Annotated in this window: 52 protein-coding genes, 1 riboswitch and 1 other annotated feature (1 of these 54 running past the window's edge); of the genes, 41 read left to right on the top strand and 11 right to left on the bottom strand. The window is 31.5% G+C overall.

Features of this window, described 5'->3' with window-relative positions:
- The 5 genes from B2G86_RS07865 to ribH form a co-directional block, all read left to right on the top strand.
- On the top strand, window positions 1-1,351 hold the 3' portion of the coding sequence (locus B2G86_RS07865) for an FAD/NAD(P)-binding protein (protein WP_078357578.1). 164 nt of this gene lie to the left of the window's left edge; 1,351 of the gene's 1,515 nt are visible here — the last part of the coding sequence; the start codon falls outside the window, past its left edge; its stop codon occupies window positions 1,349-1,351.
- Window positions 1,352-1,437: 86 nt separating this feature from the next.
- Window positions 1,438-1,570, top strand: a riboswitch (FMN riboswitch).
- Between the two features lie 146 nt (window positions 1,571-1,716).
- Window positions 1,717-2,763 carry a bifunctional diaminohydroxyphosphoribosylaminopyrimidine deaminase/5-amino-6-(5-phosphoribosylamino)uracil reductase RibD gene (gene ribD, locus B2G86_RS07860; protein WP_078357577.1) on the top strand — a complete coding sequence of 349 codons (1,047 nt, stop codon included), beginning with the start codon at window positions 1,717-1,719 and terminating at the stop codon, window positions 2,761-2,763.
- A gap of 4 nt (window positions 2,764-2,767) precedes the next feature.
- A complete protein-coding gene (locus B2G86_RS07855) occupies window positions 2,768-3,400 on the top strand; it encodes a riboflavin synthase (protein WP_078357576.1) in 633 nt (210 codons plus the stop codon).
- A gap of 8 nt (window positions 3,401-3,408) precedes the next feature.
- Window positions 3,409-4,584 (top strand): 3,4-dihydroxy-2-butanone-4-phosphate synthase, encoded by a 1,176-nt coding sequence (gene ribB / locus B2G86_RS07850; RefSeq protein WP_078357575.1) that lies wholly within the window; start codon window positions 3,409-3,411, stop codon window positions 4,582-4,584.
- A 20-nt stretch (window positions 4,585-4,604) separates the two neighbouring features.
- Window positions 4,605-5,075 (top strand): 6,7-dimethyl-8-ribityllumazine synthase, encoded by a 471-nt coding sequence (gene ribH, locus B2G86_RS07845; RefSeq protein WP_078357574.1) that lies wholly within the window; start codon window positions 4,605-4,607, stop codon window positions 5,073-5,075.
- A gap of 46 nt (window positions 5,076-5,121) precedes the next feature.
- Here the strand turns inward: ribH and B2G86_RS07840 are convergent, their stop codons facing one another.
- Window positions 5,122-6,126, bottom strand: a complete 1,005-nt coding sequence (locus tag B2G86_RS07840) for a proline dehydrogenase family protein (protein WP_078357573.1) — start codon at window positions 6,124-6,126, stop codon at window positions 5,122-5,124.
- A gap of 653 nt (window positions 6,127-6,779) precedes the next feature.
- Between B2G86_RS07840 and B2G86_RS07835 the strand changes: the two genes are divergently transcribed.
- Window positions 6,780-7,115, top strand: a complete 336-nt coding sequence (locus B2G86_RS07835) for a hypothetical protein (RefSeq protein WP_078357572.1) — start codon at window positions 6,780-6,782, stop codon at window positions 7,113-7,115.
- A 269-nt stretch (window positions 7,116-7,384) separates the two neighbouring features.
- Here the strand turns inward: B2G86_RS07835 and B2G86_RS07830 are convergent, their stop codons facing one another.
- Complete coding sequence (locus B2G86_RS07830; RefSeq protein ID WP_078357571.1) at window positions 7,385-7,891, bottom strand: gamma carbonic anhydrase; 507 nt, start codon at window positions 7,889-7,891, stop codon at window positions 7,385-7,387.
- Window positions 7,892-7,975: 84 nt separating this feature from the next.
- Between B2G86_RS07830 and B2G86_RS07825 the strand changes: the two genes are divergently transcribed.
- On the top strand, window positions 7,976-8,791 hold the full coding sequence (locus B2G86_RS07825) for an alpha/beta fold hydrolase (protein ID WP_078357570.1): 816 nt from the start codon (window positions 7,976-7,978) through the stop codon (window positions 8,789-8,791).
- An 85-nt stretch (window positions 8,792-8,876) separates the two neighbouring features.
- Entirely contained in the window at window positions 8,877-9,284 is a 408-nt protein-coding gene (locus B2G86_RS07820; RefSeq protein WP_078357569.1) for a transcriptional regulator, SarA/Rot family, read from the top strand.
- 45 nt (window positions 9,285-9,329) lie between these two features.
- Here B2G86_RS07820 and mnmM read toward each other — a convergent pair whose 3' ends face one another.
- Both mnmM and mnmL read right to left on the bottom strand, forming a co-directional pair.
- Window positions 9,330-9,887: a tRNA 5-(aminomethyl)-2-thiouridylate-methyltransferase MnmM gene (gene mnmM, locus B2G86_RS07815; RefSeq protein ID WP_078357568.1), complete on the bottom strand. Its 558-nt coding sequence runs from the start codon at window positions 9,885-9,887 to the stop codon at window positions 9,330-9,332.
- A complete protein-coding gene (mnmL, locus tag B2G86_RS07810; protein WP_078357567.1) occupies window positions 9,884-10,843 on the bottom strand; it encodes a tRNA modification radical SAM protein MnmL/YtqA in 960 nt (319 codons plus the stop codon). The genes mnmM and mnmL overlap by 4 nt, the downstream gene beginning before the upstream one ends.
- 120 nt (window positions 10,844-10,963) lie before the next feature.
- Between mnmL and B2G86_RS07805 the strand changes: the two genes are divergently transcribed.
- The 3 genes from B2G86_RS07805 (at window position 10,964) to B2G86_RS07795 (ending at window position 15,149) form a co-directional block, all read left to right on the top strand.
- Entirely contained in the window at window positions 10,964-12,142 is a 1,179-nt protein-coding gene (locus B2G86_RS07805) for an MDR family MFS transporter (protein WP_078357566.1), read from the top strand.
- 288 nt (window positions 12,143-12,430) lie between these two features.
- Window positions 12,431-14,815, top strand: a complete 2,385-nt coding sequence (gene leuS / locus B2G86_RS07800; RefSeq protein WP_078357565.1) for a leucine--tRNA ligase — start codon at window positions 12,431-12,433, stop codon at window positions 14,813-14,815.
- 22 nt (window positions 14,816-14,837) lie between these two features.
- Window positions 14,838-15,149, top strand: coding sequence for a rhodanese-like domain-containing protein (locus B2G86_RS07795; protein ID WP_078357564.1), 312 nt, complete (start codon window positions 14,838-14,840; stop codon window positions 15,147-15,149).
- 57 nt (window positions 15,150-15,206) lie between these two features.
- On the opposite strand, the gene B2G86_RS07790 is transcribed toward B2G86_RS07795, so the two are convergent.
- Window positions 15,207-16,463 carry a BaiN/RdsA family NAD(P)/FAD-dependent oxidoreductase gene (locus B2G86_RS07790; RefSeq protein WP_078357563.1) on the bottom strand — a complete coding sequence of 419 codons (1,257 nt, stop codon included), beginning with the start codon at window positions 16,461-16,463 and terminating at the stop codon, window positions 15,207-15,209.
- 122 nt (window positions 16,464-16,585) lie between these two features.
- On the opposite strand from B2G86_RS07790, the gene B2G86_RS07785 reads away from it, so the two are divergent.
- The 10 genes from B2G86_RS07785 to B2G86_RS07740 all read left to right on the top strand — a co-directional run bounded on the left by B2G86_RS07785 (window position 16,586) and on the right by B2G86_RS07740 (window position 27,633).
- On the top strand, window positions 16,586-18,220 hold the full coding sequence (locus tag B2G86_RS07785; protein WP_078357562.1) for a putative polysaccharide biosynthesis protein: 1,635 nt from the start codon (window positions 16,586-16,588) through the stop codon (window positions 18,218-18,220).
- Between the two features lie 3 nt (window positions 18,221-18,223).
- Complete coding sequence (locus B2G86_RS07780) at window positions 18,224-18,925, top strand: pseudouridine synthase (protein WP_078357649.1); 702 nt, start codon at window positions 18,224-18,226, stop codon at window positions 18,923-18,925.
- Between the two features lie 69 nt (window positions 18,926-18,994).
- A complete protein-coding gene (locus B2G86_RS07775; protein ID WP_078357561.1) occupies window positions 18,995-19,426 on the top strand; it encodes a YtxH domain-containing protein in 432 nt (143 codons plus the stop codon).
- Between the two features lie 720 nt (window positions 19,427-20,146).
- Entirely contained in the window at window positions 20,147-21,562 is a 1,416-nt protein-coding gene (pepV, locus tag B2G86_RS07770) for a dipeptidase PepV (RefSeq protein ID WP_078357560.1), read from the top strand.
- The gene (dat, locus tag B2G86_RS07765) at window positions 21,562-22,410 is read left to right on the top strand and encodes a D-amino-acid transaminase (protein WP_078357559.1); all 849 of its coding nucleotides are present in this window, start codon (window positions 21,562-21,564) and stop codon (window positions 22,408-22,410) included. Before pepV ends, dat begins: the two co-directional genes overlap by 1 nt.
- Before the next feature lie 257 nt (window positions 22,411-22,667).
- Window positions 22,668-23,459 carry a phosphotransferase family protein gene (locus B2G86_RS07760; protein ID WP_078357558.1) on the top strand — a complete coding sequence of 264 codons (792 nt, stop codon included), beginning with the start codon at window positions 22,668-22,670 and terminating at the stop codon, window positions 23,457-23,459.
- 13 nt (window positions 23,460-23,472) lie between these two features.
- Entirely contained in the window at window positions 23,473-24,108 is a 636-nt protein-coding gene (gene trmB, locus B2G86_RS07755) for a tRNA (guanosine(46)-N7)-methyltransferase TrmB (protein WP_078357557.1), read from the top strand.
- Between the two features lie 97 nt (window positions 24,109-24,205).
- Window positions 24,206-25,093 carry a nuclease-related domain-containing protein gene (locus tag B2G86_RS07750; protein WP_078357556.1) on the top strand — a complete coding sequence of 296 codons (888 nt, stop codon included), beginning with the start codon at window positions 24,206-24,208 and terminating at the stop codon, window positions 25,091-25,093.
- 511 nt (window positions 25,094-25,604) lie between these two features.
- Window positions 25,605-26,447: a YtnP family quorum-quenching lactonase gene (locus B2G86_RS07745; protein ID WP_088368998.1), complete on the top strand. Its 843-nt coding sequence runs from the start codon at window positions 25,605-25,607 to the stop codon at window positions 26,445-26,447.
- The gene (locus B2G86_RS07740) at window positions 26,437-27,633 is read left to right on the top strand and encodes a MalY/PatB family protein (protein WP_078357555.1); all 1,197 of its coding nucleotides are present in this window, start codon (window positions 26,437-26,439) and stop codon (window positions 27,631-27,633) included. The genes B2G86_RS07745 and B2G86_RS07740 overlap by 11 nt, the downstream gene beginning before the upstream one ends.
- A 193-nt stretch (window positions 27,634-27,826) precedes the next feature.
- Here the strand turns inward: B2G86_RS07740 and B2G86_RS07735 are convergent, their stop codons facing one another.
- Window positions 27,827-28,141, bottom strand: a complete 315-nt coding sequence (locus B2G86_RS07735) for a hypothetical protein (protein WP_078357554.1) — start codon at window positions 28,139-28,141, stop codon at window positions 27,827-27,829.
- 80 nt (window positions 28,142-28,221) lie between these two features.
- Here B2G86_RS07735 and B2G86_RS07730 point away from each other — a divergent pair, with 80 nt between their 5' ends.
- The 14 genes from B2G86_RS07730 to ccpA all read left to right on the top strand — a co-directional run bounded on the left by B2G86_RS07730 (window position 28,222) and on the right by ccpA (window position 43,036).
- Window positions 28,222-29,298 (top strand): M42 family metallopeptidase, encoded by a 1,077-nt coding sequence (locus B2G86_RS07730; RefSeq protein WP_078357553.1) that lies wholly within the window; start codon window positions 28,222-28,224, stop codon window positions 29,296-29,298.
- A gap of 87 nt (window positions 29,299-29,385) precedes the next feature.
- On the top strand, window positions 29,386-30,168 hold the full coding sequence (locus tag B2G86_RS07725; protein WP_078357552.1) for an amino acid ABC transporter substrate-binding protein: 783 nt from the start codon (window positions 29,386-29,388) through the stop codon (window positions 30,166-30,168).
- Window positions 30,149-30,868 carry an amino acid ABC transporter permease gene (locus B2G86_RS07720; RefSeq protein WP_078357551.1) on the top strand — a complete coding sequence of 240 codons (720 nt, stop codon included), beginning with the start codon at window positions 30,149-30,151 and terminating at the stop codon, window positions 30,866-30,868. The genes B2G86_RS07725 and B2G86_RS07720 overlap by 20 nt, the downstream gene beginning before the upstream one ends.
- Window positions 30,865-31,593 (top strand): amino acid ABC transporter ATP-binding protein, encoded by a 729-nt coding sequence (locus tag B2G86_RS07715; protein WP_078357550.1) that lies wholly within the window; start codon window positions 30,865-30,867, stop codon window positions 31,591-31,593. The genes B2G86_RS07720 and B2G86_RS07715 overlap by 4 nt, the downstream gene beginning before the upstream one ends.
- Before the next feature lie 82 nt (window positions 31,594-31,675).
- Window positions 31,676-32,692 carry a PTS sugar transporter subunit IIC gene (locus B2G86_RS07710; protein WP_078357549.1) on the top strand — a complete coding sequence of 339 codons (1,017 nt, stop codon included), beginning with the start codon at window positions 31,676-31,678 and terminating at the stop codon, window positions 32,690-32,692.
- Window positions 32,689-33,003 (top strand): thioredoxin family protein, encoded by a 315-nt coding sequence (locus tag B2G86_RS07705; protein WP_078357548.1) that lies wholly within the window; start codon window positions 32,689-32,691, stop codon window positions 33,001-33,003. The genes B2G86_RS07710 and B2G86_RS07705 overlap by 4 nt, the downstream gene beginning before the upstream one ends.
- A gap of 155 nt (window positions 33,004-33,158) precedes the next feature.
- Entirely contained in the window at window positions 33,159-34,037 is an 879-nt protein-coding gene (locus tag B2G86_RS07700) for a DUF1444 domain-containing protein (protein WP_078357547.1), read from the top strand.
- Between the two features lie 12 nt (window positions 34,038-34,049).
- Window positions 34,050-34,655, top strand: a complete 606-nt coding sequence (gene ytpR, locus B2G86_RS07695) for a YtpR family tRNA-binding protein (RefSeq protein WP_078357546.1) — start codon at window positions 34,050-34,052, stop codon at window positions 34,653-34,655.
- Window positions 34,639-37,818, top strand: a complete 3,180-nt coding sequence (locus tag B2G86_RS07690; RefSeq protein ID WP_338011995.1) for a DNA translocase FtsK — start codon at window positions 34,639-34,641, stop codon at window positions 37,816-37,818. The genes ytpR and B2G86_RS07690 overlap by 17 nt, the downstream gene beginning before the upstream one ends.
- A gap of 22 nt (window positions 37,819-37,840) precedes the next feature.
- The gene (murC, locus tag B2G86_RS07685) at window positions 37,841-39,148 is read left to right on the top strand and encodes a UDP-N-acetylmuramate--L-alanine ligase (RefSeq protein WP_078357545.1); all 1,308 of its coding nucleotides are present in this window, start codon (window positions 37,841-37,843) and stop codon (window positions 39,146-39,148) included.
- 92 nt (window positions 39,149-39,240) lie between these two features.
- On the top strand, window positions 39,241-39,795 hold the full coding sequence (locus tag B2G86_RS07680) for a DUF948 domain-containing protein (RefSeq protein WP_078357544.1): 555 nt from the start codon (window positions 39,241-39,243) through the stop codon (window positions 39,793-39,795).
- Between the two features lie 64 nt (window positions 39,796-39,859).
- On the top strand, window positions 39,860-40,435 hold the full coding sequence (locus B2G86_RS07675) for a YtxH domain-containing protein (protein ID WP_078357543.1): 576 nt from the start codon (window positions 39,860-39,862) through the stop codon (window positions 40,433-40,435).
- Window positions 40,436-40,689: 254 nt separating this feature from the next.
- The gene (locus B2G86_RS07670) at window positions 40,690-41,769 is read left to right on the top strand and encodes a bifunctional 3-deoxy-7-phosphoheptulonate synthase/chorismate mutase (RefSeq protein ID WP_078357542.1); all 1,080 of its coding nucleotides are present in this window, start codon (window positions 40,690-40,692) and stop codon (window positions 41,767-41,769) included.
- 277 nt (window positions 41,770-42,046) lie between these two features.
- Window positions 42,047-43,036: a catabolite control protein A gene (gene ccpA / locus B2G86_RS07665; protein ID WP_078357541.1), complete on the top strand. Its 990-nt coding sequence runs from the start codon at window positions 42,047-42,049 to the stop codon at window positions 43,034-43,036.
- A gap of 424 nt (window positions 43,037-43,460) precedes the next feature.
- On the opposite strand, the gene B2G86_RS07660 is transcribed toward ccpA, so the two are convergent.
- Genes B2G86_RS07660 through B2G86_RS07650 form a run of 3 tightly spaced genes read right to left on the bottom strand, consistent with a single transcriptional unit; the run spans window position 43,461 to window position 45,893 of the window.
- Window positions 43,461-44,609, bottom strand: coding sequence for an acetoin utilization protein AcuC (locus B2G86_RS07660; protein ID WP_078357540.1), 1,149 nt, complete (start codon window positions 44,607-44,609; stop codon window positions 43,461-43,463).
- On the bottom strand, window positions 44,602-45,246 hold the full coding sequence (locus B2G86_RS07655; protein WP_078357539.1) for a CBS and ACT domain-containing protein: 645 nt from the start codon (window positions 45,244-45,246) through the stop codon (window positions 44,602-44,604). Before B2G86_RS07655 ends, B2G86_RS07660 begins: the two co-directional genes overlap by 8 nt.
- Before the next feature lie 11 nt (window positions 45,247-45,257).
- The gene (locus B2G86_RS07650) at window positions 45,258-45,893 is read right to left on the bottom strand and encodes a GNAT family N-acetyltransferase (protein WP_078357538.1); all 636 of its coding nucleotides are present in this window, start codon (window positions 45,891-45,893) and stop codon (window positions 45,258-45,260) included.
- Window positions 45,894-46,042: 149 nt separating this feature from the next.
- On the opposite strand from B2G86_RS07650, the gene acsA reads away from it, so the two are divergent.
- Together acsA and B2G86_RS07640 are read left to right on the top strand one after the other, a co-directional pair.
- Window positions 46,043-47,755 carry an acetate--CoA ligase gene (gene acsA / locus B2G86_RS07645; RefSeq protein ID WP_078357537.1) on the top strand — a complete coding sequence of 571 codons (1,713 nt, stop codon included), beginning with the start codon at window positions 46,043-46,045 and terminating at the stop codon, window positions 47,753-47,755.
- A gap of 152 nt (window positions 47,756-47,907) precedes the next feature.
- The gene (locus B2G86_RS07640; RefSeq protein WP_078357536.1) at window positions 47,908-49,575 is read left to right on the top strand and encodes a formate--tetrahydrofolate ligase; all 1,668 of its coding nucleotides are present in this window, start codon (window positions 47,908-47,910) and stop codon (window positions 49,573-49,575) included.
- 52 nt (window positions 49,576-49,627) lie between these two features.
- On the opposite strand, the gene B2G86_RS07635 is transcribed toward B2G86_RS07640, so the two are convergent.
- The gene (locus B2G86_RS07635; RefSeq protein WP_078357535.1) at window positions 49,628-52,078 is read right to left on the bottom strand and encodes a transglycosylase domain-containing protein; all 2,451 of its coding nucleotides are present in this window, start codon (window positions 52,076-52,078) and stop codon (window positions 49,628-49,630) included.
- 100 nt (window positions 52,079-52,178) lie between these two features.
- Window positions 52,179-52,365: a binding site (T-box leader), on the top strand.
- Window positions 52,366-52,417: 52 nt separating this feature from the next.
- Here B2G86_RS07635 and tyrS point away from each other — a divergent pair.
- The 3 genes from tyrS (at window position 52,418) to B2G86_RS07620 (ending at window position 55,231) form a co-directional block, all read left to right on the top strand.
- A complete protein-coding gene (gene tyrS, locus B2G86_RS07630) occupies window positions 52,418-53,680 on the top strand; it encodes a tyrosine--tRNA ligase (RefSeq protein WP_078357534.1) in 1,263 nt (420 codons plus the stop codon).
- Window positions 53,681-53,810: 130 nt separating this feature from the next.
- Window positions 53,811-54,389, top strand: a complete 579-nt coding sequence (locus B2G86_RS07625) for a LemA family protein (protein ID WP_078357533.1) — start codon at window positions 53,811-53,813, stop codon at window positions 54,387-54,389.
- Window positions 54,389-55,231: a TPM domain-containing protein gene (locus tag B2G86_RS07620; protein WP_078357532.1), complete on the top strand. Its 843-nt coding sequence runs from the start codon at window positions 54,389-54,391 to the stop codon at window positions 55,229-55,231. Before B2G86_RS07625 ends, B2G86_RS07620 begins: the two co-directional genes overlap by 1 nt.
- A gap of 54 nt (window positions 55,232-55,285) precedes the next feature.
- Here the strand turns inward: B2G86_RS07620 and B2G86_RS07615 are convergent, their stop codons facing one another.
- Window positions 55,286-56,533 (bottom strand): S1C family serine protease, encoded by a 1,248-nt coding sequence (locus B2G86_RS07615; protein ID WP_078357531.1) that lies wholly within the window; start codon window positions 56,531-56,533, stop codon window positions 55,286-55,288.
- A gap of 164 nt (window positions 56,534-56,697) precedes the next feature.
- On the opposite strand from B2G86_RS07615, the gene B2G86_RS07610 reads away from it, so the two are divergent.
- Window positions 56,698-57,327 carry a lysophospholipid acyltransferase family protein gene (locus B2G86_RS07610; RefSeq protein WP_078357530.1) on the top strand — a complete coding sequence of 210 codons (630 nt, stop codon included), beginning with the start codon at window positions 56,698-56,700 and terminating at the stop codon, window positions 57,325-57,327.
- Window positions 57,328-57,671: the final 344 nt, after the last annotated feature.

The following is a 57,671-nucleotide window of genomic DNA, read 5'->3' as shown; positions in this document are numbered from 1 at the left end:
TTTACCAGCTAATCAAATGTCACTAGATCCACAAAACGAGAAAGATTTTAAAAAATGGTATAAGAAAAATGACGAATTTGATTATGGTAAAGCAAAATATTTACCAAGATTAGTATTTGGTCATTATATGAAATCCATTTTAAATAAATTGCTACAAAAACATGATAATATTTTTGTTCATAAGCATAAAGTTGATAGTTGTTATGTTGAAGAGATTAAAGATGAACGTGGACAATATAAAATAGATGTTTGCTATATAGAAGATGATGAAGCAGTCTGTCAAAAATATGATTATGTATTTTTAACAATTGGTATGCTACCTTATAAAGATCCTTATCAATTATCGGGATTATCAGGTTATATTGAATCACCTTATCCTACTACTCGAGCTTTACGTAATGTGAAACAAAATGATGATATAGCAATTATAGGTACTGGGCTAAGTTCTGTAGATGTTATTAGATATGTCATGGAAAATCATGAGCGTTTGCCTTTAGTTGTAACATCAAGAAATGCGCAAATTCCTAGTGTGAGAGGGATAAGACATGAAATTGATTTGAAATATATAAATGATAAAGCAATTGAAAAATTCAAAAAATCACATAAAGGTGTAGTGCCTTTAAAAGATGTAGAAAAATTATTTAAAAAAGAATGTGAATATCAAAATATTAACCTACAGAAAATGTTATATCGATTCAAAAAAGATAATGTATATAACATGAAATATGACTTAAGACATGAGGATGAAGTTGGACATTTTCAATCTTTTATTGAAGAAGTTAAACATCATATGATTCCACTTTGGAACGCTATGACTATCGATGATAAGAAAGCATTTTTAGATAAATATGGTCATCACTTTAAACGCAATGCTAATCCTATGCCACAATCGTCTGCAAAGCAGTTAATTGACTGGATTGAGAACGGTGATATTATCGTTAAAGAAGGATTAGAAAATGTACGAAAATATTACGGTAAATTTAGAATAAAATATAAAAATGTAGAAAATGAAGACAGTTATCATTATGTAATTAATGCTACAGGACCTAAAAAACACTTATCTGAGTTGACTGAAGATGAACATTTTATAAAAGGGCTAGAAAACAAACAAATCATAGCAGCTCATCCATTCGGAGGTATTCTTGTACTTCCATATACAAATGAAGTTATTAGTCCTAAGTTTGGAACAATGCCTAATTTAAAAGTGATTGGTCAATTAACAACTGGTGTGAATTTTGATGTAAATGGTGTTTCATTATTAGTTGATCAATCCGTTCGAGCTGTAAAAGACTTGTATATTGAACTAGAAGAAAGAAAAAAAGCTAAAAAGGTTCAATCCAAAAAGAAGTAAATCTATAAGAATATTAATTTGTAATTCTTAGTATTATAGTATAAAATGGCTACATCAGTGATTACTGATGCATATAATTTAATAATATATTCTTTCGGGGCAGGGTGAAATTCCCAACCGGCGGTATAAAGCCCGCGACCCATAAATGAGTTTTTGTTTATGGCTGATTCAGTGTGATTCTGAAGCCGACAGTTAGAGTCTGGATGGGAGAAAGAATAGACGACAGCGTATTCTATACGCTTATTTCGTTATATTAAAATGTTAATGTCTTTAATAATAAAGGCTTATTTCTTGATACATTTTTTACTCCCAACCACCGAAAATTCAATTTTCTGGTGGTTTTTTTAATTTTAGGAGGAACTTAAATGAATCAATATTTAGAATTTGCTATTGATTTAGCAGACCGTTTACAAGGTCAGACTGGGACAAACCCTTCAGTTGGTGCTGTAATCGTTAAGAATAATAGAATTATCGGATTCGGTGCACATTTAAAAAAAGGTGAGTCTCATGCGGAAATTCAAGCTTTAAAGATGGCAGGTACTCAAGCAGAAGATGCTACTATTTACGTTTCGTTAGAACCATGTTCTCATTATGGGCTAACACCGCCATGCTCTAAAGCTATTATAGATAGTGGCATTAAATCAGTTGTATATGCGGTGAAAGACCAATCTTTAAAAAATAGTGGACATGAAATGTTACAAGAAGCTGGAATTGAAGTATCGCATGAGCCTTCTGAAAGAGCTCAAGCTTTATATAATAGTTTTTTTCAACAACAAAACACTAAACTACCATTTGTAACGTTAAAAATTTCTACAAGTATGGATGGAAAAGTTGCAACTGATGCCAAAGAAAGTAAATGGATTACATCTAAAGAAGTGAAACAAGATGTGTTGAACTTAAGAAGTCAGCATGATGCCATTATTACGGGTGGTATGACAGTGCGTGAAGATGATCCATTGTTAACAACTAGAAGCGAAGAATTAAAAGACCCTAAACGAATTATTTTAACTCAACAATCTGATTTTAATGAAGAACTAAAGATTTTTAAGGATGAAAACAATCCTGTAATTGTTATGTCAGATTCTAACCATTTCAAAGTAAATGAAAATCAAAACATCGAAATAGTAAATAAAGAAGGATCAAATTTAAAAAATGTTCTATATCAACTTTATGAAGCAGGTTATGCTCAAATCATGGTAGAAGCAGGTCCGACATTAGTAAGTAAATTTATAGAACAAGATTTAGTAGACCAATTAATTATTTATCAAGCCCCGAAAATGATTGGTGGTCAAGGAAAATATCAATATTATCAAACCAATGATGTTTATCCTTTATCCAATAGTAAGTTATTTAAAATTATATCAACAGAAATCATTGGTGGAGATCTTAAAATAATTTTAAGAAAGAAGTGACAAGATGTTCACAGGAATTATTGAAACAGTTGGTGTAATTAAGAATACAAGCACTCAAAGTGGAGTTAAGACTTTAACAATTGAGGCTCCTGAAATAACTGATGATTTATCTCTTGGTGATTCGGTAGCGATAAATGGTGTTTGTTTAACTGTTACTGAAAAGCAGACATCTATTTTTAAAGTAGAAGTTATTACAGGTACAATCAATGTCACATATTTAGAACACTTAAAAACAAATGACAAAGTAAATCTTGAAAGAGCGATGTTAGCTAATGGAAGGTTTGGTGGTCATTTCGTAAGTGGTCATGTAGATGGAAAAGGTATTATAAAGCATATTTCTAAAAGAAAAGATGAATGGATAATTGAAATATCAGCTGATGCGCAATTATTAAGTCAAATGATTGATAAAGGTTCAATTACGGTAGACGGTATAAGTTTAACAATTTTTAAATTGTATCAGCATAAGTTTGAAATTCATTTAATACCTGAGACTAGAGAGCGTACTATTTTTGTTAACAAGAAACAAGGTGATGAGGTACATATAGAAACGGACTTATTATTTAAATATGTTCAAAAAATTACTCATCAAAATAACTCGAATTTATCGCAAGAGAAGTTACTAAATCTAGGATTTTAGGAGGCATCATAATGTTTGATAAAGTAGAAGAAGCTATTGAAGAATTAAAACTTGGTAAACCCATTATAGTTGTAGATGATGAAGATAGAGAAAATGAGGGTGACCTTATTGCAATATCTGAATATTTAACACCAGAAACGATAAATTTTATGGCAACTCATGCTAGAGGTCTAATATGTGCACCAGTTAGCCGTGAAATAGCAGAACAGCTAGATTTAAATTTAATGACTGAAACTGGTGATAAGTTTAAGACAGCTTTTACTGTAAGTGTTGACCATGTGTCATCAACAACAGGCATTAGTGCTTTTGAAAGAACGGATACTATAAAAGGTCTAATAGAAGAGACTTCTCCGAGTGCTTTTGTAAAACCAGGACATGTATTCCCATTAATTGCTCAAGAAAATGGTGTTCTTGAAAGAGTAGGGCATACTGAAGCTTGTGTTGATTTAGCTAGATTGTCAGGTGCTAAACCTGCTGGTGCTATTTGTGAAATTATGAAAGACGATGGAACGATGGCTAAGAGAGAAGATTTATATCAGTTCAAACTTAAACATCAATTAAAAATGATTACGATAGATGAACTTGTTCAATATAGAAAAAGAAATGATCAAATTATAAAATTTGAATCAAAAATTCAATTACCTACATTATTTGGTGAATTTGATATGTATGGTTTTACATCTAAATTAGATCAAAAAGAATACTTAGCTATTTGTTCGGGCAATATTGAAAATGGAATGAACGTTCGTATACATTCTGAATGTGTCACTGGTGATATTTTCCATAGTGCTAGATGTGATTGTGGAGAACAACTAGAATACTCTATGAAATATATACAAGAGCACGGTGGTATGATTTTATATCTTCCTCAAGAAGGTCGAGGCATAGGCTTAATCAATAAACTTAAAGCATATGAATTGATCGAAAAAGGATATGATACAATTTCTGCAAATAAAGCATTAGGCTTTGAAGCGGATTTAAGAGACTATACTGAAGCAAGTCAAATTCTGAAGTACTTTAATATAGAAGAAATACAACTCATAAGCAATAATCCAGATAAATTTAATCAATTAGAAGAGTTAGGTATTAGAATTACAAATAGAATACCAGTAGTTATACAGCCAAATACAACGAATGAATCATATTTAAATACAAAAAAAGACCAAATGGGTCATTTATTATAAAAAGAATGGGGCAAATAAAAATGAACTTTGAAGGTAAAATGAACGGATCAGAATTAAAAGTAGCAATTGTAGTAAGTAGATTTAACGATTTTATTACAGGTCGTTTATTAGATGGAGCTAAAGATACATTGGTTCGCCATAATGTAGAAGAAGATAATATTCATGTAGCTTATGTTCCAGGTGCATATGAAATTCCATTAGTTGCTAAAAAATTAGCTAAATCAGGAAATTACGATGCAGTAGTAACATTAGGATGTGTCATTAGAGGCGCTACTACACATTATGATTATGTATGTAATGAAGTAGCAAAAGGTGTATCTAAAGTAAATGATGAAACAGAAGTGCCAGTTATCTTTGGTATAGTAACAACAGAAACAATTGAACAAGCAATAGAAAGAGCTGGAACTAAAGCAGGTAATAAAGGTGGAGATGCTGCATTAGCTGCTATTGAAATGGCCAATTTACTTAAAAATATTGAAAGCCAAATATAATAATTAGAGGCTGAGACAATTAATTTGTCTCAGCCTCGCTTTTTTATTACTTTTTCTTTAATAAAGAAATAACACCTAATGTTAAAATAGAGATACCAGTTATGACACTTGCACCAAACGCAATCTTTCCTTTATTTTTCTTATTAAAGATATCTAATAGCATTAAGTTAATATTTTGTGGTCTTTCGGCTAAACGTCTCATAAAGTAACCGAACCAGTCTTCCCCAAATGGAACGTACATACAGAAGTTATAGCCTTCGCTTGCTATTTGATATGCATAGTCTGTTCTGAAACCATATAACATTTGAAACTCATATGCATTATTATCAATATTATTGTCTTTTACAAATTGTTTTACATGATTAATTATGTGATGATCATGTGTTGCAATTGATGTAAAAGCTTTTGAAGTAAGCAATCTTTTCTCAATTAACTTAATATAGTTTTGATCGATTTCTTCTTTAGTTTGGTAAGCTATATGTGGACCTTCCTTATATGCACCTTTTACTAAACGTAATCTTACATCTGAGTATTTTTCCATAATATTCATTGCGTCGTATAAATAAGCTTGGATAACAGTACCAACATTTTTAAATTCACCTTTAAGTCTATCGACTATTTCAGTGATCCCGACTAAATCTTCATATTTTTCAGCGTCGATGTTAACGAAAGTATTACCGTATTCATGAGCTTTTAATAAAATTTCTCTCGTATTTTGATATGCAAACTCTCTATCTATATTAATACCTAATTGTGTTAGTTTAATTGAAACATGTGCTTCGATGTTTGCATTATAATTTCTTCTTATAATTTCAACAATGTTTTGTTGCGCTTGTAATGCTTCTTGGCGAGATGTTACGAATTCCCCTAAATTATCTAACGTACATGATATTCCCTTCATGTTTAATCTTTCAACTGTATCGATTGTTGAATCAATATCAACGCCCGCTACTACCTTGTTTGCACCTAGTGCAGGACCCATTTTCTTAGCTGATTCATTCATGAACTTATTGTTAGATAACGCAATAAAAAAATCTTTTACGACAGGCATAGCAAGTCCTCCTTAATTAAATATATTACTTTCATACATTTTATCATGGAAACAATAAAATAGTTAAGCGTTTACATTTTGAATATAATGTAAAATTATACAATTAATGAACTCTGACACAAAAAAGAACGTCATTAAACGAAATTTCGGACTTTTAAGAAAATTTCCGTATAGTTAAAAAGATTGTTCAAATTTAAAATGTATTTTGAATGGAAATATGTATAAACAAAACTCAATAAAAGTGCATTCAAAAACGATATATTTAGAAATTCATCAAGTTATTAATAGGGGATAAAAAAAGAACTCCATTTATAGGAGTTTAGTGATTACTTATTTAACTCAGTATAAGAAGGTGAAATAGGCTCTGCAGCTATGCTCATTGCATGTGGGAGAAACGTAAATAAAAGTATTGCTATCATTATTTTTTTAAAGAAATGCATTTTATCATGCTCCTTTAAATAGTGTCGTTGATTACATTTTCAATATAACATCTATATATGAAGTAATTACTAAGTGAGTGTAAATTTTTAAAGGATTTCAATGTTAATTTAATGTTAAGAAAAGCGATAAATCTTTAAAGTATCTTAATAATAATGTAGGTATGAGCGTGATATAATTATATTATTAGAAATGACTATAAAGGAGTTATCGCTATGTTTAGGGATATGGCATTTTATATTTTCGGGAAACCATTAGACAGCTTCGTACAATTATTTATTTTTGAACCTATAGTTATAGGTATTATTGCAATATTGATTGCTATGATCACTAAAAAATCATGGACAGTATTTATCACAATCATTGCATTGAATATTATTGATAATTTCTTACTTGTTAATTATCAATTTGGTGGACAAGGATTTGGAACAATAATTTCACAAAATATTTTATTCTTCTTTGAAAAATTCTTCTCTATGTTCTATGAAATTTTAATTGCATATATTATCGTAAAATTACCAATAATGCATAGTAAATTTAAAATAGCTTAAAATAGAAAAAAGGATGGGGCAAATTAATTGTCCCATCCTTTTATTGTTCGGTGTTGATTATGAGGGTGTTGTAGATTAACTATCTAATTAATCTACAACTTTGCCGAACTCTTAGATTAACTTATGAATTAATCTACAACTTGGCCAATCTCTTAGATTAACTTCCGACTTAATCTACAACTTGGCTAAACTCTTAGATTTACTATCTAATTAATCTATATCTTATCTCATATTTTTTAAAATTATTTCTGCCCTATGCTGTTTTCATTTTATTCTTCTTTATATAGCTTAGCTTTATTTATATATGATTCGTTAATCCTTTTTAACTCATTGTAATCATCTTCTGTTAATTCTCGTACCACTTTAGCTGGTCGTCCGAACGCTAAAGTGTGGGGTGGTATTTTTTTGCCTGGTGGTACGAGAGATCCAGCACCGATAAATGCGTATTCTCCAATTTCAGCGCCATCTAATATTGTGGAGTCCATTCCAATCAAAGCATTTTTACGTATGATACTAGAATGTAAAGTAACTTTATGACCAACTGTCACATTATCTTCTAGTATGAGTGGTTGATCTGGGCTTTGATGTAAGCAACATAAATCTTGTATATTGACACCTTTTCCTATAATCGTCGGTGCGACATCTCCTCTAATGACAGAATTGAACCATACTGAACTATTCTCACCAATTTTTATGTCGCCAATTAGTGTAGCATTTTCAGCTATATAACAACTTGGGTCTATAATTGGGGTTTTGCTATTAAAAGACTTAATCATTAAAGATTCTCCATTCTTTTAAAAAAATTTGTTATACTAAGTTTAACAAAAATGTAGCTATAAAGGTAAAAGGAGTAATATATTATGTGGAAATGGGAAACAGAAAAAGAAGCTAAAGGTATTGTTGTAATTGTACATAATATGCTTGAACATACAGGAAGATATGCATACGTAATTACTAAGCTACGTAGAGAAGGCTACCATGTTATTATGGGAGACCTAAGAGGGCAAGGCCAAACTTCGCGAGTACATAGAGGCCATGTTGATAATTTTGAAGAATATCATGAACAAGTTCTAGAATGGTTAACGATTGCAGAAGAATATCATTTACCTGTGTTTACACTTGGTGTAGGTTTAGGCGGACTGATTTTACTTAACTTGTTAGAAAAAGTAGATCTTAAAGTAGAAGGTGTACTGCTGATTTCACCGTTAGTTGCTTTCCAGCAAAATATATCTACTAGAAGAAACTTTTTAGCTTCCAGTTTCGGTACAGTCGCTAAAGATGCGAAATTTGATACAGGTATTAAAATAGAAAGTTTAACACGTAACAAAGAGGTTATTGATGATACAAATAAAGATGCTTTAATGTTAAATAAAGTAAGTTATCATTGGTATAAGACTATTCTAGAAACGATGAAAAGTACAATGGAGAACATTCATCACATTTCGCCAATTCCAACACTCATTATGTTAGGTACAGAAGATGAAATAGTTGATACAGATTCAATTAGAACAGTTGCTAAGACAATCAATACAAATGAACTTTATTTTAAAGCTTGGCATGGTTTATTTCATGAAGTGCATAATGAGCCAGAGCGTGAAAATGTAATGAAATATCTTATTTCATTTATGAATAATCGCATCCATTATGTTGGTTTATTAATTGATGAAGAAGAGTGATCGCTATAAAAATTATTACAAAATGAGCTTAAACGCCTCTAAAATGGGTATATTGTAGATATAGAGAACGTTGGAGGTTGATTTTATGGCAGAAAAAGAAAATAATGTGAGTGACTTAATCCTTTTAGATGATATACAAAAAAATATTAATATAATATTTTATAAAATTGAAGAAAAGTTTGAAATTGAAAAAGAAGAATTTCTTACACTTATCATGTTATGGAATAATGGTTCTATGAGTCTTAAAGAATTAGATGATTATATTGACATAAAGCCTTATAAGAGAACAAGGCTTTATAATAATTTAGTTAAAAAAGGTTGGATTAAAAAAGTTCGTCCTGAAAATGACGAAAGAACTGTAATTGTTGAAGTGAATGAAGATTTTGCTGAGAAAAAAGCAGCGATTGTAGACTTTGCTTGTGAAGAAATAAAGAAAAGAAAAGATCATTTTGAAAAGCAATTTGAATCAATAGTGAATACATGTAACATATAAAAAAGCAAACCTGAAAATTCAGGTTTGCTTTTTTAGTTTCAATACTTATCTTTTTTCGATAGCAACTATATAAGGTGGGTTATTTTTTTGATTAATAAATTGATAATGAAGTACGTGAGCTGTTTTTTGATCTATATTACTTACATATGCTAACACTTCATTTGATTCAATTTGACCTTCTGGGTGACCTGGATAAACAACTAATACAATAATGCCATTTTTGTTAGTAATTTCAAAAAGGCTTTCAATTGCTTGTATTGTAGTTGAAGGGTTTGTTGTAATATTCTTGTCTCCTTTAGGTAAATAGCCTAAATTGAAAATGGTTGCGTCTATATTTTTATTGTATTCTTTTATAATAAAAGCGGCATTTTCATGTCCTGTTTGGTAATAATTAATATGATTAAATGATTTAGTTTTTTCTTTTGTACTATTTATTGCATTTTCTTGTATATCGAATGCATAGACTTCACCATTCGTAACTTGATTTGCGAGGAATAACGTGTCGTTACCATTACCACAAGTAGCATCTACTACGATACTATTCTCTGTGATATGAGAAGATATTAATTTTCTAGCAAAAGGAAGGATACCATCAACTATCATGATTTAATATGCTCCGTCTTTACAAATTTAGATCCTTGCATAGTTCCACGATCTTTTAATTCTTTATCGATAGCATTTAATACTTCCCATTTATTAACACTCCACATAGGTCCAACCATTAAGTCAATAGGTCCATCTCCAGTTATACGATGAATAATCATTTCTTCCGGTAAAATTTCTAATTGATCACAAACAAGTTGAGTATAGTTATCTTGAGTCATAAACTCAAGCATACCTTTTTCGTATTGCTTTACCATTGGTGTTCCTTTTAATAGATGTAGTAAATGAATTTTGATACCTTGAACATCCATCTGAGCAACTTCTTTAGCTGTTTCCATCATCATATCGTAATCTTCACCAGGTAAACCATTAATGATGTGCGTACAAATGTTAATATTGTGCTTTCTAAGCTTAGCAATACCTTCGTAGTAACACTTCATATCGTGAGCTCTATTAATTAAATCAGATGTTTCTTGATGTACGGTTTGTAAGCCTAGCTCAACCCATAAATAGGTTCTTTCATTTAGTTCTGCTAAATATTCAACAACATCGTCTGGTAAGCAATCTGGTCTTGTAGCGATAGAAAGACCAACTACATTTTCTTCTGCTAGGGCAGCTTCATATTTTTCTCTTAAAACTTCAACTGGTGCATGTGTATTGGTAAAAGCTTGAAAATAGGCTATGTATTTTCCTTCAGACCATTTTTCATGCATTTTGTCTTTTATTTCTTTAAATTGTACATGTATTGGTTCTGCTCTATTGCCAGCGAAATCACCACTACCAGCAGCTGAACAGAAAGTACAACCACCGTGCGCTACAGTGCCATCACGGTTTGGGCAATCAAATCCACCATCTATTGCAATTTTAAATATTTTTTCTCCAAATTTATTTCTTAAATGATAATTCCATGTATGATATCTCTTATTATCAAACGCAAAACGGAATTGTTCTGTCATTTTATTTCACATCCTGTTCTACAAACTTATCTAAAGCATTTTAACATATAATATTGAACTTTTGCAGAAAAAGGTTTAGACTATTCAAATTGACAAAATTAGAGAGGGAGGGTGAAATCTTTGAAAATGCCTAAAATTGTAAAAATGTTAATTATTGGTATGGCTATTAATATTACAGGATCCAGCTTTTTATGGCCGCTTAATACAATCTATATGAATGAAGAATTAGGGAAGAGTTTAAGTACTGCTGGAGTCGTATTAATGATTAATGCATTTGGTAGTGTTATCGGGAATTTATTAGGTGGGAGTTTATTTGATAAAATTGGCGGATTTCGCTCTATTATTTTTGCCTCTTTATTAAATATATTAAGTTTAGTAGGTTTGAATTTTTTAAATGATTGGCCATGGTATCCATTTTGGTTAGTAATATTAGGCTTCGGTGGTGGTATTATTGTTCCAGCCATTTATGCTATGGCCGCTGCAAGTTGGCCAAATGGTGGTCGTACAACATTTAATGCTATTTATCTAGCACAAAACTTAGGTGTTTCAATAGGGGCAGCTGCTGGCGGGTTTGTAGCTGATTTTAGCTTTAGTTATATATTTATGGCAAATTTATTATTATATGTTGTATTCATACTTATTGCGTTAAAATATTACAATATTGATTTAGAAGTTCATTTAAAAAATGATGAAGGTATTGCGAGTGTCGCGCAAGTAAAAGACAAAAGTAAATTCACGGCTCTTTTATTATTATGTACAATGTTCAGCTTATGTTGGATTGGATACGTTCAATGGCAGACAACTATCGCAACATATACACAAACAGTAGGTATATCTTTAAAACAGTATAGTTTGTTATGGACAATTAATGGCGTGTTAATCTTAGCTGGTCAACCTCTAATTGCACCTTTCATAAATAGATTTAAAGAAAAAATAAAATTGCAAATGTTTATTGGGCTGACTATTTTTATTATAAGTTACTTAGTTACGAGTGTTGCAGAGCAATTTACAATGTTTATAGTAGGTATGGTTATACTAACGTTTGGTGAAATGTTTGTATGGCCTGCAGTTCCAGCTATAGCAAATCAATTAGCTCCAAAAGGTAGAATGGGTGCTTATCAAGGCATTGTTAACGCATCTTCAACAGTGGGTAAAGCATTTGGGCCAGTTGTTGGTGGTGTTTTAGTCGATGTATTTGATATGAAAGTGATGTTCTATAGTATGATATTGCTTATTCTAATTGGTTATTACTTCTTATACATTTATGATAGAGGAATATCGAAACAAGATTCGACATAATTTTAAATAAAACTTGCAATATATAAAGAAATTGCATAATATTAGGGTGTATATAAGGCGTAGTAGCTTTAATGTGAATCTTTAGAGAGTCAGTGGTGCTGTGAACTGATGATATCCATTAAGTGAACTTATGAACTGTTAATTATTTATTAAAAGCAATCTTAAACCATATAAATGAAGTGCACTTTTTAGTGAATTCTGGGTGGTACCGCGGCATAATTATCCAAGTCGTCCCAACTGTTATTATGGTTGGGATGGCTTTTTTTATTTTATAGGAGGAGCAAATAAATGAATTATAATCATCAAGAAATTGAAAAGAAATGGCAAAATTTTTGGGAAGAGAATAAAACTTTTAAAGCTGACGATAATGTTGGTCAGAAAAAGTTCTATGCATTAGATATGTTTCCTTATCCATCTGGTGCTGGATTACATGTAGGTCATCCAGAAGGTTATACAGCTACTGATATAGTTTCAAGGTATAAAAGAATGCAAGGTTATAACGTGCTTCATCCTATGGGCTGGGATGCATTCGGATTACCAGCAGAACAATATGCTATTGATACAGGTAATGATCCTAAAGAATTTACAGCTAAAAATATTGCAACATTTAAACGTCAAATTCAAGAATTAGGCTTCTCATACGATTGGGATAGAGAAGTAAACACGACTGATCCTGAATATTATAAATGGACACAGTGGATTTTCATTCAATTATATAACAAAGGTTTAGCTTATGTGGACGAAGTAGCAGTTAACTGGTGTCCAGCTTTAGGAACTGTACTTTCTAATGAAGAAATAGTTGATGGTGTTTCTGAGCGTGGAGGACACCCTGTAGTACGTAAACCTATGAGACAATGGGTATTAAAAATCACAGAATATGCTGATCGTCTGTTAGAAGATTTAGAAGACGTGGATTGGCCAGAATCAATTAAAGAAATGCAAAGAAATTGGATTGGTAGATCTGAAGGTGCAGAATTAACTTTTAACATTGATAATACAGACTTATCATTTGATGTATTCACTACTAGACCTGATACAATTTATGGTGCAACATTTGCGGTACTATCTCCAGAACATCCATTAGTGGATCAAATTACCTCAGAAGACGAAAAAGAAGCAGTAGAAGCCTATAAACTAAGTGCATCTCGTAAATCTGATTTAGAGAGAACGGATTTAGCAAAAGATAAAAGTGGTGTATTTACAGGAGCGTTTACTACTAATCCATTCACTGGTAAGAAAATGCCAATTTGGATTGCAGATTATGTATTAATTAGTTACGGTACTGGTGCTGTAATGGCTGTCCCTGCTCATGATGAGAGAGATAATGAGTTCGCTGAAAAATTCAATTTAGACATCATTACTGTTTATAATGAAAATGGTAAAATGATTGATTCTGATGTGTTAAATGGTTTAACACAAGAGGAAGCGGTTCCGAAAGCAATTGAAATGTTAGAAGAAAAAGGCATCGGTCAGAAAAAAGTAAGCTATAAATTGAGAGACTGGTTATTTAGTAGACAACGTTATTGGGGAGAGCCTATTCCTGTAATACATTGGGAAGATGGTACGATGACAACAGTTCCAGAAGAAGAGCTACCATTAATTCTACCTGAAACAAATCAAGTTAAGCCATCAGGTACAGGTGAGTCGCCACTTGCAAACATTGATGAATTTATTAATGTAGTAGATCCTAAAACGGGTATGAAAGGTCGCCGTGAAACAAACACTATGCCACAATGGGCTGGTAGTTGTTGGTATTATTTAAGATATATCGATCCTCATAATGATTCACAACTTGCTGATCCAGAGAAATTGAAACATTGGCTGCCAGTAGATTTATATATTGGTGGGGTAGAACATGCAGTTCTTCATCTATTATATTCAAGATTCTGGCATAAAGTGCTTTATGATATTGGGGTAGTACCAACGAAAGAACCATTCCAAAAGTTATACAATCAAGGTATGATACTTGGTGAAGGTAATGAAAAAATGAGTAAATCAAAAGGGAACGTTGTAAATCCTGATGATATTGTTCTATCTCATGGTGCAGATACATTGCGTTTATATGAAATGTTTATGGGTCCACTTGATGCAGCAATTGCTTGGAGTGAAAATGGATTAGATGGTTCTCGTCGTTTCCTAGACAGAATTTGGCGTTTACTTGTTTCTGAAGAAGGGAACATAACGAGTAAGGTCGTAGAAGAACCTACTTCAGCATTAGATAAAGTTTATAATCAAACTGTTAAGAAAGTCACAGAAGACTTTGACACATTAAACTTTAATACTGCTATTAGCCAAATGATGGTATTTATTAATGAATGTTATAAACAAGATCATATCAACAAATCATATATTGAAGGATTTGTAAAAATGTTATCACCAATCGCACCACACATATCTGAAGAATTATGGCAAAAACTAGATCATACTGAAACAGTAACCTATGAAGAATGGCCAACATTTGATGCATCTTTATTAGTCGATAATGAAGTGGAAATTGTAGTACAAGTAAATGGTAAGTTAAAAGATAAAATGAAAATATCTAAAGATTTAACTAAGGAAGAAATGGAAACAGTAGCTTTAGAAAATGATAAAATAAAAGAAGCTATAGAAGGTAAAACAATACGTAAAGTGATTGCAGTACCTCGAAAATTAGTTAATATCGTTGCAAATTAAATCATATAGGAGTGTTCTAGTTATGAAAGAAATTACAGTAACAGAATTAGCAGAAAAAATTACATCAAGTAATCCAATAAACATTATTGATGTAAGAGAAGACGACGAAGTAGCATTAGGTATGATTCCAGGAGCTAAACATATTCCAATGGGTGAAATATCAAATGAATTAAAACACTTCGATAAAGACCAAACATATTATATTGTATGTGCTGGTGGTGTCAGAAGCGCTAAAGTAGTAGAATACTTGAATGACCACGACATTGATGCAGTTAATATTGAAGGCGGCATGAATGAGTGGGGCGACGACGGTTTAGAAAATAAAAGAGTTTAAATATAATAAATGGAGTGGGACAGATTAATTGTCCCACTCCATTTTTATTATAATTAATTATTCATAAATTGATGCGTTATATCCAGCTACATAACCTGTAACTAATGCACTTGTAATATTATATCCACCTGTATAACCATGAATATCCAAAACTTCTCCTGAGAAAAATAAACCAGGACATAACTTAGATTGCATTGTATTAGGTTCAATTTCTTTAATGTTTATGCCACCACCAGTTACAAATGCTTTGTCGATAGGCAATGTTCCATTAACTGTAAAAGTAAAGGATTTAAGGTTTTGAACAAAAGTTCTAATGGCTTGTTGTGATAAATGATGATAAGTTACATCTATATCAATACTTGACTGTTCTAAAATAAAGTGTAAATATCTTTCTTGGACGAGTCCTTTTAATGCATTTTTTATCGCTTTGTTTGGCTCATCTTTTAATTTTTTTACAATTTGTTGTTCTAATTCATGTGCTTTTATTTCTGGAAATGCATCGATAGACATTTTAACTTCATTTTTCTTTTGTGATTTTTGTTCTTTATAAACGAACTGGCTACATCTTAAAGCAGCTGGTCCTGAAACACCAAAGTGAGTAAACAACATATCCATTTGATGTGTTATTCTAGGTTTGTCATTTTTCTTTAAAACGGAAAGACCGACATTTTGTAAACTTAATCCTTGCAGTGTTTTATTTTTAATAAAAGGCTCGCTAGATTTAATAGGAACTTCTGTAGGGAAGAGTTCAGTTATTGAATGTCCAAGGTTTTTAGCAAATTTGTAACCATCACCAGTAGAACCAGTGTGTGGGACGCTACATCCTCCTGATGCTATAATAACAGTACGTGAAGGGATGAAAGTTCCATCTTGTAATGTAACACCAGAAATTTGTTGATTTTCACTTTCTATTGATGAAACTGTTGTCTCTTGACGTATTTCGACACCATTTTCTTTTATGGAATTTACAAGAGCTTCAACAACATCTTGGGCGCGATTAGAAACGGGGAACATTCGACCATGGTCTTCTTCTTTGAGATTTACTTCTCGAGATTCAAAGAAGTTAATGATAGATTCGTTATCAAAAGTAGAAAAAGGACTATATAAAAACTTTCCATTACCAGGAATGTTTTTTATAATTTCTTCATAAGGTAAACGGTTAGTCACGTTACATCTACCGCCACCTGATATACGAAGTTTACGTCCTAATCCTTTTTTCTTTTCGATTAATAAAACGCTGTTGCCTTTAGCACTTGCACTATATGCAGCCATTAAACCACTAGGTCCAGCGCCAATTATTATTGTATGATACATAAGTAACCTCCATAAGTATATGTAATAATATTTTAACGAATAATGAGTCTTAAAAAAAGTAGTAGAATAGAAATAAACCTGTTATTATTAAATTTAAAAGTAAATTAGATAGGGATGAAATTATGTCAGAAAGTAAAGCGCTAGTAAGGGGAACCTTCCTTCTTACTGCTAGTATTTTAATAACGAAAGTCATAGGTATACTTTATTTAATACCTTTTTATGCTATTATTGGCGATGAAAAAAATCTTGCACCATTTACATATGCTTATCAACCATACACAATCATGATAACAATCGCAACTGCTGGTGTTCCACTTGCAGCAGCAAAATATGTATCCAAATATAATGCACTTGGTGCTTATAAAGTGAGTAGAAAACTATATCAATCTAGTTTTATAGTTATGTCCATTTCAGGAGTTATTGGTTTTCTACTTTTATACTTCTTATCACCGACAATTGCTCAATTAACACTAGCAAATAATGGTGATTTAGAAGGCGGATGGCAAATAGATGACATTACAACTGTTATTAGAACGATCAGTTTTGTAGTATTATTTATACCATTGTTGGCCACTTGGAGAGGTATTTTTCAAGGTTTTAATTCTATGGGACCAACTGCTGTTTCTGAAGTTACAGAACAAGTTGCACGTATCGCTTTTATTTTAGGAGGAAGTTACCTCGTATTAAATGTGATGAACGGATCTGTTTTAATGGCCAACCAAGTTGCTACGTTTGCAGCTGGAATAGGTGCTGTTACTGCATTGTTAACATTGCTTTATTATTGGGTGAAAAGAAGACATTTAATTAAAGCTGAAGTTGAACAAGATATAAGTGATATTGATGTTTCTTATTTCAAAATTTACAAAGAAATCATTAAATATAGTATACCGTTTGTAATTGTAAGTTTATGCTTCCCAATTATTAATTTAATTGATCAGTTCACACATAATACTGGTTTAGCAATGGCTGGTGTAAACAGTGAATTACATGATATTTATTTTACTATGTTAAGTATGACTACAAATAAAATTGTTATGATCCCAACTTCATTAGCTGCTGGGTTTGCGGTAAGTTTAGTGCCTTTTATAACAAACACATATAATTCAGGTAGAATTGATGCTATGCATCATCAAATAAGAAAGTCATTAGGCGTATTACTTTATTTAACAGTACCTGCATCATTAGGGATTATGGTGCTTGCTCAACCATTATATAACGTGTTTTATAGCTATAGTCCAATGGGAACTGAAATATTATTCTGGTACGCGCCAGTTAGTATTTTAATCGCATTATTATCAGTTACAGCTTCAATGTTACAAGGAATCGATAAACAAGCTTTAACAGTATGGATAGTTATTGCTTCATTAATTATAAAAGCTATTATCAACTTGCCATTAATAATGGTATTCCATACATTAGGGGCAGTATTAGGTACTGCAATTGCTTTGCTTGTTGCAGTAATATTAAACTGTGTAGTCCTTTGGAAATATGCAGACTTTAAATTTAATATAACGATTTATCAAACATTAAGAATTACGTTCTATACAATTGTAATGGTGTTATTAGTGGAATTAAGCTATTTCATTGTTTCACTCTTTATAGATCCATCATCTAAATTAGGTGCATTAATCGTATTAATTGTAGGTGGTATTGTTGGTGTTATTGTATATGGTTATTTAACAATGCGCTCTCGTTTAGCAGACGAATTTTTAGGGGATATTACTTCTAAAATCAGACGTAAAATTAAGTGGGTGTAAATGATGAGATTAGATAAATTTTTAGCAAATGCAGGTATAGGAACTCGAAAAGAAGTGAAAAAATTTCTTAAGAAAAATTTAGTAAGTGTGAATGAAGAAATTGTTAAAAAGCCTGAAATGCATATCAATCCAGAAGAAGATGTTATAACTTTTGATGATATTCCTATTGAATATGAGCCAGTTGTTTATTTAATGATGAATAAACCAGCAGGTTATATATCAGCAACTGAGGATGATGAGCACGAAACGGTAATTGATATTGTTCCAGAATATATGCATTTAGATTTATTCCCTGTAGGCAGATTAGATAAAGATACTGAAGGATTGTTATTATTAACTAACGATGGCAAATTCTCACATCAATTAATGAGCCCAAAACACAAAGTTCCTAAAAAATATTATGTCGAAGTAGATGGATATATTAGTGAGAATGCAACAGAAATATTTAAAAAAGGTATTGATTTAGGAGACTTTACATCTTCACCAAGTGAATTAGAAATTATTGAGAATGATGAAAGTTCTAAAGCATTTGTTACCATATATGAAGGTAAATTCCATCAAGTTAAAAGAATGTTTCAATCAATAGGTTGTGAAGTTACTTATTTAAAACGAATACAAATTGCTGACTTAGAACTCGATGAATTATTAGAACTTGGTGAGTACAGACATTTGATGGAAGAAGATTTTAAACTTTTGAATTTATAGATTTAAATGTTTATAAACTTTAACTAAGGGTATTATAACTAGTATTAAATTAAATAGAGGTGGATACAAATGGCTAAAAAAGCAGGATTATTTAGAACATTAGTTGTATTAGGAGGAACTGCAGCAGCAGTTGTCTTATCTAAAAAAGAAAATAGAGATAAATTAAAAAACGAATATGGTAAATACAAAGAAGACCCAGATAATTACAAAGAAAATGCAAAACAAAAAGCAAATGACTTAAAAGGTAAAGCTCAAAATGAATATGGTAAATACAAAGAAGATCCAACAACTTACAAAGAATCAGCTAAAGTAAAAGCTAAAAATGAATTCCAAAAAGCAAAAGAAAATCCTAAAGGATATGCTTCTAATGCTAAAAATCGTCTTAAAAAAGATAATCAAGAACCAACAGATTTAAGTGAAGCTAAATTTGATGACGAGGGTGGAACAGCTAACGGTAATTTAAGAGTTGTTACAGAAGAAGACTTAAAAAATAATAAATAAGCAATTATAACTATTAGACCGTCAGTTTGACGGTCTAAAGAGGCTGGGACAAATTAATTGTCTCAGCCTTTTGTTATTCTATAGGCAATAGATGTCTGGGTGTGACACCAGACCCTTTTTTTATAAAGACAGTTATATAAGCATCTCTATTTATCATGATTGCCTTGTCTTGATAAATTCAGCCCGTCTATTTATCATGATTGCCTTGTCTTGATAAATTCAGCCCGTCTATTTATCATGTTAGCCTCGTCTTGCAATATTCAGCCTCTCTATTTATCATGTTAGCCTCGTCTTGCAATATTCAGCCTCTCTATTTATCATGTTAGCCTCGTCTTGCAATATTCAGCCCGTCTATTTATCATGTTAGCCTCGTCTTGCAATATTCAGCCTCTCTATTTATCATGTTAGCCTCGTCTTGCAATATTCAGCCTCTCTATTTATCATGTTGGACCTGTCTTGATAAATTCAAGACAGTTTGTCGACAGTCTGAGACCGACAGTTTTGTCGGTATATATTTAATTATTTATAAATGACTGTCCTTTTTAAATGGGAAATAATTTCTTTAAAAAAATTTAAAATATAAATGACCATAGTGGTACGTATAAGGAAATAATTTTTTAGCTAAAAAAATAGCAATTTATCAGTATTTCTATTTCATATTTACAAAAATATCATGTATTATATAGATAACTATTCAAGTTAAGAAAGAGATGATTTTCGATGTGGAAAAATAAAGTTAAAGAATATGAAGAAGATATTATTAATGATTTAAAGGGGCTCTTAAGCATCGAAAGCGTAAGAGATGATTCTGCCAGTTCATATGATGCACCGGTTGGACCTGGTCCTAAAAAAGCGTTGAATTATATGTATCAAATTGGTGAAAGAGATGGCTTCTCTTATGTAGATATTGAAAATATAGTCGGAAGAATCGAAGCAGGTAAAGGTGAGGACTTATTAGGTATTCTTTGCCATGTTGATGTTGTACCAGCTGGAGCTGGATGGGATTTTAATCCATTTGAACCTGTTGAAACTGAAAATGCTATTATAGCGCGTGGCACTTTAGATGATAAAGGTCCAACTATAGCAGCATATTATGCTGTAAAGATTTTAGAAGATATGAAAGTTGATTGGAAGAAAAGAATACATATTATTGTGGGCACAGACGAAGAGTCTGATTGGAAATGTACAGATAGATATTTTGAAACTGAAGAAATGCCTTCTGTAGGTTTTGCACCAGATGCCGAATTCCCACTTATTCATGGAGAAAAAGGTATTGTTACATTTAACATTCTACAATCAGGGTATGTTGAAGATAATGATGAACCAGAAGTAGAATTAAAAGCCTTCTTCTCAGGTGAAAGATTTAATATGGTTCCAGACACTGCTCAAGCAAAATTATTAATTAAAGAACAAATGACTAATGTTGTACAAATATTTGAATCATTTTTAAGTGAGCATGAAATTGAGGGTGAAGCTTCAATTGACGAAGGATTTTTAAATTTAATCGTTCATGGTAAAGCAGCACATGGTATGGATCCAACTTTAGGAGTAAATGCTGGGTTACTACTTATCCAATTTTTAAATAAATTGAATTTAGATAAGTATGCAAATTCATACGTTAAATTTGCTAATGACTATTTAGTCGACTCTCCAAAAGGTGAGAAAATGGGTATGAAATTTGCTACTGAAGAAATGGGAGAAGTTACAACTAATACGGGTATTATGAGCTATACAGATGTAGATGGTGGTCAATTCGGAATTAATTTAAGATATCCAGAAGGTTTCAATTTTGATCAATCCATTTCTCGTTTTACTGAAGAAGTAACTGAAAAAGGCTTTGAAATTGAAATGGATAAACATCAATTACCACACTATGTAGATAAGAACGATCCATTTATAGAGCAGCTATTATCAGCTTATAGAAATCAAACTGGTGACAAATCTGAGCCATACACAATTGGTGGTGGAACATACGCTAGAAACTTAGATAAAGGTGTAGCATTTGGTGCGATGTTTAAAGACTCAGAAGATTTAATGCATCAAAAAAATGAATACATTACAAAAAAACAATTATTTAATGCAACTGCAATTTATTTAGAAGCAATATACAATGTCTGTGTAAAGGATGATGAGTAATGACATATATTTATATAAATGATGAATTTGTTGACGAATCTAAAGGGCAAGTAAGTTTTTCTGACAGAGGATACAATTTTGGAGATGGAATATATGAATACATACGTATTTATGACGGCGAAGTATTCACAGCACATGAACACTATGAGAGATTGTTTAGAAGTGCTAAAGAAATTGGTTTAAATTTAGAAGATTATACTGTAGAAGGACTAATTGATGTAACAAAAGAGTTAGCTGCAAAGAATAATGTAGTAAATGGTGGCATATATATTCAAGTTACTCGTGGTGTAGCACCTCGTAATCACCCATTTCCTGATGCCAGTACAAAACCAGTATTTACTGCTTTTTCAAAAAGCTATGACAGACCATATGAAGAATTAGAAAATGGTGTTAAAGCAATCACTGTTGATGATATTAGATGGTTAAGATGTGATATAAAAAGTTTGAATTTATTAGGTAACGTTCTAGCTAAAGAAAAAGCTACTCAAAATGATGCTGCAGAAGCAATCATGCACAGAGACCAAACTGTAACAGAAGGTAGCTCAAGTAACGTGTATGCTATTAAAAACGGTAAAATATATACACATCCAGCAAATAATTTAATATTAAATGGTATTACGAGACGTGTTATTAAAAAAATAGCTCAGGACTTAGAAATTCCATTTATAGAAGAAGCATTTAATTTAGACTTCTTAAACAATGCAGATGAAGTCATTGTTTCAAGTACGTCTGTTGAAGTTATGCCTGTTGTACAAGTGAATGATCGTAAAATCGGGGATGGTAAAGTTGGTCAAATTACGAAGCAACTACAAAAATCATTTGATAATTATATTGAGTCCAATTCTTAAAAATATTTTAGTGTAATTTTAATATCTAGACCAAACCATATGAATACTGAATTTATTAGACTTATTGTATATTAATAGGTTCAAAATACTCGAAAGTTTTCATTTATGAGGTTGAAATCTTAACCAAAAGATAATAAAATTTAAAAGAAGCGCACTAAAACTACAAAAATTAAACGAAATTTTTTAAGATTAAAATATGACTCTTGAAAAGGAACATTCTTGAGTCTTTTTCTTTTTCTGAAAGTGAGGTGGATAGGTTGGAACATTTTTATCAATTAGGATGGACGTTAGACTCAGCAGGTGGAGCATCTGGTGAAGCATATATGGCAGAACAAGATGGCCGCAAGCTCTTCCTAAAACGTAATTCAAGTCCTTTTTTAACAGCATTATCTGCTGAAGGTATTGTACCTAAATTAGTTTGGACTAAAAGAATTGAAACAGGAGAAGTTGTAACTGCACAGCATTGGAAAAATGGTAGAGAGTTAGTCCAAGATGAAATGAATTCTAACCGTGTTGCCAAACTTCTTAAAAAAATACATTCTTCTAAACAATTATTAAATATGCTTAAACGTATGGAAATGAAACCGATGCATCCAGAACTATTATTTAAGAAAATCAATAGTTCTTTATCTAGACATGTATTATCGAATAGGACTGTTAGAAAGGCATTGCTTTACTTAGAAGATAATATGCCTACATTAGATAGCAGATTTTATACTGTAATACATGGAGATGTTAATCATAACAATTGGTTATTATCTGACCAAGACGAACTATTTCTTGTAGATTGGGAAGGTGCGATGATTGCAGATCCTGCTATTGATATTGGCATGATATTATATACTTATGTTGATGAAAATGACTGGGTAGATTGGTTGAGCAAATATGGTATTAACGATACGCATGATTTGAAAAAACGTATGAAATGGTACACGTTAATACAAGCTATCGCTATGGTAGAATGGTATGAAGAGAAAAAGCGATATAATGATATGAATGATTGGTTAAACTTCTTGAATGAAGTAATGACAAGAAATGTATTTATATAAGGAGCTACTTTGAATGAGAATGCGAAATAAACCTTGGGCTGATGACTTTTTGAAAGATCATCCCAATTTAGTAGATGTAGATCTAAACCATCAATATAAAATGGCTGAGTGGTTTGATAAAGACCAACCAATACATATAGAGGTTGGTACTGGAATGGGTAGGTTTATTACTGAAACAGCTAAACAAAATCCTAACATCAATTATGTTGCAATTGAAAAGGACAAAAATGTTATGGTAAGGGTATTAGAAAAAGTTAAAGAAATGGAATTAGACAATATCAAGTTAATAAATCAAGATGCAAAATTATTAACTGAGTATTTTGTAGAAAATGAAGTTTCTAGAGTATATCTTAATTTTTCTGATCCGTGGCCAAAAACACGTCATGCAAAACGTAGATTAACATTCTCATCCTTTCTAGATATATATCAACACATTTTGAAAAAAGATGGTCAAATCCATTTTAAAACTGATAATCAAGGATTATTTGAGTATAGTTTAGAAAGCATGTCACAATATGGTATGTCATTTGATTATATTAACTTGAATTTACATGAAGACGAACCAGAAGATAATATTCGTACAGAATACGAAGATAAATTCTCAAGCAGAGGATTTAGAATTTATCGAATGGAAGCTAGCTTTAAATAAAATGATTAAGCTGGGACAAATTAATTTGTCCCAGCTTTTTCTTTTATTCTTTTAGTAAGTTGAATATAATAATGGTATTAAATATGGAGGTACAACAATGGACAGTCATAAATATTTATTAGCATTACAGAATAGAATTATTTTAGAAAAAATTGATGACGAAACGAAAAATTATATTAGAGGTTTAGAAGGAGAGGTTTGTATCAAAGGATTATTAGATAAGTATAAACAGTCTAACTACATATATAATCTCAATTTAAATTATAAGAATCGGGTTCAAATAGACTTTTTAGTAATTTCTGATGATACAATATTTCATTTAGAAGTTAAACATTATTCAGGAGATTACAGTATTCATGAAGGACAGTTGCTTAATGAATATGGAACTATGTTTTACACCCCTTTTCAACAAATCAAAAGAGCACATTATGAATTAAACCACGTTATAACCCACTACAATATAAACAGAGAAATAAAATCTTTTCTAGTATTTTCAAATCCTAAATTCACATTAAAAACGCATATTCCAAATAACATCAATGTTTTATTACCTACAGAATTACACAAACTTCAATATATGTTTAAAAATAATAAATCAATAGAAAATTCTCGAATATTAAAGATATTTAAAAGTAATCATAGTGACTTTTCTCATATATATAATAATGTCAATAAAATTCCAATTGAACATTTACGTAAAGGACTAAAGTGTCCACGTTGTAAAAGACTATACAAAACTACACTAGAAATTAATAAGAAATATTTAGTATGTGAAGCATGTCTTTATAAAATTGCTCGACAAAACTTGTATTTATATAACTTGAAAGAACTTTATATATGTAAAAAAGAACCTTTTACATTGAATGAAGCTCAAAAGTGGTGTCAGTTAGAAAATAGTCTAACGATTAGAAGAGTGGTAGAAAAATATTTTAAGTCTATCGATAAAAATCCCAAAAAGTATTACTTAGATAACGAAGAATTGTAAGTATAGTGATACTTAGATCACTTGAATTTATCAAGACGAGGCAAACATGATAAATAGAGCGGTTGAATTTATCAAGACGAGGTAAACATGATAAATAGAGCGGTTGAATTTATCAAGACGAGGCAAACATGATAAATAGAGCGGCTGAATTTATCAAGTCAGGTCCAACATGATAAATAGAGAGGCTGAATATTGCTAGACGAGGCAAACATGATAAATAGAAGGCGTGAATTTATCAAGACGAGGCAAACATGATAAATAGAGCGGTTGAATTTATCAAGACGTGGCAAACATGATAAATAGAGCGGTTGAATTTATCAAGACGAGGTAAACATGATAAATAGAGCGTCTGAATATTGCAAGACGTGGCCAACATGATAAATAGAACAATTTCCACTTATCAACTGAATTAATAAATACGCTTAATACCATAAACAACTTGCCAATCTTGAAAGATGTTCATTAAATCAATTAATGATAAAATAATGATAAATGATTGGAGGGGATAATCTTGTTAAATATAGGTGATTTTAAATTATGTCCATTACAAGGTGGTATTACTCAAATGGATGGTGGTGCAATGTTCGGTGTTGTGCCGAGAGCATTGTGGACAAAAAAATATCCAGTTAATGAACTCAATCAAATACCTCTTGTTACGCATCCAATATTTGTTCAGAGTAAAGAACATAATATTATCATAGATGCAGGGATAGGTAACGGTAAATTAACTGATAAACAAAAGCGGAATTATGGAACGACTTACGAAAGTGATATAGAAAATTCTTTAAATCAATTTGGCATCACTATTAATGATATAGATATTGTTATTATGTCACATATGCATTTTGATCATGCGTGTGGACTAACAACACCAGATGGTCAATCAGTATTTAAAAATGCAACAATCTATACATCACAAATTGAATGGAACGAGCTAAGATCACCTAATATTAGAAGTAAATCAACATATTGGGAAGAAAATTATAAAGGTATTGAACATCAAGTAGTTACTTTCGTTAAAAGCATGGAAATAATACCGGGAATTACTATGCATCATACTGGTGGCCATAGTGCTGGTCATAGTGTCATCGAAATAGAAAGTGATGGTGAGAAAGCTGTACATATGGCAGATATAATGCCAACGATTGCTCATTTAAATCCATTATGGGTTACAGCTTATGATGATTATCCAATGGATTCAATTAATGCAAAAGAACGTTTATTACAAAAATATATTAAAAATGATTATTGGTTTGTGTTTTATCATGATGCAGATCATTTTGCTGTACGAATTGATGAAGAAACAAGGGGAATCAAAGAAAACATTAGAAGGGATGATTTAGTTGAAATATAATTTTGATGAAATTATTGATAGAAGAGGAACTGCCACGGTAGCTTATGAAGGGCAACGTAAAGTATACGATTACGAAAATCTTGAACCTTTCTGGATAGCTGATATGGATATTAAAACACCTGATTTTATAATTGATCATTTAAAAAACAAATTAGACCAAGCCCATTTTGGATATTTAGTTTGGAAACAAGATGAATACTTAAATGCAATTAAACATTGGTACAAAACTAGGTTTTCAGTAAATGTTCAAAAAAATGATATTTATTATGTGCCAAGTATATTATTTACTGTTACAGAAGTAATTCGTGAATTTACAAAAGAAGATGAAGGCGTATTAATACACACTCCTTCTTATAATGCGTTTATTAATTTAATTGAAGGAAATAATAGACGTCTAGTAGAATCACCTTTAATCAAGAAAGAAAATGGATACGAATTAGATAAGGCACAATTTGAGAAAATGGCGGCTCAAGATGATGTGAAGGTTCTAGTACTTTGTAACCCTCATAATCCTACTGGTAAAGTATGGACAAAAGAAGAATGTGAATTTATGAAAGAAGTTTGTGAAAAAAATGATGTATTTATCGTTTCTGATGAAATTCATATGGACTTTGTAAGAAGTGAAAAAGGATTTTATTCAATGACGAATCAAATGAAATTAGATTCTCCAATTTTAGTTGTAACTGGATTAGGAAAAACGTTTAATTTAGCGAGTTTAGCGAGTAGTTACATGATTACTAAACATAGATATTTCACATTACAATTTAATAGAAAGCTTGCCACTTATTACGGTTTAGCAGCAGCCAATACACTTGCAGTTGAAGCTGTAAAAGTAGCATATACACAAGCTGGAGATTGGGTTGATCAATTAAACCAACATATTGAAAGAAATATGGATATACTAGATGATTTTATTAAAAGTGAAATGCCAGAACAACTAACATTTATCAAGCCAGATTCTACTTATTTGGCGTGGATTGATTTTTCTAAAAGTGGATTTAATGAAAGTGAAGTACAAAAAGCGTTACAATCTGTAGGCAAAATTGCAACAGGAATTGGTAATTCATTTGAAATAAGTGAAAGTCATCACTTTAGAATGAACTTAGCATGCAGTGAGGAAAAATTGGTAAATGGTTTAGAAGCTATTAAAAAGTCATTTACCGCATTATCAAATAATAAAATTTAAAAAATTATAAAATATTTTTTAAATATTTAGTATTTTTTGCGCTGACTCCCGCGGGAAGAGCATGATTCAAAGACTACAGGCTGAGAACATGCCCGCGGAAAGCATGCGCAAAAAAACTGCCGTCAAAGTCTAGGACATTGACGGCAGTCTGACATGATGTACTTTTATGTACATCATGTTTCATTTAATAGTATTATATTTCATAAATATCAATGACTTGGCCATTAAAAGCATCAGCAATAAATTCGTAGTGTATAAGTTTGCCATTTTTATTTATAGAAATGCCACCATGAACTACTTTTGTTTCAATGCCGAATTTTTGGTAGGTCTTTGGGATATGTAAGATATAAGATGCTTCCACATTATTAAATTCTTTTTTCACTTGATTAAGTATTTCTTCGCAATTGTAGAGCTTGAACTGCTTAAAGTAAATGATAGTTGCAAGTACCCCTAATCCTGTAAAAATAGAAGAAATTAATATGACAAAGCGTAACTTATTATTTTGCATGACCATGCCTCCTTTTTTCTTAAATTTAGTTTAACACAAAGAATGTATGATAGATAAATATTTAAATAGGGAGAATCATAATGACACAAATTAGACAAGAAACATTGACTAGAATGAAAGAACTTACTGAATTACATGGCGTTCCAGGATTTGAAAGTGAAGTACGTGAATATTTAAAAGAAAAAATGGAACCATTTGTAGATGAAATAATTGGCGATAATATGGGGAGTATATATGGTATCAAAAAATCTAAAAAAGAAAATGCTCCTAAAGTATTAATAGCAGCTCACATGGATGAAATCGGATTTATGGTTACTGAAATGACAAAAGAGGGTATGTTAAAGTTCACACCACTAGGAGGCGTTTCATCAGATGTTTGGTTATCACAAACACTACAATTAAAAACTCGTGATGGTCAATATTATAATGGTGTAGTTGGAAGTATACCTAAACATTTTAGAACGGGTAAAGAATCAGGCGTTGCTATTGAAGACATGTTATTAGATGTTGGAGCAGAAAGTTTAGAACAATTAAAAGAAATGGGTATTCGCATAGGTGATACGATTGTTCCTCGTACTGATTTTGAAAGATTGACAGAAAATAGAGTATTAGCAAAAGCTTGGGACAATAGATATGGATGTCTTGTTGGACTAGAACTATTAGAGTTACTAAAAGACAAAGAATTGGATGTTGATTTATACGTCGGAGCAAACGTTCAAGAAGAAGTTGGATTAAGAGGTGCTTCTGCAAGTGTAAATCTTATTCAACCTGATTTAGCTTTAGTTGTAGATTGTTCTCCAGCGAATGATATGAAAGGTCACATCGGTTTGTCAGGTGCATTAGGTAAGGGTGTATTAATTAGAATTCTTGATCGTACGATGATTCTTTCTGAAAGAATGCGAGATTATTTAATTGAGACTGTTGAAGATAAAGAAATTGATCATCAATATTTCCAATCACCAGGTGGTACAGATGGTGGCGAAATTCACAAATCTTTAACTGGTATACCTACTGCTGTAATTGGCGTTTGTGCAAGGTACATCCACACGAGTAAAGCAATTTATGATGTTAGAGATTACTTAAGTGCAAAGACATTACTTGAAACATTAGTATTAGATTTAAGTTCAGAAAAGATTGAATATTTAAAATTTAAATAAGTCAGATTTTAGTAATTGACAGTTCATGGATTTCAGTCTAAACTATGTTTATTCCGATTAGGATACTAAGAATAGAGGGATGTATAAATGAAAAAAGGTATATTTTTAATTATTGCATTAATAGTAGTGTTAGCTGCATGTGGGAATAGTGACGATTCAAAAGAAAGTAGCAGTAAGAAAGACGACAAAAAAATTGTTGTAGGTACTGAAGGTACTTACGCGCCATTTAGTTTTCATGATAAAAATGATAAATTAACTGGCTATGATGTTGAAGTTACTAAAGCTGTAGCAAAAGAAATTGGTTATAAAGTTGAGTTTAAAGAAACTCAGTGGGATTCAATGTTTGCAGGACTTGATGCAGGACGTTTTGATATGATTGCAAACCAAGTAGGTATTAATGATGAAAGAAAAGCTAAATATAAATTCTCAGATCCATACACTTATTCTAAAGGTGTACTAGTAGTAAATGAGAAGAACAAAGATATTAAATCATTTGATGATGTTAAAGGTAAAAAATTAGCTCAAACATTAACATCAAATTATGGTAAACTTGCTCAATCTAAAGGAGCAGATATCACTAAAGTAGATGGTTTTAATCAAGCTATGGACTTATTACAATCTAACCGTGTTGAAGGTACATTTAATGATAATGTTTCATATTTAGATTATAAAAAACAAAAACCAAATGCTAAAATCAAAGCTATTGAAGGCGATGCAGAACAAAGTCAATCAGCATTTACATTTAGTAAAAAAGAAGATGACAAAAAAATCGAAGAATTCAATAAAGGTTTGAAAACATTAAAAGATAATGGTGAATTAGAAAAAATAAGTAAGAAATGGTTTGGCGATAATGTTTCAGAACCTAAATGATGAACAACTTCATGCTTTAAATGCTGCTAAACAAGCTTTTCTACCGATGTTAGAAGGTTTAGTTAAATATTCTATTCCTATAACTTTAGCTACTTTTGTTATAGGATTGATATTGGCTTTATTAACAGCTTTGATGCGTATTTCAAGCAGCAAAGTACTTAAAGGGATTGCCCGTTTTTATGTATCAATCATAAGAGGAACGCCTATGATTGTTCAATTATTCATTATCTTTTACGGTATTCCCGAAATTGGCAGATTAGCAACAGGAGAAGCGGATAATCAGCTTACATTATCACCGGTTATAGCTGCAATAATAGGTCTTTCACTTAATGTTGGTGCATATGCATCTGAAATATTAAGAGGTGGAATTATGTCAATTCCTAAAGGTCAGACAGAAGCAGCTTATTCAATCGGTATGAATTATAAACAAACAGTGCAACGCATTATTTTACCTCAAGCTATTAGAGTATCAGTACCAGCTTTAGGTAATACATTCTTAAGTTTAATAAAAGATACTTCATTACTAGGATTCATATTGGTTGCAGAAATGTTTAGAAAAGCACAAGAAGTAGCTTCTACTACTTATGAATTTTTAACTATTTATTTATTAGTAGCTATTTTATATTGGGTTGTTTGTTTCATCATTTCCGTAATCCAATCTTATTATGAATCATATATTGAAAGAGGGTATCGCTCATGATAGAACTTCAAAATATAAAAAAATCTTTTAATGACAAAGAAGTGATCAAAGGCATTAATCTTTCAGTAGATAAAGGTGAGGTTATCACTTTAATTGGTAGATCTGGATCAGGTAAAACAACTTTACTACGAATGATGAATGCATTAGAAATCCCTTCAGAAGGTACAGTTGTTGTAAATGGCGAAACTTATACTGCTGAGAATAAAAAATCTCAAATTAAAGTTAGAAAACAATCTGGAATGGTCTTCCAAAGTTATAACTTGTTCCCTCATAAGACTGCTATTGAAAATGTAATGGAAGGTTTAATAACAGTTAAAAAAATGAGTAAACAAAATGCACTTAGTGAAGCGCTACAGCTTTTGAAAAAAGTAGGATTAGAAAGTGTAAAAGATCAAAGACCACACGCATTATCTGGTGGACAACAACAACGTGTTGCAATTGCAAGAGCACTAGCAATGAACCCTAAAGTAATGCTTTTTGATGAGCCTACATCAGCATTAGATCCTGAACTTGTAAATGATGTGTTAAAAGTCATAAAGGATTTAGCTAATGAAGGTATGACGATGGTTATTGTTACTCATGAAATGCGTTTTGCTAGAGAAGTTTCAGATAGAATGGTATTTATTAATGATGGTTTAATTGGTGAAGAAGGTAAACCTGAAACGTTATTTACTCAGCCAAAAACAGAAGCATTAAAAAAATTCCTTAATGTAATAGAAGTATAATAAAAAAAGCACTTGTAATTATTTGATTTTAAATAATTACAAGTGCTTTTTTATAGTATAATCTCTTTAAGGAGTGTGAAAAATGGAGAAAGTTAAATCATTTTTTAATAGAACAATAATCGATGGCCTTAGTTACATGGCTTTAGGTCTCTTTAGTACTTTAATTGTTGGGCTAATTATAGAAACTTTAGGTCAAACCTTAAATACATATTTTGATACATCAATTATGATAGAAATAGGAAAATTGGCACAATCATTAACTGGTGCAGGGGTAGGGGTAGCAGTTAGTTATGGAATTGGTGCATCACCACTTATTATTTTCACAACAGCAGTCACAGGTATGTATGGATACGAACAAGGTGGAGCTGTAGGTAGTTATTTGGCATCTGTAGTAGCAAGTGAATTGGGCAGGTTTTATTCTGGTAAGACAAAAATCGATATTATTTTGTCACCTATATTAACTCTTTTTATTGGCACTTGTATTGCGAAATTTATCGCACCATTTATAGATGCATTTATGAAAGAGTTAGGTAGTTGGATTCAATTGAGCACAGAACAACAGCCGCTATTAATGGGTATGTTCGTAAGCTTTTTAGTCGGTATAACTTTAAGTAGTCCAATTTCTAGTGCTGCTTTAGCTTTGATGCTAGGGTTAAGTGGTACTGCTGCAGCTGCTGCAACAATCGGTGGTTGTTGCCATATGATTGGATTTGCAGTTACAAGTTATAAAGATAACGGTATTTCAGGGGTAATAGCACATGGAATAGGTACTAGTAAGTTACAAATTCCAAATTACTTGAAACAACCTTTTATATTGATACCACCCGTTATAGCAAGTTTAATAGTTGCTCCAATTATGACTGTATTTTGGCCAATGGAAAATAATGCTGCTGGTGCAGGTATGGGTTCAAGTGGGCTTGTAGGTCAAATAATGACAATAAAAACGATGGGTAGTTCAACTGAGGTTTGGCTACAAATTGCATTCTTCCATTTCTTATTACCAGCTGTAATCAGTTTATTTGTTTATCAAATATTAAGAAAGTATCATATAATTAAAGATGGTCAACAAACTTTAATGATAGGAAGTGTAAAAAAATGAAACAATTAACTTCAATTGAAGAATTCAAAACATTAATTAATGAACCAACAATATTTATGTTCACTGCATCTTGGTGTCCAGATTGCCATTTTATTGATCCGGATTTACCAGCCTTAGAAGAAAAGTATAAGCAATATCAATTCGTATCTGTTGATAGAGATGAATTTATTGATTTATGTCAAGAGGTAGATGTAATGGGAATTCCGAGTTTTATAGCTTATGACAAAGAACAAGAGTTGGGAAGATACGTCGGAAAAGAACGTAAAACAATTCCACAAATCAGTTCATTTATTGATGGATTGAGTTTATAGAATAAGTGAAAAAAAGCAGGTCGAAAAAAGTTTCTTTAATTTTCGAATTACCTGCTTTTTTATTTTATTTAAGTTGATTTATATATGTTTATCACTGTTACATAGTGGTAATTTGTTGTAAACTATATAGAGGTATAAAAATAGGAGTGTTTAGAATGAATGTCTTTCAAATGAGAGATTTATTAAAAGATCGCTTGAAATCATTAGATGCAAATTTCAAGTTTGATAGAGAAGATGAAAGTTTAAGAATAGAAAGAACTGATAACAAAAAAGGGCTCTCTGTTAAATTAGCTCCAATTATTGCTAAGTATAAAGATAAAGGTGATAAAACAATTGATGAAATTGTTTATTACGTAACAGAGACAATAAATGCAATGCAAGATGAATCTACTAAAGAAATTAATAAAATAGAGATATTACCAGTTATTAGGTCTACAAGTTTCCATAAAGAAACGAAAGAAGGTATACCATTTTTAATTGATGAACATACTGCTGAGACAAATGTTTATTATGCTTTAGATTTAGGTAATACTTATCGTTTAATTGATGAATCTATGTTAGAAGAGCTTAAATTAACTAAAGAACAGATTAAAGAACAAGCATTATTTAACATCAAAAAGAAAAAAACAACTTATAAATCAGATGAAGTTCAAGGTAATACATTCTATTTTGTAAATACTAACGACGGCTATGATGCTTCTAGAATATTAAATCAAACATTTTTAAAAGATGTTTATAAAAATATTGAAGGGGAAATGTTATTAGCTACGCCTCATCAAGACGTATTAGTTATTTGTGATATTAAGAATGAAATTGGTTATGATGTTGTTGCTCAAATGACGATGCAATTTTTCCAAAATGGCCTTGTTCCAATAACTTCATTATCTTTCTCTTATACACCAGAAAAGCCTTTAGAACCAATCTTTATTTTAGGTAAAAATCATTCACGTAAGAGAAATCAAGAAGTCATAGAAAGACTTGAAAAAAACAGAGAAAAATTTAAAAATATGAAAAACAATCAAAAAAGACTTTAAGGAGTTAAGAAAATGAATTTATTTTATAACAAAAATGGCGTTGGAGATGTTCTAATGGTCACAATAGATCCTGCAACTGAAAATTTAGAATATGCATATCAAAATGATATAACAATTATTAAAAGTGAAAGTAATATTGTAGGATTTAATATATTTAATGCTTCTAAATATGTTCAGATAGAAGGTAGTGGAAATATTAAAATTCAAGAAAAACATATTAGTAGCATACAAGATTTATTAGAAAAAAATAATATTAACTATAAACTAGAAGTTGATTTATCACCTAAATTTGTAGTTGGATATGTAACAGAAAAGACTAAACATCCAGATGCTGACAAACTATCAGTATGCCAAGTTGATGTTGATAATGGCACATTGCAAATTGTATGTGGCGCACCAAATATTGACCAAGGACAAAAAGTAGTTGTAGCTAAAGTAGGGGCAGTTATGCCTAGTGGAATGCTTATTAAAGATGCAGAATTAAGAGGTGTACCTTCTACTGGCATGATATGTTCAATGAAAGAACTTGATTTGGAAGGTGCTCCAAAAGAAAAAGGTATAATGGTATTGGATGATAGTTATACTGTAGGAACACCATTTTTTGAAGACGAAAGGTAGTGAACCTATGAGTTGGTTTGATGATATATTCGGACAATCTAAAAGTAATCAAAATAACGAAAAAGAAAAAAAAGAACAAATATCTTCCGATTACCATCCAGAAGATGATTCAACTAACGAAGAAATATACAGAAGACCTAAAGGGAAATTTAGATTTCCTATTCAAATGGAATATGAAGAACCGTCTGACGATAACTTGGGGCAATATAATCAATCAGAAAATGAACCTAATTATAAACCGAAAGAACATAATCATGACAATAGGTTTTATGATGAAAATGAAGCTTCATTCCCTACAAATAGAAGAAGACGCAGAAGAAATCAAAATAGTACGCGACAATCATTTAATAATGCATCTAGAACACATAACAAAGATGTAAATAATTATAAAAATGACAAAAATGAAAAAAATAATAAAACATCAAATCGAAATAAAAAAGCTGAAAAGTATAATGAAGATACAAAATTTCAGGAAAGATTGAATTCTTTACACCAACCGAAATTTAAGGCATCTGAAGTTCCTTCAGCTATTTTTGGCATGCGCAAACAAAAAGATGTCCCTAATAGTGGGTTAAAAGATCATAGCACATCAGATTATTTAAATGATCTTAAAAATAAGGATACTGACAACACTAAGAATGAAAACATTCAAAAAGAGCAAAATGGTGAAATCATTCAAGATGTACCTACTTATTCACAGACAGATAACACAATTAATATTGAGAATATATATGCATCTCAAATTGTTTCTGAAATTAGAAAAGAACGTGAAAAGAAACTTCAAAAGAAAAAACAATTTGAAAAAGCATTAAGAGAAAAAAGAGAACAAGAGTTAAAAAATCTAGAATCTGAAGAAGAAAAATCGCAAGTTAAAAATCAAGATTATTTCTTTAAACAACAAGCTTCATATATTAAGAATAATCCAAACGATAACTCTAATAATGAAGATGTTGATAAAGATAATACGAGCGAACTCAATCAAAGTGAATCTACTGATGATGAAATCAAAATGTCATTACAACCAGATGTAAATGACCTTACTACATATGAATTTAAAGAAATTGATTTAGATTTTGATGAAGAATCATACAACAGTGATGAACAAGACATTGGACAAGATATGTCAGAACCATATGAAGATGAACTTGTTCATGACCAAGTATTTGAAAATGAAGAAAATGCTACTTTTGAGGAAGTAGAAGAAGTAGAAGAAGTAGAAGAAAGTGATGTTTCTGAACAATCTCATCATGAGATGTCTGAACAAAGTTCTGAAGATGAACAGTTTGAAGCACAAATAGACCAGGAACATGAAGTAATTAATCCAGTAGAAGAAAATGATACTGAAGCATTAAATAATCATATAGAAGAAGCACATTCAGAAATCATAGAAGAATCAAATCATTTTGTAGAAGATGATATAAGCTTTGAAGACTTCGATGTAGTAGAAGATAGTGAACCTTCATCTGAAGAAGCGTTTGGATTAGTAGATGAGACATTACTGGAATCACCTCAAGATGAAGAAGCACAGAATACTCAAGATATTGATGATCAACATGAAAGTAATGTTCAATTTGATGAAGTTGAAAAGTCAGAAGAAAAACAAACTTATGAACCAGTACTTAAACCAAATCCAACAAGAAAATCGTCACCGTTTAATGTCTTGATGACGCCTTCAGATAAACGAAAACACCAAACATTCAAAAATGATATAAAGCGTAAAGAAAATAATGAATCTGAACAAGCTACAAAACGTAAAGGTCCTTTATTTGTACTACCTCCAGTATCAATCTTAGATGATGTAGTAGAAAAAGAGGATAATAGCGAATGGCTAGAAGACAAGAAAAAAGAATTAGATGAAGCATTTTATCATTTTAATGTTCCAGCTCATGTCGTAAATATGATTCAAGGTCCAACAGTTACAAGATTTGAATTATCAGTTGAAAAAGGTGTGAAAGTTTCAAGAATTACAGCACTACAAGACGATATAAAAATGGCATTAGCAGCTAAAGATATTAGAATCGAAGCACCAATACCTGGTACAAGTTTAGTTGGAATAGAAGTGCCAAATCAAAGTCCAAAAAAAATACCTTTAGGACAGATGATTACCTCTAAAGCATTTCAACAAGCGGAAAGTAAGTTGACAGTTGCTATGGGATTTAAGATTAATAATGAACCGTTATTAATGGATATTTCTAAGACTCCACATGCACTTATTGCTGGTGCAACAGGTTCTGGTAAATCTGTATGTATTAATGCAATATTGACGAGTCTATTGTATAAGAATCATCCGGATGAATTAAAATTATTACTTATTGATCCTAAGATGGTTGAACTTGCACCTTATAACAATTTACCTCATCTCGTAGCACCAGTCATAACTGATGTGAAAGCTGCAACAGCTAGCTTAAAATGGGCTGTTGAAGAGATGGAAAGAAGATATAAACGTTTTGCAGAATTACATGTGAGAAATATTACTGCTTTTAATAAAAAAGCAAATTACGAGCAAAGAATGGCGAAAATCATTATAGTTATAGATGAATTAGCTGATTTAATGATGATGTCTCCACAAGAAGTGGAGCAATCTATTGCCAGAATTGCACAGAAGGCTAGAGCTTGTGGTATACATATGATACTTGCTACTCAAAGACCTTCAGTTAACGTAATTACAGGTTTAATTAAAGCAAATGTTCCAACTAGAATCTCATTTATGGTATCTTCTTCGATTGACTCTAGAACTATTCTTGATGTTGGTGGAGCAGAAAAATTACTTGGTAATGGTGATATGTTGTATCTTGGCAATGGTATGAATAAACCAATAAGAGTTCAAGGTGCATTTGTATCAGATGATGAAATTGATGAAACAGTTTCAAATGTAAGTAATCAAATGAAACCTAACTATCTATTCAAAGAAGAAACATTATTGAAAAAAGTTAATGAACAACCTAAAGATGCTTTGTTTAATGATGTTTGTGATTTTATGGTGAAAGAAGGTCATATTTCAACTTCACTGATACAAAGACATTTCCAAATTGGTTACAATAGAGCTGCTCGAATGATTGATAATTTAGAGGAAAGAGGATTTATATCTGGTCCTAATGGCTCCAAACCAAGAGATGTTTTAATTACTAAAGATATGCTAGAAGAAAAAGAAACTAACAATTAAGTACTAGAAGGAGTGACATGAAATGACATTATTTCATTTTGTTGGAATAAAAGGGGCGGGTATGAGTTCACTTGCACAAATTATGCATGATATGGGACATAACGTTCAAGGTTCTGATATAGAAAATACAGTGTTTACAGAAATAGCTTTGAAAAATAAAGGGATAAAAATACTACCTTTTGATGTTGAAAATATTAAAGAAGGTATGACAATAATTGCAGGTAATGCATTTCCGGATTCGCACCCTGAAATTGCAAGAGCGTATGAATTAGGATTAGAAGTTAAACGTTATCATATCTTCCTTGGTGATTTTATGTCTCAATATACTTCTGTAGCTGTTACGGGTGCACATGGTAAGACATCAACGACAGGGTTATTATCACATGTTATGAATGGTGATCAAAAGACTTCATTTCTAATTGGTGATGGTACTGGAATGGGTATGCCTGATAGTTCTTACTTTGCATTTGAAGCATGTGAGTATAGAAGACATTTCTTAAGTTACTATCCTGACTATGCAATCATGACAAATATTGATTTCGATCACCCTGATTATTTTAAAGACTTACAAGATGTTACAAATGCTTTCCAAGAGATGGCTAAAAATGTAAAAAAAGGTATTGTAGCATGGGGGCATGATAGTGAGCTGAGAAAAATTGAAGCAGACGTTCCTATCTATTACTATGGATTTGAAGAAGATAATGATGTTTTTGCTAAAAATATTCATACATCATCTAAGGGCACAACATTTGATGTCTATTTCAAAACTAAAAATGAACTAATCGGTACTTTTACTACACCAATGTATGGAGACCATCATGTTCTTAATGCATTAGCAGTAATAGCAGTTTGTCATTTAGAAAAATTAGATATTGCAAATATTAAAGAAGCTCTGTTAACATTTGGCGGCGTAAAAAGAAGATTTAGTGAAAGCTTTTATGATAACCAAATTTTAATAGATGACTATGCACATCATCCTAGAGAAATTAACGCTACAATTGAATCAGCTAGAAAAAAATATCCAGAAAACGAAGTTGTAGCAGTATTTCAACCTCATACTTTTTCTCGAACTGAAACATTTTTAAATGAATTTGCTGAAAGTTTAAACCGAGCAGATAAAGTATATTTATGTGATATTTTTGGATCAATTAGAGAACAACAAGGCGAGTTAACAATTCATGATTTAAAAGCTTTAATTCCAAACTCAGATTTAATTAATGAAGATACAGTTTCACAACTACAAAAACATACTAATGGTGTTATACTATTTATGGGCGCTGGAGACATTCAAAAAATTCAAAAAGCTTATGTTTCTACGTTAGAAGTTTAAAATTGATATGTTTATTATTTATTGAGTCAGGGTATTAAATATTAGTATATCAATTAAAGATTTAGTTTTATAATTATTAGGAGGCGTTCAGTATGGATTGGATATTACCAATAGCAGGAATTATTGCTGCTGTTGCATTTTTAGTAATATGTGTTGTTTTAGCACTATTCTTAATGCAACTATTAAAAACAGTTAAAGGTATTAACGAAACACTAGATGGCATTCAAGGCCAAATACAAGGTATTACACGTGAATCTACAGATTTACTTCATAAAGCAAATCGCTTAACAGAAGATATTCAAGATAAATCATTACGTTTGAATTCTGTTGTAGATGCTGTAAAAGGTGTTGGTGATTCAGTTCAAACACTTAACACTTCAGTTGATAGAGTGACTAATTCAATTACTCACAATATCTCACAAAATGAAGATAAAATTTCTCAAGTAATTCAATGGTCAAATGTTGCAATGGAAGTTGCAGATAAATGGCAATTAAGAAGAGATCGTAGAAGTAATGTATCATCATATAAAAGCGATATAAATTCTTCTAATGATTTTGAAACGCAAGTACCAAAAAACTACAATGAAAAAACAACACAAGGCGATAACTTGGATGAAGATAAAATTGGTGCAGGTTTAAAAAAATAAACTAAATGCACTTATAATCTAGATTATAAGTGCATTTCTTTAATTTAATTAGGAGGAAATAGAAATGGAAAATAAATATAATAGAGATCTATATACACATGGTTTAGAAACGTATGAAGCAGAATACGAAAAAAATACAAACGGTAGAGACTTTGTATTTGGAGTAGTATTGGGTACAGTTGTAGGTGGAATTGTAGGTTTACTACTTGCACCTAAACCAGGTAAAGAGTTACAAGGTGACTTAAGTGAAAAGTCTAATAAAATTTTAGATGACGTAAAAACAAAAACTGATGGCTTGAAAGAACAAGCACAATCTAAAGCTGAAGAGATTCGTACACAAGCTGAAGATAAAAAAGTCGAAGTAAAAGAAAAAGTTGAAGAAAAGAAAGTACAAGCAAACCAAAAAGCTGAAGAAGTTAAAACTCAAGCTGAAGAAAAGAAAACTGAAGCTAAGAAAAAAGCTGACGAAGTTAAATCAAAACAAGCTGAGAAAAAAGCTAATAAAGGCGTTGTAACAGCTGATGATGTTGCTAACGAAGAATTAAAAGCTCAAAAAGGTGCTATTAAATCAGAAGTAGAAGATGAAGATTTAAAAGGACCAAAAACAGTTGTAGAGAAAAAATCTTTCGATAAAAATTAATAGTTAGTAAATACTAACATTTAGAAGGCTGGGACAAATTAATTGTCCTAGCCTTTAATCATTATTTTGGACTGTTCTGCTCCTTTTTATATAACTTAAAGTATAGTATAATAGTTTGAATAATAAGAAATTTTTAAAAAATGAAATGTTAGGGTTGAATAGGCGCTTTTAAATTGTTATACTAACATCTAATTACTTATATATTTTATCGCTTTAAAGTATGTGAGTTAAATTGTTTACACGAGGTGAATAGGATGTCAAATGAATTAGAAAGTTTAAGAGAAAGAATTGAAGGTATTAATGATGAAATATTAGCTTTACTACAAGAGCGTGGTACTATAGCTAAAAAAATAGGTGAAGAAAAACGTAAACAAGGTACTCAAGTATATGATCCACAACGTGAAAAAGAAATGTTGAATCATTTAATTGATAACAATGAAGGACCATATAACGACAATACTATTAAGCAATTATTTAAAGAAATCTTTAAAGCATCAACAGACTTACAAAAATCAGAAAATGAAAAACATTTATATGTTTCTCGTAAGTTGAAACCAGAAGATACAATTGTACAATTCGATAATGGAGCTATTATCGGTAATAATAAAAAATCATTCGTATTTGGTCCTTGTTCAGTAGAATCACAAGAACAAGTTGACACAGTTGCTAAAGACTTAGCAGATAGAGGAGAGAAATTCATCAGAGGTGGCGCATTTAAACCTCGTACTTCTCCATATGATTTCCAAGGTTTAGGTGAAGAAGGATTAAAAATTCTTAAAAATACTAAAGATAAATACGGTTTAAATGTTGTAAGTGAAATCGTTAATCCATCTCACTTTGAAATGGCTGATGAATATTTAGACGTATTCCAAATCGGTGCAAGAAACATGCAAAACTTTGAATTATTAAAAGAAGCTGGTAAAACGAATAAGCCAATTTTATTAAAACGTGGATTATCAGCTACAATTGAAGAATTCATCTATGCAGCAGAGTACATTCATTCTCAAGGTAATAGTAATATTATTCTTTGTGAAAGAGGTATTAGAACATATGAAAAAGCTACAAGAAATACATTAGATATTTCAGCAGTTCCAATTTTAAAACAAGGCACACACTTACCTGTAATGGTAGATGTAACGCACAGTACAGGTCGTAAAGATATTATGCTACCTTGTGCTAAAGCAGCTTTAGCAGTTGGAGCAGATGGTGTTATGGCAGAAGTTCATCCTGATCCATCAGTAGCATTAAGTGATGCAGGACAACAAATGGACTTAAATGAATTTGATTCATTCCATAAAGAAATCGTTCAAGCAGCAAAATTATACGAAAAATAAATGTGATATAGTATTTCTATTCTCAATAAACTCTTCCAATCCGAAAGATAACACTTTGGGTTGGGAGAGTTTTTGTATTTATGTCATATGTTCATTCGTTTTCTGAAAAAGAATGAACAATTTACACTTTAAGAGATTTTATTGGAGCAATTATATCGACAACACTGTTATAATCTTTTATAATTGGTAATTGTGAGTTCGCTTTCATATATTTTGAAAACATTATGAAAACGTGCTAGAATGTACTAGAAAACGTTTTCAAAGATAGGAGGATATTATGACTGTAACAATATATGATGTTGCGAGAGAAGCTAAAGTATCTATGGCAACAGTTTCACGAGTTGTAAATGGTAACCAAAATGTTAAACCATCAACACGTGACAAAGTAAATGAAGTAATTAAAAGATTAAATTATCGACCTAATGCAGTTGCACGAGGATTAGCAAGTAAGAAAACGACAACGGTAGGCGTAATTATTCCAGACATTTCGAATGTATATTATTCTGAGTTAGCTCGAGGTTTAGAAGATATTGCTACTATGTATAAATATCATACAATTATTTCTAATTCTGATAATGATAGTGAAAAAGAACAAGAAATATTTAACAACTTATTGAGTAAACAAGTTGATGGTATTATTTTCCTTGGTGGTACGTTAACTGATGAAACTGTTGAACTTATTGATAAATCATCTGTTCCTGTAGTAGTATCAGGTACAAATGATAAAGATTCAAAGCTTGCTTCAGTTAATATCAACTATACAGAAGCTAGTAAACAAATTGCTGAAACACTTATCACTAAAGGTGCTAAGAAGTTCGCATTTGTAGGTGGAGGCTATTCTGAAAAAGCACAAGATGATGCTTTTAAAGGATTAGAATTAGCACTTCAAGATGCTAATCTTCAAATTGAAGATAATGCTAAATTTGTAGGCAATGAAACTTATAAAGATGGAAGTCGTGCTTATGAAGCTATTTCAAAAGAAAATCCAGATGTAATTTTATGTATAAGCGATGAGCAAGCTATTGGTATTGTCCATGCCGCTCAAGATGCAGGCGTTAAAATTCCTGAGGATTTACAAGTTGTAAGCTTTAACAATACGAGATTAGTTCATATGGTAAGACCACAATTATCTAGCGTAACTCAACCGTTATATGATATTGGTGCAGTTGGTATGAGATTATTGACTAAATATATGAATGACGAACAAATTGATGAACCTAATGTTATTTTACCTTATAGAGTAGAATATAGAGGAACTACTAAATAAATTTATATAAGAGGCTGGGACAAATTAATTTGTCTCAGCCTCTTATTCATAGAGTATCTATATTCACACAAGTCGTTAGAAGTGTGAATAAGGGCACCCATATTCACACAAGTCAGTAGAAGTGTAAGCAAGGGTAACTATATTCACACAAGTCGGTAGAAGTGTAAGCAAGAGTATCTATATTTACATAAGTCGAGAGAAGTGTAACTAAGAGTATCTATATTTACACAAGTCGAGAGAAGTGTAACTAAGGTCACCTATATTCACACAAGTCGAGAGAAGTGTAACTAAGTGTATCTATATATACACAAGTCAGTAGAAGTGTAACTAAGGTCACCCATATTCACACAAGTCAGTAGAAGTGCAACTAACCTTTATAAAAATAAGAGCAGAAATTCAATGTTACAATGAATTTCTGCTCTTTTTACATTTTAAACCAATCTAATATTCTCATTTTAGTATTGTTATTTTTTTCGGATATTTCCTTTTTTCTTGGTATTTCCATATAGCCTTCTTTTTCATCTATCCATGATGTTGCTAGTGGAAATGGAGCGTGTTCTTGATATTTTTCAATCCAAGTTTGAGGTATTGGTGTGTTTGGTGTTTGTAAATCATTTAATGCAAACCAAACATGTGACCAAGCTCTTGGTACAACTCGCCAAATATTATAGCCACCTCCACCAATCATGATTACTTTTCCATCGCAATATTTATCAGCTAAATTCTTAACGATATAAGGTATTTTATATAAAGTATCTAAAGTACAACTCAAATGTGTGAGTGGATCTAAGTAATGAATATCTACGCCATTTACACTTAAAATAACATCTGGTTTATAAGATTCACAAACTGCCTCAATTGTATCCTTAAAAACATCTATATAAGAATCATCTTCAGTATATGCATCCAGAGGGACGTTGACAGTAGTACCGAATCCTTTACCATCCCCACGCTCAGTTAATGCGCCAGTACCTGGAAATAAATATCTTCCTGTTTCATGTATGGAATAGTTCATAACATCTTCATTCGTATAGAAAGACCATTGTACGCCATCTCCATGATGTGCATCAGTATCAATATACAAAACACGTTGCTTATACTTAGATTGCATATACTGAATGGCTACTGCACTGTCATTGTATATACAAAAGCCACTTGCTTTTCCTTTAAATCCATGATGTAAGCCACCACCTAAATGACAAGCTTTCGTAGCTTCTCCATTCATGACAGCATCTACAGCAGTAAGCGTTCCGCCAACAACTCTTGCGCTATTTTCATGCATATTTACAAATTGAGGTGTATCTTCGCTATTTAAACCATATTTGTCATATTCATCTATCGGTAATTCACCTTTGCCTGCCTTTTTAATTGCTTCTATATAATTAACTTCATGTACGAGTTCAAGTTCTTCATCTGTCGCCACTCTTGGAGCTATAATGTGTTCAGAAGTTAACACGCCTAAATCAATGAGAAGGTCGGTTGTTAATTTTAAACGCATTTGATTAAATGGATGACTATCAGAGAACCGATATTTCAATAAATCTTCCGAATAAACATATTTAACTTTAGTCATTTTTTATACCAAAAGGATAGATGACATGATAACCTTGTTCTTCTAATAGTTTATATATTTTTTCGGGATTCATTGATTTTACTCGTAACATAAGATATCTCTTATTAACATTTTGTTGATCAGCATAAGCAAGGACATTTAAAATATCGATATTTTGTTGTTTGAATATATGTGTTATATCATGAAGCGCACCAACTTTATCGTCAATATATACTTCAATGATTGAACCTGGCATTGTGACACCAGTTAGTTCTAAAAATGTGTTGAGCATATCTTTTTGAGTTACAATGCCTATTACTTTATTGTCTCTTATAACAGGAATTGAACCTATAGACATTTCATAGAAATCAAGTGCAATATCTTCTACGAAATCTAATGGGTGACAGCGTATGACATTGCGTCTCATTATTTTTGAAACAGATAAAGATAAGCTTTTGTTCGGCTCATCATCTGATAATATACTGGGTAATGCCATTTTTATATCTCTATCAGAAATGATACCGAGCAGCTGGTTATCTTCATCAACAATAGGTAAGTGTCTAATTTCTTTTTGTGTCATTAAAACTAATGCATCTTCAATGGATTTATCGCTTTGAATAGTCGTACAAGGTGATGTCATAATTTTTTCAACTAACATAATTTTACCTCCTAAAAGAAAAATCTATTCATAAATCTTAATTGATCAAATGCTTCCATTTGTTCTTGTTTAATATTTTTACCAATTCTAGCCATTAAACTATTAGCAGGATGACTTATAATTTCTGGGTCATCTGTAGCAAATACTTCTAAACCACCTTCAGCCATCATTTTATGCATAATTTTTTGATATTGGTACACATCTAAACCACTATTTTTCAAATCCCAATGCCAATAATATTCAGTTGTTATAACAATGAAATCTTCCATCTCCGGAGCTTTCATCGCTAACTTCAACATTTTTTTACCTAAGCCATACTTTCGATATTTTAAAGAAAGTTCTATTGCACCAAGCTCTAAAATATAGGGGAGATTGCCATCAGACCATCGCTCAAGTGGGTCTGGATAAAGATAGGTAGTATAGCCAATAATATGTTGATCTATGCGTGCAATGATGATTCTTCCTTCAGGTAGTTCGGCAATTTCAATAATAGCTTCAAATTGTTCTTTAGGAACTCTGAAACTATTTAAACCTTCGTCGAAAGTCATTTTCTTTAATTCATCTGAATTTACTGGACCTTCAATTATGATATTAATATCTTTATTATATGTAACAGTATCAGATAAAAAAGTTTTTAAGTGTTCCAATTTTGTACCTCCTTTCTATAAATATGATATTCTATATTTGTAAAGTTTATTTTGAATAATCAAATTTTTTTGAAAAGTATCATCTATTTATATTATAATAGAAATAGGCTTTATTGAAAACGATTACATTTATAAAAGGGGAGATTTAAATGAAAGTCGAAGTTTACGAAGCATTAAATGATAATTATAATCTTGCTAATTATGATGATGCAGTAAAAAATCATAATTGGGAAGATATTGAAAAAAATTTCAGTTGGAGTGAAACTGGAAAGATAAATATGGCATATGAGTGTATTGATCGTCATGTTGATAATGGTAAAGGGGACAAGATTGCACTTCATTATAAAGATCAGAATAGACAAGATAGTTATTCGTTTAAAGATATGCAAATCGCGAGTAATAAAGCTGCAAATGTTTTGAAAAATAAAGCAAACGTTAAAAAAGGCGATAGAGTATTTGTTTTCATGCCTAGAACGCCTGAATTATACTTTTCACTTTTAGGTACTTTGAAAATTGGTGCGATTGTTGGACCATTATTTGAAGCATTTATGGAAAAAGCTGTTAAAGATAGACTTGAAAACAGTGAAGCTAAAGTTATTATTACAACAAACGATTTAGTTGGAAGAATTCCTAAAGATGAATTACCTAACCTTGAACATATCGTTGTAGTAGACGATGAGGTAAGTGATGAATATATTGATTTTAATAAAGAATTTGAAAAAGCTGATGAAAAATTTGATATCGAATGGTTAGATAAAGAAGATGGATTGATACTACACTATACATCAGGTTCAACAGGACAACCAAAAGGTGTTCTTCATGTACAAGAAGCAATGGTTGTACATTATATATCTGGTAAATATGTCTTAGATTTTAAAGAAGATGATGTTTATTGGTGTACCGCAGATCCAGGTTGGGTAACAGGAACATCATATGGTATTTTTAGTCCATGGTTAAATGGTGTTACAAATTGTATCGTGGGTGGAAGATTCTCTCCAGAAGGTTGGTATGAATTTATCCAAACTTATGGTGTAACAATTTGGTATACTGCACCAACAGCTCTAAGAATGTTAATGGGTGCGGGAGACGATGTGGTTAGTAAATATGACTTATCATCCTTAAGACATGTATTATCAGTAGGTGAACCATTAAATCCAGAAGTCATTAAATGGGCTCATAAAGTATTTAACCATAGAGTACATGATACTTGGTGGATGACTGAAACGGGTGGACATATGATTGTTAACTATCCATCTATGGATATTAGAGCAGGTTCAATGGGTAAACCTCTACCTGGTATTGAAGCTGCAATAGTTGATGATCAAGGTAAGGAATTACCACCTAACAGAATGGGTAACTTAGCATTGAAAAAAGGCTGGCCTTCAATGATGAGAACAGTTTGGAATAACCAACCTAAATATGAATCATATTTTATAAATGATGAATGGTATGTATCAGGTGACTCAGCTTATAAAGATGAAGATGGTTATTACTGGTTCCAAGGTAGAGTTGATGACGTTATTATGACTGCTGGTGAGAGAGTAGGACCATTTGAAGTTGAATCTAAACTAGTTGAGCATCCTGCAGTAGCTGAAGCTGGGGTAATCGGTAAACCAGATCCAGTACGTGGTGAAATTATAAAAGCCTTTATCGCTTTAAGAGAAGGATATGAAGAATCTGATGAACTTAAAGAAGAGATAAGAAAATTTGTTAAAGAAGGATTAGCTGGACATGCAGCACCTCGTGAAATTGATTTTAAAGATAAATTACCTAAAACACGTTCAGGTAAAATTATGAGACGTGTATTAAAAGCATGGGAATTAGATTTACCTGCTGGTGATTTATCTACATTGGAAGATTAATTTTTATGAAAGTTGAGGCTGAGACAAATTATTGTCTCAGCCTTTATCATGATATTAGTAGTGGTAAGTTAAATTGATTTTTTACAATTATTTGTTTATTCTAAAGTTGAGATACTTATAATTTGTAATATAAATTTAAGGAGTGAACAATATTGAGTCATTTATCAGATTTAGAAATTGCAAAACAAAGTACATTAAGACCGATTAATGAAATTGCTGAAAAGGTAGGAATTCCTCATGATTCTTTAGAACCTTATGGGCATTATAAAGGAAAAGTTGATATTACAAAGTTAAAAGATATTAAAGAAAAAGGAAAAGTTGTATTAGTAACAGCATTGAGTCCAACACCAGCTGGAGAAGGTAAATCAACTGTTACAGTAGGTTTAGCTGATGCATTCAATCAATTAAATAAAAATGTAATGGTAGCATTAAGAGAACCTTCTCTTGGTCCAGTCTTTGGAATGAAAGGTGGCGCTACTGGTGGAGGTTATGCGCAAGTACTACCAATGGAAGAAATAAATTTACATTTCAATGGAGATTTACATGCAATAACTACTGCAAATAATGCACTTTCAGCCTTTATTGATAACCATATTTATCAAGGTAATGAGTTAAATATAGATTCAAGACGAATAGAATGGAAACGTGTACTTGATATGAATGATAGAGAATTACGTCAAGTAGTTGTTGGGCTTGGTGGGCCAACTCGAGGTGTTCCAAGAGAAGATGGATTTGATATTACAGTTGCATCTGAAATAATGGCAGTATTTTGTTTATCGAATGGTATTAAAAATTTAAAAGAAAATTTAGCAAACATAACTATCGGTTATACAGTAGATAGAAAGCCTGTAACGGTTCGTGATTTGAAAGTAGAGGGTGCATTAACACTCATTTTAAAAGATGCAATTAAACCTAATATTGTTCAAACTATTGAAGGTACACCTGCATTTGTACATGGTGGCCCATTTGCAAATATAGCACATGGTTGTAACTCGATAATCGCAACAAATACTGCTAGAAAATTAGCAGATATAGTTGTAACAGAAAGTGGATTTGGCTCTGATTTAGGGGCAGAAAAATTCATGGATATTAAGACTCGTAAAGCAGGATTTGATCCAAGTGCTGTCGTAATAGTAGCTACGATAAGAGCCTTGAAAATGCATGGTGGTGTTGAGAAAAATGAACTTAAAAGTGAAAATGTTGAAGCGGTTAAAAAAGGCATAATAAACTTAGAAAGACATATTCAAAATATTAAACAATTTGGTGTTGAACCCGTAGTTGCAATTAATGCATTTATACATGATACAAAAGAAGAAGTTCAATATGTATTAGATTGGTGCAAAGAACATGAAATAAAAGTTGCACTGACTGAAGTATGGGAAAAAGGTGGAAAAGGCGGAATAGACCTTGCAAAAGAAGTATTACGTGTCTTAGAAAAACCACAACAATTTTCACCAATTTATGATTTAGATATGTCTATAGAAGATAAACTAGAAACAATTGTTCAGAAAGTATATGGTGGAAGATCAGTTAAATTTAGTGATAAAGCTATAAAACAACTTAAAACGATAAAGGAAAATGGATGGGACAAATATCCAGTATGTATGGCTAAAACACAATACTCATTTACAGATGATCCAAAACAAATCGGTGCACCTTCAGACTTTGATATTACAATTAGAGAATTATCACCAAGAACCGGTGCAGGTTTTATCGTTGCGTTGACTGGAGATATCATGACGATGCCAGGTTTACCTAAAAAACCAGCAGCATTGAATATGGACGTTAATGAAGATGGATCTGCAGTAGGGCTATTCTAATTTAAGATAAAAAAAGAGCTGAGACAAATTAATTGTCTCAGCTCTTTTGTGTTTAGTCGCTACTTGGTGGTGCTGTACTTGTACCACTGGATGGCTTGCTGTCAGAACTACTAGATTTACTGCTAGATTTGTATGACCAAGCTTCTTTAGAGTTTTTAGCAACTTTTTCTTTAGGTTTAACTTTAGATGATGTGTTAGGATCAATTGCTTTACCTAAACGTTTCATTACATAATCTGATTGTATATCTTTGTTAGATGTATCTACCTTATCTGAAATTAATGTAGAAGGTGCTTTAGATTCACCGCTACTACAACTATCTGTAGAATTAGTATATTGGCAAATTGTATCTTCTTTTACCGTACTTGGTTTTGTGAATTCACTATCATATCCAAGCTTTTCTCTATCAGTAGTAGATAATGCGTTAACCATATCTCTCCACATAAATAATTGATAATGACTATCTTCATCGAATGAAATTGGTTGGTCATAACCCATCCAAATACCTAGTGTTACTTTTGGTGTATATCCAACGAATAAACTATCTTTAGCATCTTGTGATGTACCTGTTTTACCAGCCCAGTTACCATCAAATGAATCTTTAATTTGGTAACCTGAACCATCATCAAGAACGCCTTTCAAGATATCTGTTGTTAAATATGTTGTTGATTCACTAAATATACGTTTTGGATCTTTCTTATGCTGATAAATAACTTCGCCATTACGTGATTTAATAGATTCAATCATGTAACTGTCATTATATTCACCTTTGTTTGCTAATGAACTATAACCATTTACATCTTGTTCTAATGTAAAGTCAGCTGTACCAAGCGTAAGGGCTAATCCATCTTGAACATCTTCAGGTATAGTCATACCCATTTTATTTAAGTTTTCCCATGGTTTATAGTCTTGTACATTACTATATAACCTTAATGTACTTAAGTTTAATGAGTTTCTTAATGCATAATCAACTGTTACTGGACCAAATTCTCTTCTATCATAGTTATCTGGGGAATAGCCAAGATAATCGAATTTTTTGTCGAGTAAAGCAGTATTTGGAGTAATTAAACCATTTTCAAATGCCGGTGCATAAGTTAATAATGGCTTCATAGTTGAACCTGGTGAACGTTTAGCACTAGTAGCATGATTAATTTGTGATTTTTCGTAATCTCTACCACCAACAAATGCTAGGATTTTTCCAGATTGATTTTCTTTTAGAAGGGCACCGACTTCATGTTGGAATTCTTTAGAAGCTTTTTTACCTTCACTATTTGTATAATCTGCTTCTCTATCCCATGAGTAACTACCTGAATTATTTTTTACGTCTTGAATCTTATCATACATGTCTTTTTCAATTGTTGTATCAACACGATAACCTTCAGTACGCATTGCTTGATTAGCTTTTTCTGTATATTTCGTCATAAGTACTGGCGTTTGGTCCAATTCTTTTTTAGAAATATTATCATTTTTAGCTAAATGATACTTAAGAATATCAACTGTACGATTTTCAACTTCTTCAGTTAAGAACGGATATTTTTGGTTTGGTTCTTCAACTTTATCAACAAATGCTTTTTTTATGTCGAAATCTAAAGCTTCATCGTATTCTTTTTTAGTGATTTTATCTTCTTGATACATTCTTTTAAGTACATAGTGCTGACGATTTATACCGAATTTTAATGATTCATCATCTTTCAAATCACCATTAGGTAAGAAAGGTGTGTAAGTATATGGGTTTTGTGGTAATCCGGCAAGATATGCTGACTCTGCCACGCTTAATTTTTTAGCTGATTTACCAAATACACCTTGTGCAGCAGCTTCAATACCTGCAATATTCGAACCATTTGAATTACGACCGAATGAAACGACATTTAAATAACTATCGATAATTTCATCTTTTGATAAGTTCTTTTCAACATTCATCGACAGTAACATTTCTTTAGCTTTACGTTCAAAAGATGTTTCATTTGTTAAAAGTTGGTTCTTAACAAGTTGTTGCGTTAATGTACTACCACCAGAAGAATTAGCACTGCCCAAAACTTCTTGCACAGAAGCTCTAAGAAAAGCTTTTGGAACAATACCATTATGGTTATAGAAATCTTCATCTTCTGTTGAAATAAGAGCATTCTTAACATTGTCACTTATTTCATTTCCTTTAATAACATCCCTTTGGACATCACTTTTTAATCGGCCAAGTGACTCTCCAGAACCAAAATAAACAGACGTACTTTCCGTCATTGAATAAAGTTGTTGCTTCATATCTTTTTTTGACATCACTTTTTCATCTTTGACAAGTCCTGCGAAGTAACCGCCACCAATACCCAAGCCAAGTGCTAATAATAAGCAACTTATGAATATAATAATAAAGAATAAATTGCTTATTACATTATATGTAGTGTGGAATATTAATTTTGGAGACCATTTTGTTTCTTTAAAAGTATCTTTATACTTCTTACTTGAACGATTAAATTGATCTTTGAATTTGTTTTTAGACTGATTTGAACTCAAATTTTTACCTCCAATCTAATCATCATTATTATAACATATATGTATTGTATTGACTTTTAAAAAAGATAGCTTTATACTTTGTAATTAATTGCATAAGGTAACGAACTAAAGGAGAAGTAGTTGTTATATTCTTTTTAAGAGAGTCAGTGGTGCTGAGAACTGATAAAGCGATAATGATGAATACACCTTTAATAAATGTTCGACGTTTTAATGTACGTAACATTAATGAGCGATGATGTGTTTAACATCATAAGTATGGTGGTACCGTGTATTCAAGCACCCTTACATTTTTATGTAAGGGTGCTTTTTTATATTATATTTTAAGAGGAGGAATTAGTAATGGCAAATGCACTTATAGAAGATTTAAAATGGAGAGGTTTAATTTATCAACAAACTGATGAACAAGAAATTGAAGAATTATTGAATAAAGAATCTGTCAAAATATATTGTGGAGCAGATCCAACTGCTGATAGTTTACACATTGGACATTTACTGCCTTTCTTAACTTTACGAAGATTTCAAAATCATGGACATACACCTATTGTATTAGTAGGTGGTGGTACTGGTATGATTGGTGATCCTTCTGGACGCTCAGAAGAAAGAAATCTACAATCAGACGAACAAATTGAAGCAAATGTACGCGGAATTATGAATCAAATGCATAAAATATTTGATTTTGAAGGTGATGATTCTGCAATTTTAGTTAATAATAAGGATTGGTTAAAAGTAATTGATTTAATTTCATTCTTAAGAGATTATGCTAAATATGTTGGTGTGAATTACATGCTAGCTAAAGATTCTGTGAAATCGAGATTAGAAACAGGTATATCATACACTGAGTTCACTTACATGATTCTGCAAGCAATAGATTTCGGTTACTTAAATCAAAATTATGATTGTAAAATGCAAATTGGTGGTTCTGACCAATGGGGCAATATAACAACTGGATTAGATTTAATGAGAAAAATGTATGGTGATACTGAAGCTTACGGATTTACAATTCCATTAGTTACTAAAGCAGATGGAAAAAAATTCGGTAAATCTGAATCAGGTACTGTATGGTTAGATAGAAGTAAAACATCAGCTTATGAACTATACCAATTTTGGATTAACGCTCAAGATGCAGATGTCGTGAAATATTTAAAATACTTTACTTTCTTAGATAGAGAAGAGATAGAACGACTAGAAAAAACAGTTGAAGAAGCACCTCACTTAAGAGAAGCACAAAAAGTGTTAGCTGAAGAAATGGTAGGATTCATCCACGGTAGTGATGCAGTTGAAGAAGCAAAAAGAATTACTGATGCACTATTTAAAGGTGATATCAAAGCATTGACTAAATCAGAAATTGAAGAAGGTTTCAAGGATGTACCTACAGCACAAGTAAGTTCTGAAACTGTACAATTAGTTGATTTTATTATTGAAGCTGGTGTTTCACCTTCTAAGAGACAAGCGCGTGAAGATATTAATAATGGTGCCATTTACATTAATGGTGAACGAATTCAAGACGTTAATCATGAAATAACAAGTGCAGACAAAATTGATGATGAATTTACAATCGTAAGAAGAGGTAAGAAAAAATATACAATGGTTAAATTCTCATAATATTAACAATAAAAGCGCAATAGATAAATTTATTTATTGCGCTTTTTTCTATATTCAATGAACTGTACTAACATGGAATTTATTGTATAATAAAATTGACATATGAAATTAATGAAAAGGAGAAAATTAAATGAAAAAATATTTAGGACCTATTATTGCTGTAGTAGCAGTAATCGTGATTTTAGGGGTCATTATGATTGGACCATATAATAGATTAGTTGGTTTAGAAGAAGAAGCGGATAAATCTTTATCTAATATAGATAATCAATTACAAAGACGTGTCGATTTGATACCGAATCTAGTTGATACTGTTAAAGGGTATACTAAGCATGAAGAGAAAGTTTTCAAAGATGTTTCTGATGCACGTAGTAAATTAGCTGGTGCAAATTCACCTGAAGAAAAAGCAGCCGCAAATGGTGAAGTAAATAGTGCATTAAGCCGTTTAATCGCTATTAGTGAAAATTATCCTGATTTAAAAGCTGATAAACAATTTACTGGATTAAGAGATGAACTAGCTGGAACTGAAAATAGAATTGCAGTAGCTAGAAAAGATTATAATGAATCAATTAACGAATACAATCAAGCTACGCGTAGATTCCCATCTAGTATAGTAGCAGGTTTGTTTAATTTCGATAAGAAAGAATATTTCCAAGCAAAAGGTGAAGCAAAAGATGCACCTAAAGTTGACTTCGGTGGAGATGAATCTTAATGACATCAATGTTTAAACGTTTCTGTGTTTTGTTTATTATAAGCTTTTTTTCACTAAGTTCTACAATACAAGCGGCAGATGAAAAGTTTCCTAAGCTTGAACAACCTGTATTTGTTCAAGATCATGCAAACTTAATCAGTGATGAAAGTAAAGATAAAATTAGTAAAAAAGGTCAAAAATTACAAGATGGTACTGATGCAGATATCTTACTCATGACGATGAAGTCAATTGGACAAACTCCTCGTCAAGATTATGCTTTAGAAGCCGGTAGACATTATAAAGTTGGAGATCAAAAGCACAATAGAGGTATTGTTATATTACTTAATATGGATAACGGTAATGAATATAATAATAGAGGTATTGATATTGCAGTTGGTGATGGCTTAGAAGGTGTGCTGAATGATTCTAAAGTTGGTGAACTTATTGATTCCAACTTTATGCCATACCAAAAAAAGGCTGCTAAAACGGGCGATGCTAAAAAAGCAAAAGCATATTATGATCAAGGTTTGACGAAATTATATGATGCCGTCTGGGATGAAATTGCTAAAAGTTATGGTTACGACGGTAAAAAATTCACTGAAAAAGAACCTCAAAGTAGTGGATTAGGTAAAATTCCATTTGTATTTTTCATATTATTTATCATAGTGTTCTTCATTATCTACTTTAAAAATGGAGGAGGAAAACCTCCTAGAGGTGGTAATGGAAGAGGTACAAGAAGAGGAATGGCTGGTCCATTTATATTTGGAGGATCATCAGGTAGTTCTGGTGGTGGATTCTCCGGAGGCGGAAGCTTCGGTGGTGGAGGCGGATTCTCTGGTGGTGGAGCTGGCAGAGGATTCTAAATACTATAAAAAAATCCTTCTAAGTTGAAAGTAAACTTAGAAGGATTTTTTAATTTAATTTTGTTCTTTTAAAGTGATTTTAGTACTATGTTCTTTACCATCTCTTATATATTTCATAGTAATTTTATCACCAGGTTTTTTCTCATTATAGATATAATTTTTTATATCTGAAACTTCAGTAACATCTTTATTATCAACTTTAGTGATAACATCATCTTTTTTAAGCCCGTTGTTTGCTTTTTCATCTACCTCTGAAATGTATACACCTTTGTCAGTTGTTAATTTTAATTCTTTTCTATATTGACTTGGTATATCTTCAATAGATATCATACTAATTCCAATATATGGTCTCGTAACTTTACCATCATCCATTATGTCTTTAATAATGTTGTTTACTTCATTACTTGGTATTGCAAAGCCAATACCTTCAACATCAGGACGTGATATTTTCATGGAATTAATACCGATTAAGTTTCCGTTTAAATCAATTAAAGCACCACCAGAGTTACCTGGATTTATAGCTGCGTCAGTTTGTATGACTGTTGCTTCTGTTACACCGTCAGAAGTTTGTACATCCATTGTACGTTCTTCAGATGAAATAATACCTTGTGTAACACTGTTTGCAAATTCTACTCCTAATGGATTACCAAGTGCAAATACTGTTTCACCAGCTTTAACTTTAGAAGAATCTGCGAATTTAATTGGTTCGATATTATAATCGCCATCAATTTTTAAGACAGCTAAATCAGTCATAATATCCGTTCCTACAAGTTCAGCTTTAACTGATTTATCGTTATGAAGACGTACTTCAATTTCATTGGCACCCTCTATAACATGATTATTTGTAACAATATAAGAACTGTTATCACTAGATTGATAAATCACACCAGTACCAGTACCTGACTCTTGTGGATCACTTGATTCACCCGAACTTTTTCCACCAAAGAATGATTCAATTCCGCTAGCTTTTTGTTTGTTAATAACACCAACAATAGATGGAGATACATCTTCAATCATTTTAGATACGGATTTATTACTTGATTTATTATCTTTTATATTACCGCCTTTTTCATTAGCCGGTGCTTTCGTTATATTCGCTTCGTCATTGTAGTTATTAACGACATCAATAATTTTAGTACCACCTATATATAAAGCGAGTATTAAGACTGCACCAATAATCCCCGATAAAAAAGGTATCAGGCAACTTTGATACCATGGTATCTTATTTTTCTTCTTATAATAATAATCATTCGAAGATGTTTGATTTAAATTTGAATTGTCGCCATTTTGATTCTGATCCATTCTAATCCCTCCTAAAAAACTCCATAAAATAATTATTATAGATATTGCATTAAATTGCCAATAATATGATGTATTTAATTGTTACAATATTTTGTATGAAAACTTGTGACTCAAGTATTAGAGTGATAAAATATGAATATCATTAAGAAGAGAGTGATCATTAAATGTATAAATTTGCTAGTACTGTTTTACATGTTGTTTTCCAAAAGTTCGGTAAACAACTTGTGACAATAAATAAAGAGAAGGTTCCTGAAGAACCATATGTCGTTACTTGTACGCATACAGGTTATGTTGAAGTTATAATGTTAGCTTTAAGTTTATATCCTACTGAAATCAATTATATGGCAAAAAAAGAATTATTCTCTAAAAATTGGTCGGATAAGTTTTTCCATTCATTAAATGCTTTTCCAGTAGATAGAGAAAAGCCAGGACCAAGTACACTGAAAATTCCTGTTAAATTACTAAATCAAGGTAAAAGTGTTGGTATTTTCCCTTCAGGACATAGAGCAGAAACAGGAGAAGCACCATTAAAAAGAGGTGCCGCAACAATAGCTGTATTAAGCAATAAACCAATTGTACCTGCAGCTTTCGAAGGTCCTAAAAAAGTAAAATCTATCTTTGGATTTAGACAGAAATCATTTGTTAAATTTGGGGATCCTATTGATCCTAGTACATTTCCAAGTGAGTTAAAGAAAAGTGAAAAAATAGCAAAAGTTATGGAATTATTAGAAGAAAGAACGAATACATTACAAAAAGAAGTTACATATATAGCAAATAAAGCTATGGACAAGTAATGTAATACAATAAAAGGCTTCGGCACATATAGCCTCGCTCAAAATAAATAAGCATATCACTTAACTGATTTTTTAAAGTTTAGTGATATGCTTATTTTTTATGGAGTTTACGATTTTGTACGTGCATGCTTGCCTAGGGGTATGGCTCGAGCCTGTAGTCTCTCGCTCATACTATTCCCTCAGGCGTCCGCACTTTACAAAATCGGCGGTAGTATACATTTTTATAAGTATTATTTTGGCAGTTATACTTATAAGTGTTTCGTTAAAGAATATGTCCATATAATTGTGTAATAAAATAAGAGCCATATATAGCTCACTTTAGTACAATGTAATCGACGAAGAAA

The sequence above is a fragment of the Mammaliicoccus fleurettii genome, from assembly GCF_002018435.1.
GTDB lineage: Bacteria > Bacillota > Bacilli > Staphylococcales > Staphylococcaceae > Mammaliicoccus > Mammaliicoccus fleurettii.
The sequence above is the reverse complement of the archived record's forward strand: the minus strand, read 5'-3'. Positions and strand labels throughout refer to the sequence as shown.

Excerpts from the sequence above, each read along its gene's own strand:
- ccpA (WP_078357541.1), top strand. The coding sequence starts at position 42,047 with ATGACTGTAACAATATATGATGTTGCGAGAGAAGCTAAAGTATCTATG.
- B2G86_RS07625 (WP_078357533.1), top strand. The coding sequence starts at position 53,811 with ATGAAAAAATATTTAGGACCTATTATTGCTGTAGTAGCAGTAATCGTG.
- B2G86_RS07700 (WP_078357547.1), top strand. The coding sequence starts at position 33,159 with ATGAATGTCTTTCAAATGAGAGATTTATTAAAAGATCGCTTGAAATCA.
- mnmM (WP_078357568.1), bottom strand. The coding sequence starts at position 9,887 with ATGATAGTTGATGGTATCCTTCCTTTTGCTAGAAAATTAATATCTTCT.
- B2G86_RS07790 (WP_078357563.1), bottom strand. The coding sequence starts at position 16,463 with ATGTATCATACAATAATAATTGGCGCTGGACCTAGTGGTTTAATGGCT.
- murC (WP_078357545.1), top strand. The coding sequence starts at position 37,841 with ATGACATTATTTCATTTTGTTGGAATAAAAGGGGCGGGTATGAGTTCA.
- B2G86_RS07855 (WP_078357576.1), top strand. The coding sequence starts at position 2,768 with ATGTTCACAGGAATTATTGAAACAGTTGGTGTAATTAAGAATACAAGC.
- B2G86_RS07615 (WP_078357531.1), bottom strand. The coding sequence starts at position 56,533 with ATGGATCAGAATCAAAATGGCGACAATTCAAATTTAAATCAAACATCT.
- B2G86_RS07840 (WP_078357573.1), bottom strand. The coding sequence starts at position 6,126 with ATGCCTGTCGTAAAAGATTTTTTTATTGCGTTATCTAACAATAAGTTC.
- B2G86_RS07795 (WP_078357564.1), top strand. The coding sequence starts at position 14,838 with ATGAAAGAAATTACAGTAACAGAATTAGCAGAAAAAATTACATCAAGT.
- B2G86_RS07725 (WP_078357552.1), top strand. The coding sequence starts at position 29,386 with ATGAAAAAAGGTATATTTTTAATTATTGCATTAATAGTAGTGTTAGCT.
- ytpR (WP_078357546.1), top strand. The coding sequence starts at position 34,050 with ATGAATTTATTTTATAACAAAAATGGCGTTGGAGATGTTCTAATGGTC.
- tyrS (WP_078357534.1), top strand. The coding sequence starts at position 52,418 with ATGGCAAATGCACTTATAGAAGATTTAAAATGGAGAGGTTTAATTTAT.
- B2G86_RS07675 (WP_078357543.1), top strand. The coding sequence starts at position 39,860 with ATGGAAAATAAATATAATAGAGATCTATATACACATGGTTTAGAAACG.
- leuS (WP_078357565.1), top strand. The coding sequence starts at position 12,431 with ATGAATTATAATCATCAAGAAATTGAAAAGAAATGGCAAAATTTTTGG.
- B2G86_RS07660 (WP_078357540.1), bottom strand. The coding sequence starts at position 44,609 with ATGACTAAAGTTAAATATGTTTATTCGGAAGATTTATTGAAATATCGG.
- B2G86_RS07780 (WP_078357649.1), top strand. The coding sequence starts at position 18,224 with ATGAGATTAGATAAATTTTTAGCAAATGCAGGTATAGGAACTCGAAAA.
- B2G86_RS07720 (WP_078357551.1), top strand. The coding sequence starts at position 30,149 with ATGTTTCAGAACCTAAATGATGAACAACTTCATGCTTTAAATGCTGCT.
- ribH (WP_078357574.1), top strand. The coding sequence starts at position 4,605 with ATGAACTTTGAAGGTAAAATGAACGGATCAGAATTAAAAGTAGCAATT.
- B2G86_RS07825 (WP_078357570.1), top strand. The coding sequence starts at position 7,976 with ATGTGGAAATGGGAAACAGAAAAAGAAGCTAAAGGTATTGTTGTAATT.
- trmB (WP_078357557.1), top strand. The coding sequence starts at position 23,473 with ATGAGAATGCGAAATAAACCTTGGGCTGATGACTTTTTGAAAGATCAT.
- mnmL (WP_078357567.1), bottom strand. The coding sequence starts at position 10,843 with ATGACAGAACAATTCCGTTTTGCGTTTGATAATAAGAGATATCATACA.
- B2G86_RS07655 (WP_078357539.1), bottom strand. The coding sequence starts at position 45,246 with ATGTTAGTTGAAAAAATTATGACATCACCTTGTACGACTATTCAAAGC.
- B2G86_RS07610 (WP_078357530.1), top strand. The coding sequence starts at position 56,698 with ATGTATAAATTTGCTAGTACTGTTTTACATGTTGTTTTCCAAAAGTTC.
- dat (WP_078357559.1), top strand. The coding sequence starts at position 21,562 with ATGACATATATTTATATAAATGATGAATTTGTTGACGAATCTAAAGGG.
- B2G86_RS07670 (WP_078357542.1), top strand. The coding sequence starts at position 40,690 with ATGTCAAATGAATTAGAAAGTTTAAGAGAAAGAATTGAAGGTATTAAT.
- ribD (WP_078357577.1), top strand. The coding sequence starts at position 1,717 with ATGAATCAATATTTAGAATTTGCTATTGATTTAGCAGACCGTTTACAA.
- B2G86_RS07835 (WP_078357572.1), top strand. The coding sequence starts at position 6,780 with ATGTTTAGGGATATGGCATTTTATATTTTCGGGAAACCATTAGACAGC.
- B2G86_RS07820 (WP_078357569.1), top strand. The coding sequence starts at position 8,877 with ATGGCAGAAAAAGAAAATAATGTGAGTGACTTAATCCTTTTAGATGAT.
- B2G86_RS07735 (WP_078357554.1), bottom strand. The coding sequence starts at position 28,141 with ATGCAAAATAATAAGTTACGCTTTGTCATATTAATTTCTTCTATTTTT.
- B2G86_RS07710 (WP_078357549.1), top strand. The coding sequence starts at position 31,676 with ATGGAGAAAGTTAAATCATTTTTTAATAGAACAATAATCGATGGCCTT.
- B2G86_RS07730 (WP_078357553.1), top strand. The coding sequence starts at position 28,222 with ATGACACAAATTAGACAAGAAACATTGACTAGAATGAAAGAACTTACT.
- pepV (WP_078357560.1), top strand. The coding sequence starts at position 20,147 with ATGTGGAAAAATAAAGTTAAAGAATATGAAGAAGATATTATTAATGAT.
- B2G86_RS07705 (WP_078357548.1), top strand. The coding sequence starts at position 32,689 with ATGAAACAATTAACTTCAATTGAAGAATTCAAAACATTAATTAATGAA.
- acsA (WP_078357537.1), top strand. The coding sequence starts at position 46,043 with ATGAAAGTCGAAGTTTACGAAGCATTAAATGATAATTATAATCTTGCT.
- B2G86_RS07830 (WP_078357571.1), bottom strand. The coding sequence starts at position 7,891 with ATGATTAAGTCTTTTAATAGCAAAACCCCAATTATAGACCCAAGTTGT.
- B2G86_RS07620 (WP_078357532.1), top strand. The coding sequence starts at position 54,389 with ATGACATCAATGTTTAAACGTTTCTGTGTTTTGTTTATTATAAGCTTT.
- B2G86_RS07680 (WP_078357544.1), top strand. The coding sequence starts at position 39,241 with ATGGATTGGATATTACCAATAGCAGGAATTATTGCTGCTGTTGCATTT.
- B2G86_RS07775 (WP_078357561.1), top strand. The coding sequence starts at position 18,995 with ATGGCTAAAAAAGCAGGATTATTTAGAACATTAGTTGTATTAGGAGGA.
- B2G86_RS07715 (WP_078357550.1), top strand. The coding sequence starts at position 30,865 with ATGATAGAACTTCAAAATATAAAAAAATCTTTTAATGACAAAGAAGTG.
- B2G86_RS07785 (WP_078357562.1), top strand. The coding sequence starts at position 16,586 with ATGTCAGAAAGTAAAGCGCTAGTAAGGGGAACCTTCCTTCTTACTGCT.
- B2G86_RS07750 (WP_078357556.1), top strand. The coding sequence starts at position 24,206 with ATGGACAGTCATAAATATTTATTAGCATTACAGAATAGAATTATTTTA.